43 protein-coding genes and 1 tRNA gene are annotated in these 48,226 nt (G+C 46.0%); 34 read left to right on the forward strand and 10 right to left on the reverse strand.

The genetic code is table 11. The features are described 5' to 3' along the window. Positions 1-243 precede the first annotated feature (243 nt). On the forward strand, positions 244-831 hold the full coding sequence (locus PHP87_RS02360) for a Uma2 family endonuclease (protein WP_299917994.1): 588 nt from the start codon (positions 244-246) through the stop codon (positions 829-831). A gap of 264 nt (positions 832-1,095) precedes the next feature. Here the strand turns inward: PHP87_RS02360 and PHP87_RS02365 are convergent, their stop codons facing one another. The 3 genes from PHP87_RS02365 to PHP87_RS02375 all read right to left on the reverse strand — a co-directional run bounded on the left by PHP87_RS02365 (position 1,096) and on the right by PHP87_RS02375 (position 4,422). Next, positions 1,096-1,629 carry a methylated-DNA--[protein]-cysteine S-methyltransferase gene (locus tag PHP87_RS02365; RefSeq protein ID WP_299917996.1) on the reverse strand — a complete coding sequence of 178 codons (534 nt, stop codon included), beginning with the start codon at positions 1,627-1,629 and terminating at the stop codon, positions 1,096-1,098. Positions 1,630-1,765: 136 nt separating this feature from the next. Continuing rightward, positions 1,766-4,243, reverse strand: coding sequence for a leucine--tRNA ligase (gene leuS / locus PHP87_RS02370; RefSeq protein WP_299917999.1), 2,478 nt, complete (start codon positions 4,241-4,243; stop codon positions 1,766-1,768). Between the two features lie 103 nt (positions 4,244-4,346). Next, positions 4,347-4,422, reverse strand: a tRNA-Ala gene (locus PHP87_RS02375). Positions 4,423-4,777: 355 nt separating this feature from the next. On the opposite strand from PHP87_RS02375, the gene PHP87_RS02380 reads away from it, so the two are divergent. After that, positions 4,778-4,936: a DUF1540 domain-containing protein gene (locus PHP87_RS02380; RefSeq protein ID WP_299918000.1), complete on the forward strand. Its 159-nt coding sequence runs from the start codon at positions 4,778-4,780 to the stop codon at positions 4,934-4,936. Positions 4,937-4,994: 58 nt separating this feature from the next. Here PHP87_RS02380 and PHP87_RS02385 read toward each other — a convergent pair whose 3' ends face one another. Then, positions 4,995-6,215 carry a DUF2225 domain-containing protein gene (locus PHP87_RS02385; RefSeq protein WP_299918002.1) on the reverse strand — a complete coding sequence of 407 codons (1,221 nt, stop codon included), beginning with the start codon at positions 6,213-6,215 and terminating at the stop codon, positions 4,995-4,997. Positions 6,216-6,550: 335 nt separating this feature from the next. On the opposite strand from PHP87_RS02385, the gene PHP87_RS02390 reads away from it, so the two are divergent. Both PHP87_RS02390 and PHP87_RS02395 read left to right on the forward strand, forming a co-directional pair. Then, positions 6,551-7,174 (forward strand): helix-hairpin-helix domain-containing protein, encoded by a 624-nt coding sequence (locus PHP87_RS02390; protein WP_299918005.1) that lies wholly within the window; start codon positions 6,551-6,553, stop codon positions 7,172-7,174. A 328-nt stretch (positions 7,175-7,502) separates the two neighbouring features. Beyond that, positions 7,503-9,803 carry a DNA internalization-related competence protein ComEC/Rec2 gene (locus PHP87_RS02395; RefSeq protein ID WP_299918007.1) on the forward strand — a complete coding sequence of 767 codons (2,301 nt, stop codon included), beginning with the start codon at positions 7,503-7,505 and terminating at the stop codon, positions 9,801-9,803. A gap of 4 nt (positions 9,804-9,807) precedes the next feature. On the opposite strand, the gene PHP87_RS02400 is transcribed toward PHP87_RS02395, so the two are convergent. Both PHP87_RS02400 and PHP87_RS02405 read right to left on the reverse strand, forming a co-directional pair. Continuing rightward, positions 9,808-11,136, reverse strand: a complete 1,329-nt coding sequence (locus tag PHP87_RS02400) for a 5'-deoxyadenosine deaminase (RefSeq protein WP_299918008.1) — start codon at positions 11,134-11,136, stop codon at positions 9,808-9,810. Further along, a complete protein-coding gene (locus PHP87_RS02405; protein ID WP_299918010.1) occupies positions 11,124-12,596 on the reverse strand; it encodes a potassium/proton antiporter in 1,473 nt (490 codons plus the stop codon). The genes PHP87_RS02400 and PHP87_RS02405 overlap by 13 nt, the downstream gene beginning before the upstream one ends. 418 nt (positions 12,597-13,014) lie before the next feature. Between PHP87_RS02405 and PHP87_RS02410 the strand changes: the two genes are divergently transcribed. Further along, a complete protein-coding gene (locus PHP87_RS02410; protein ID WP_299918013.1) occupies positions 13,015-13,440 on the forward strand; it encodes a hotdog fold thioesterase in 426 nt (141 codons plus the stop codon). A 24-nt stretch (positions 13,441-13,464) separates the two neighbouring features. Next, on the forward strand, positions 13,465-14,457 hold the full coding sequence (gene holA / locus PHP87_RS02415; RefSeq protein WP_299918015.1) for a DNA polymerase III subunit delta: 993 nt from the start codon (positions 13,465-13,467) through the stop codon (positions 14,455-14,457). 33 nt (positions 14,458-14,490) lie between these two features. On the opposite strand, the gene rpsT is transcribed toward holA, so the two are convergent. Next, positions 14,491-14,757: a 30S ribosomal protein S20 gene (gene rpsT / locus PHP87_RS02420; RefSeq protein ID WP_299918018.1), complete on the reverse strand. Its 267-nt coding sequence runs from the start codon at positions 14,755-14,757 to the stop codon at positions 14,491-14,493. A gap of 414 nt (positions 14,758-15,171) precedes the next feature. Here rpsT and PHP87_RS02425 point away from each other — a divergent pair, with 414 nt between their 5' ends. The 13 genes from PHP87_RS02425 to mtaB all read left to right on the forward strand — a co-directional run bounded on the left by PHP87_RS02425 (position 15,172) and on the right by mtaB (position 31,269). Beyond that, positions 15,172-16,161 (forward strand): stage II sporulation protein P, encoded by a 990-nt coding sequence (locus tag PHP87_RS02425; protein WP_299918020.1) that lies wholly within the window; start codon positions 15,172-15,174, stop codon positions 16,159-16,161. 3 nt (positions 16,162-16,164) lie between these two features. Beyond that, positions 16,165-16,464 carry a hypothetical protein gene (locus PHP87_RS02430; protein ID WP_299918022.1) on the forward strand — a complete coding sequence of 100 codons (300 nt, stop codon included), beginning with the start codon at positions 16,165-16,167 and terminating at the stop codon, positions 16,462-16,464. A gap of 324 nt (positions 16,465-16,788) precedes the next feature. Beyond that, the gene (gene murJ / locus PHP87_RS02435; protein WP_299918025.1) at positions 16,789-18,354 is read left to right on the forward strand and encodes a murein biosynthesis integral membrane protein MurJ; all 1,566 of its coding nucleotides are present in this window, start codon (positions 16,789-16,791) and stop codon (positions 18,352-18,354) included. Between the two features lie 158 nt (positions 18,355-18,512). Then, a complete protein-coding gene (lepA, locus tag PHP87_RS02440) occupies positions 18,513-20,312 on the forward strand; it encodes a translation elongation factor 4 (protein WP_299918026.1) in 1,800 nt (599 codons plus the stop codon). Between the two features lie 17 nt (positions 20,313-20,329). After that, positions 20,330-21,496, forward strand: coding sequence for a radical SAM family heme chaperone HemW (gene hemW / locus PHP87_RS02445; RefSeq protein ID WP_299918029.1), 1,167 nt, complete (start codon positions 20,330-20,332; stop codon positions 21,494-21,496). A 95-nt stretch (positions 21,497-21,591) separates the two neighbouring features. Further along, on the forward strand, positions 21,592-22,617 hold the full coding sequence (gene hrcA, locus PHP87_RS02450) for a heat-inducible transcriptional repressor HrcA (RefSeq protein ID WP_299918031.1): 1,026 nt from the start codon (positions 21,592-21,594) through the stop codon (positions 22,615-22,617). A gap of 160 nt (positions 22,618-22,777) precedes the next feature. Beyond that, on the forward strand, positions 22,778-24,343 hold the full coding sequence (locus tag PHP87_RS02455) for a TCP-1/cpn60 chaperonin family protein (RefSeq protein WP_299918033.1): 1,566 nt from the start codon (positions 22,778-22,780) through the stop codon (positions 24,341-24,343). Positions 24,344-24,355: 12 nt separating this feature from the next. Continuing rightward, positions 24,356-24,916, forward strand: coding sequence for a nucleotide exchange factor GrpE (gene grpE / locus PHP87_RS02460; protein ID WP_299918034.1), 561 nt, complete (start codon positions 24,356-24,358; stop codon positions 24,914-24,916). A gap of 121 nt (positions 24,917-25,037) precedes the next feature. Next, positions 25,038-26,864 carry a molecular chaperone DnaK gene (dnaK, locus tag PHP87_RS02465; protein ID WP_299918036.1) on the forward strand — a complete coding sequence of 609 codons (1,827 nt, stop codon included), beginning with the start codon at positions 25,038-25,040 and terminating at the stop codon, positions 26,862-26,864. 151 nt (positions 26,865-27,015) lie between these two features. Then, positions 27,016-28,152: a molecular chaperone DnaJ gene (dnaJ, locus tag PHP87_RS02470; protein WP_299918039.1), complete on the forward strand. Its 1,137-nt coding sequence runs from the start codon at positions 27,016-27,018 to the stop codon at positions 28,150-28,152. 13 nt (positions 28,153-28,165) lie between these two features. Then, positions 28,166-29,089, forward strand: coding sequence for a 50S ribosomal protein L11 methyltransferase (prmA, locus tag PHP87_RS02475; RefSeq protein ID WP_299918042.1), 924 nt, complete (start codon positions 28,166-28,168; stop codon positions 29,087-29,089). A 22-nt stretch (positions 29,090-29,111) separates the two neighbouring features. After that, the gene (locus tag PHP87_RS02480; protein WP_299918045.1) at positions 29,112-29,858 is read left to right on the forward strand and encodes a 16S rRNA (uracil(1498)-N(3))-methyltransferase; all 747 of its coding nucleotides are present in this window, start codon (positions 29,112-29,114) and stop codon (positions 29,856-29,858) included. A gap of 40 nt (positions 29,859-29,898) precedes the next feature. Beyond that, positions 29,899-31,269 (forward strand): tRNA (N(6)-L-threonylcarbamoyladenosine(37)-C(2))-methylthiotransferase MtaB, encoded by a 1,371-nt coding sequence (mtaB, locus tag PHP87_RS02485; RefSeq protein WP_299918048.1) that lies wholly within the window; start codon positions 29,899-29,901, stop codon positions 31,267-31,269. Between the two features lie 305 nt (positions 31,270-31,574). Here the strand turns inward: mtaB and rpsU are convergent, their stop codons facing one another. Together rpsU and PHP87_RS02495 are read right to left on the reverse strand one after the other, a co-directional pair. Beyond that, positions 31,575-31,751, reverse strand: coding sequence for a 30S ribosomal protein S21 (gene rpsU, locus PHP87_RS02490; RefSeq protein WP_011640975.1), 177 nt, complete (start codon positions 31,749-31,751; stop codon positions 31,575-31,577). 77 nt (positions 31,752-31,828) lie between these two features. Next, complete coding sequence (locus tag PHP87_RS02495) at positions 31,829-32,179, reverse strand: histidine triad nucleotide-binding protein (RefSeq protein WP_299918056.1); 351 nt, start codon at positions 32,177-32,179, stop codon at positions 31,829-31,831. A gap of 451 nt (positions 32,180-32,630) precedes the next feature. On the opposite strand from PHP87_RS02495, the gene PHP87_RS02500 reads away from it, so the two are divergent. From PHP87_RS02500 to recO, 12 genes are all read left to right on the forward strand, one after another. Further along, entirely contained in the window at positions 32,631-34,007 is a 1,377-nt protein-coding gene (locus PHP87_RS02500) for a DUF1963 domain-containing protein (RefSeq protein ID WP_299918059.1), read from the forward strand. A 429-nt stretch (positions 34,008-34,436) separates the two neighbouring features. Next, entirely contained in the window at positions 34,437-34,715 is a 279-nt protein-coding gene (yqfC, locus tag PHP87_RS02505) for a sporulation protein YqfC (protein ID WP_299918061.1), read from the forward strand. A 16-nt stretch (positions 34,716-34,731) separates the two neighbouring features. Then, positions 34,732-35,955: a sporulation protein YqfD gene (gene yqfD, locus PHP87_RS02510; RefSeq protein ID WP_299918063.1), complete on the forward strand. Its 1,224-nt coding sequence runs from the start codon at positions 34,732-34,734 to the stop codon at positions 35,953-35,955. A gap of 124 nt (positions 35,956-36,079) precedes the next feature. Continuing rightward, on the forward strand, positions 36,080-37,048 hold the full coding sequence (locus PHP87_RS02515) for a PhoH family protein (RefSeq protein ID WP_299918064.1): 969 nt from the start codon (positions 36,080-36,082) through the stop codon (positions 37,046-37,048). 85 nt (positions 37,049-37,133) lie between these two features. Next, the gene (locus PHP87_RS02520; RefSeq protein WP_299918065.1) at positions 37,134-39,326 is read left to right on the forward strand and encodes an HDIG domain-containing metalloprotein; all 2,193 of its coding nucleotides are present in this window, start codon (positions 37,134-37,136) and stop codon (positions 39,324-39,326) included. Further along, positions 39,289-39,759 carry an rRNA maturation RNase YbeY gene (ybeY, locus tag PHP87_RS02525; RefSeq protein ID WP_299918068.1) on the forward strand — a complete coding sequence of 157 codons (471 nt, stop codon included), beginning with the start codon at positions 39,289-39,291 and terminating at the stop codon, positions 39,757-39,759. The genes PHP87_RS02520 and ybeY overlap by 38 nt, the downstream gene beginning before the upstream one ends. A gap of 9 nt (positions 39,760-39,768) precedes the next feature. Next, the gene (locus tag PHP87_RS02530) at positions 39,769-40,140 is read left to right on the forward strand and encodes a diacylglycerol kinase family protein (RefSeq protein WP_299918071.1); all 372 of its coding nucleotides are present in this window, start codon (positions 39,769-39,771) and stop codon (positions 40,138-40,140) included. A 2-nt stretch (positions 40,141-40,142) separates the two neighbouring features. Then, positions 40,143-40,538 (forward strand): cytidine deaminase, encoded by a 396-nt coding sequence (cdd, locus tag PHP87_RS02535; RefSeq protein WP_299918073.1) that lies wholly within the window; start codon positions 40,143-40,145, stop codon positions 40,536-40,538. A 5-nt stretch (positions 40,539-40,543) separates the two neighbouring features. Continuing rightward, the gene (gene era, locus PHP87_RS02540) at positions 40,544-41,425 is read left to right on the forward strand and encodes a GTPase Era (RefSeq protein WP_299918075.1); all 882 of its coding nucleotides are present in this window, start codon (positions 40,544-40,546) and stop codon (positions 41,423-41,425) included. A 19-nt stretch (positions 41,426-41,444) separates the two neighbouring features. Further along, entirely contained in the window at positions 41,445-42,113 is a 669-nt protein-coding gene (gene deoC / locus PHP87_RS02545; protein ID WP_299918078.1) for a deoxyribose-phosphate aldolase, read from the forward strand. Between the two features lie 15 nt (positions 42,114-42,128). Next, a complete protein-coding gene (locus PHP87_RS02550; RefSeq protein WP_299918080.1) occupies positions 42,129-43,022 on the forward strand; it encodes a hypothetical protein in 894 nt (297 codons plus the stop codon). 40 nt (positions 43,023-43,062) lie between these two features. Then, positions 43,063-43,827 carry a DNA repair protein RecO gene (recO, locus tag PHP87_RS02555; protein ID WP_299918083.1) on the forward strand — a complete coding sequence of 255 codons (765 nt, stop codon included), beginning with the start codon at positions 43,063-43,065 and terminating at the stop codon, positions 43,825-43,827. A gap of 84 nt (positions 43,828-43,911) precedes the next feature. Here recO and PHP87_RS02560 read toward each other — a convergent pair whose 3' ends face one another. After that, positions 43,912-44,862: a helix-turn-helix transcriptional regulator gene (locus tag PHP87_RS02560; RefSeq protein ID WP_299918084.1), complete on the reverse strand. Its 951-nt coding sequence runs from the start codon at positions 44,860-44,862 to the stop codon at positions 43,912-43,914. 311 nt (positions 44,863-45,173) lie between these two features. On the opposite strand from PHP87_RS02560, the gene modA reads away from it, so the two are divergent. Genes modA through PHP87_RS02575 form a run of 3 tightly spaced genes read left to right on the forward strand, consistent with a single transcriptional unit; the run spans position 45,174 to position 48,075 of the window. After that, positions 45,174-46,262 carry a molybdate ABC transporter substrate-binding protein gene (gene modA / locus PHP87_RS02565; RefSeq protein ID WP_299918086.1) on the forward strand — a complete coding sequence of 363 codons (1,089 nt, stop codon included), beginning with the start codon at positions 45,174-45,176 and terminating at the stop codon, positions 46,260-46,262. Positions 46,263-46,295: 33 nt separating this feature from the next. Beyond that, positions 46,296-47,021: a molybdate ABC transporter permease subunit gene (modB, locus tag PHP87_RS02570; RefSeq protein WP_299918088.1), complete on the forward strand. Its 726-nt coding sequence runs from the start codon at positions 46,296-46,298 to the stop codon at positions 47,019-47,021. After that, a complete protein-coding gene (locus PHP87_RS02575; protein ID WP_299918091.1) occupies positions 47,002-48,075 on the forward strand; it encodes an ATP-binding cassette domain-containing protein in 1,074 nt (357 codons plus the stop codon). The genes modB and PHP87_RS02575 overlap by 20 nt, the downstream gene beginning before the upstream one ends. Positions 48,076-48,226: the final 151 nt, after the last annotated feature.

Below are 48,226 nucleotides of genomic sequence, written 5' to 3' on the forward strand. Positions count from 1 at the left end.
CGATGTAAACGAAAGTTATGCCTAAATGCTTGTACGCGGAAAAATTTAAGGGGACAGTACTTTGGAGGAAGCCTCTAGAGCCTTCCAAAATACTGTCCCCTTTAGTTTGCGGCCATGGGGGGTTAGTATCATATCGTGTCACCGTCCCCGATTTGCCCCTGTTCAACTGAATCATGTATAATAATAATTACAAAGATTGGAATGGACTCGGTCCTTGCCCGGAAGGAGGAATCATTCGTGTCCATGTCCGCTTCAAAACCGGACCGAAAATATACTTACGGCGACTACTTGCAATGGCCAGATGAGGAAAGGTGGGAAATTATTGGCGGCGTACCCTATGATATGAGCCCAGCGCCTTCCAGGAAACACCAGGAAATCTCCGGCGAGTTGTTCTTTCAACTTCGCTCATTTTTCCAGGATAGAAGCTGCCGGGTCTTTGCTGCTCCCTTTGATGTGCGCCTGCCGCAAGGGGATGAGAAGGACGAAGATATAACAAATGTCGTACAACCTGACCTCAGCATAATCTGCGACCTGGATAAATTAGATGAAAGGGGCTGCAAAGGTACCCCCACCGTGGTTATCGAGATCATTTCGCCTTCCACCGCCAAGAAGGAACTTAACGAGAAATTCAATCTTTATGAAAGGAGTGCTATTCCCGAATATTGGGTGGTTTTTCCCGGTCTAAATGTAATAGTGGTTTATAGCCTGGATGATGAGGGCAAATATCAAAAAACCGGCGAGTATGCTGCCAACCAGGTTCTAACCAGCCCCCTCTTCCCCGGCCTGGAAGTCAAACTGGAGGAGGTTTTTCAAATAAAATCAGGCTCATAAAGCAGTTAAGGCGCGAACCCTTATTTAGAAACTATTCAAAAGAAGTGCTACCCCGCACTCCTCACTTTTCTATTAACCCCCCATACCCGGAGGACACAACCACCGATGAAAATATGCTGGTCTTACATAGGGGACCGTTCTTGACGCAGATCAACGCAGATTTAATATAATTTTTCTTTTGTTATTTTTATCTGCGTGAATCATAATAATCAGCGTCCTTCAGCGTCTAAGATGCATTTTTCTCATTAATCCTTATGATACCGATCAGGAGAACCGTCCCCATGATATAAAAACTTCATTTTCCAGAGCCAGGAGGGCCTTTTTGGTTTCCACCCCACCTGGAGCCGTAAATCCTCCCAGGCCGCCGTTTTGGGCTAGCACCCGGTGGCAGGGTATAAGCAGCGGGAGGGGATTCAGGCTCAAGGCCCGGCCTACTGCCCGGGCCGCGCGGGGATTACTTATTGCTCGCGCTACTTCCCCGTAGGTTTTGGTCACTCCGTAGGGGATATTTGATACATGCTTAAGAACCTGTTGGGTAAAGGCGGGCAAGGAGTCGATGTCCCATTTCGCTTCCCAGTTCTCTACCAAATGCCCTTGAAAATAGCGGCGGAAATTATTAATGAGCGGCAGGGTAACATCGTTTTCTCCTATCAGGCGGCTTTCCATTCCGCTGCTTTCCAAACTGGATCTGAATTCGTTTAAACCAACATCAGACGGCAGTATAGCCTGTTTTATCAGCTTGTTGTCGCTCAAAACAGCAGCCCATCCCCAGGAGGTATCAAAAACCAGCCATTTCATTATACCCACCCCATTTCTTGCCTTATGCCTGCTATTGCTGTCACTGAAAAAACCCCTAATGTTGCATAAGGGTTGCATAAAATATAACAAGCGCTCGTTGGCGAAGTATGGATGTAACACCCGGTTTATTTTGGTTTTATTTTGCCACAACATTGACCAGCTTTCCGGGAACCACGATAATCTTTACTATTTCTTTGTCCTTGGTTAATTCTTTAATCTTGGGATTATCCCGGGCAATTTGCTCCAATTCCTCCCGGCCGGCATCAACCGGCACCATTATCCGATCCCGGACTTTGCCGCTGATCTGCAGGACGATTTCAATTTCTTCTTGAAGCAGGGCTTCAGGATCATATTTCGGCCATTTCTGCAGGTAAATACTCTCTTTATGACCGGTAAGCTGCCACAATTCTTCGCAGATATGGGGGGAAAAGGGGCTTAAAAGAATCAGGAGATTATCCACCGCTTCTTTTACAACCGGCCAGTCAGGGTTCTCGACCCCCTTGTAAGCTCCCAGGGTATTGCACAATTCCATTATAGCACTGATAGCGGTATTAAAGTTAAAGCGTTCTCCGATATCGTCAGTAACTTTCTTTATGGTAGCATGTGTTTTGAAACGCAGGTTTTTGGCATCATTGTCCAGTACAGCAAATTGCTCTGGTAGCAGCAAATCCTTTATTTGCTCGGATACTTCCAGCCCCAGACGCCAGACCCGGTTTAAAAAGCGAAAAGCTCCTTCTACACCCTGCTCGCTCCATTCCAGGTCTCTTTCCGGGGGAGAGGCGAAAAGTATGAAGAGCCGTGCAGTATCGGCTCCATAGCTGTCGATTATCTCTTCTGGACTAACCACATTTCCTTTGGACTTGGACATCTTGGCACTATCCTTCAAAACCATGCCCTGGGTGAGAAGGCGGGTAAAGGGTTCCTGGCAGGATAGAACATTGATATCATAAAGAAATTTAGTGAAAAAGCGTGCATACATGAGATGTAAAATGGCATGTTCCACACCGCCTATATACTGGTCAACCGGCATCCAGTAGTCCACTGCTTCCCGGCTGAAAGGCTGATTGCTTTCATGGGGACTGCAGAAACGCTCAAAGTACCAGGAGGAACAGACAAAGGTATCCATGGTATCGGTTTCCCGCCGGGCTTCTTTTCCGCAAGAGGGGCAAGTACTCTTATAAAAACTCTCCACAAAGTTTAATGGTGATTCCCCGTAGGGTTTGAATTCTATATCCACGGGCAGGTATACGGGCAGATCTTTTTCGGGGACTGCAACCGGTCCGCATTCATTACAATAGACTATAGGAATGGGAGCTCCCCAATAGCGTTGCCGTGAAATCAGCCAGTCGCGCAAGCGGTAATTTACTGTTCCCTGGCCGATTCCCTTCTCTTCCATGAAATTGATTACTGCTTTTATGCCAGCCTCCACAGTCAAACCATCAAATTCTCCTGAGTTCACCATATGACCATTGCCAGGGTAGGATTCCTGCAGGAGATTTCCATCCAGGGGAGTGTCCTCGCCTTTTATTACCACTTTAACCGGAATGTCATATTTGCGGGCAAACTCAAAGTCTCTCTGGTCATGAGCGGGAACGGCCATGATAGCTCCGGTACCATATTCCATTAAAACATAGTTGGCTATCCAGATGGGGATTCGTGTCCCATCCATCGGATTAATAGCATAGGCTCCGGTGAAAACACCTTCCTTTTCTGCCTCATTGGAGGTGCGGGCCATTTCGTTGAGGTATTTCATCTTATCAACAAATGCTTTAACTTCTGCTTTCTGAGCTGGAGCAGAGATTTTTTCCACCAGGGGATGTTCTGGGGCCAGAACCATGTAGGTGACACCAAAAACCGTATCCGGGCGTGTGGTGAAAACGGTGAGAACTTCATCATTGCCTGCAATATGCAGGGAAAACTCACAGCCTTCACTGCGGCCGATCCAGTTCTTTTGCATGGTCTTGACTTTTTCCGGCCAGCCTGGCAGCATGGCCAAATCATCTAAAAGCCTTTGGGCATAGTCAGTTATTTTGAAAAACCATTGTTCCAGTTGCTTTTTTTCTATAACAGCTTCACAGCGTTCGCAAGCCCCATCTACCACCTGTTCATTGGCCAGAACCGTTTGGCAGGAAGGGCACCAGTTTACGGCAGATTTCTTTTTATAGGCCAGCTGGTTTTCGTAGAGCTTTAAAAACATCCACTGGGTAAATTTGTAATAATTAGGCTTGCAGGTAGCCAACTCTCGATCCCAATCATAGCTGATCCCCATGGTCTTGAGTTGTATTTTCATGTTTTCTATATTGGATTCGGTCCAGGTGGCAGGGTGAATAGCATTTTTAATGGCCGCATTTTCAGCGGGAAGGCCAAAAGCATCCCAGCCCATGGGATGAAGGACATTAAAGCCGTTCATGGTCTTGAAACGCGCCACCACATCGCCGATAGCATAATTACGCACATGGCCCATGTGCAGGTGTCCGGAAGGGTAGGGAAACATCTCCAGATTATAATACTTTGGTTTCTGGAGGTCTTCTTTCACTTTAAAGGCCTGGTTTTTCTCCCAGCAAGCTTGCCATTTGGTTTCAATGGATTTAAAATCGTACTTTCTATTTAGCATAACAGCCTCCTAAAATTTTATCAGAAAAAGCAAAAGCCCTCATCCGTTCAGGGACGAGAGCGATATTGTTACCCGCGGTACCACCCTTATTGACAGATAATAATGGTGGAGCTAGTGGGATTCGAACCCACGACCTCTTGAATGCCATTCAAGCGCGCTCCCAGCTGCGCCATAGCCCCACATGACTGTCCACTTGATAATCGTAACGGGATCTCCGTTGCAGGCTATTATCACCTGTAAAGCTCCCCGGCGAGTTCAACCAGCTTTGTCGCTTCGCAGCTTCCCGCGACTCTCTGCCTGATGCCAGTCTACTACTCCGGTTCCTTGCTTTTGAATATGAAATTGACATTAGCAATTATATGATAATCCTTAAACAAAGTCAACTGATAGAATAATAATCTTCTCCCCGAAGCAAATTAATAACGCGGCTCTGTATAACTATAACAGGATTATTTAAAATTAGAATCCCGGTAATTTTAGTTCTACAGGGTTTAGGCTTTTTTACTTATTTAACTTGGCTAAGGAGGGATGAAATTGCGAGGACGGCAGACCATAATGTGTGATGTAAGTAGCTGCCGATTTTATGAAAACAATATGTGCAGCTTGGACGCTATTCAGGTAGCCCCCTGTAGTGAGATAAGCAGCGGCTCCCCGGAAGATGAAACCTTATGCGCCAGCTATGAACAGTGCTAAATTAATTAGTCTAAAGCGAAAGCTGAGATGGTGGACTTCAAGGCCACCACCTCAGCGATTATTCTGTATCCTCTGCCTTCTTTTCTTGTACTAATATTTTGTCCTTCAAATCACTGATTCGATCCTCGGCCTGCCGGTTGATAGTATTATTGCCGCCTTTGCGTGCAATGGCTCCCCGGAAGAACTTCAACGCTTCTGAATTATCACCAATCCGCATGCTGAGTTCGCCCAACAGCAAAGAGAGGCGCTGATCCTGTTCCACCGAAGTATCCCGGCGGGTATTATAGTAGGTGTCTTTAAACATATCCAGCGCTTGTCGGGAGGCATATAAAAACATCTCCTCATCTCCGGCGTCACTGTACAACCAGGAAAGGCGCAGCCAAACCTTGGCTGCTTCGGTAGGATTTGGTTTGCCCGATGCCTGCAGGGATTGCAGCATGAGGTAGTAGGTCACAAAAACCTCATCCAGTTTGCGGGGATCACTAAACTGCAAGCGTACGCTAGCTTTTAATTGCTTGCCTTGCTCCAGCAGCTTCTTCTTGAAGGCTTCAGGCACCTGTTTGAACTCGAAGTTGAAGTTGGAATAGTAGCAGTTGGGACAGGTCCAGACCAGGTACCATAGCGGCTCAAAGTCCACGAAGCGCTGACGCAGATCATAATCCACCTTATCCAGCCGGAGCTTGGAAGAACGGACATTTTTGGTCTTGAATTTTTCCTCACAGACGGGGCAAAGAACCTCCCGATCGAAAAGCAGGTTATTGTCATTAGGGGGAGCGTCCAGAGGGTAAGGCTTATGCCCGGGAGGGAAAAGGGAGTTATCTAAAACCTGCGTTGCTGGTGTTCTTACGGTAGGGGGAGCAGTCAACTTATGTGCTTTTCTTTCCTCGGCTTTTCCTCGCTTCAACTGGCCCAGATCTTCGTTAAGCTGGCGTACCCGGCTGCTCATACCTTTCATTATTCGGTAAGCCAGGCTGGGCTGTTGGGCAATTACCTGTTCAAAGTTGTTTTCATTAATAACCAGTACAATAGTATCTTCTATAGCCCCGATAGTAGCACTACGGGGTTGGCCTTCCAACAGGGACATTTCACCAAAAAAGTCTCCAGAGGCCAGTTCCGTTACCATGATAGGAAAACCGTCAATGGAGGTTATATAAACCCCTACGCGACCTTTGAGGATAATATACATTTCGTGGCCGGGATCTCCGGCATTAAAAAAAATCTCGTCAGCGTTATATTTTTTAACTCCTCCGAGTTTAGCCAATGCGGCTATATCCAGCATTAAATACCCTCCCTTGAAAACTACATCTTGAGTTAAACTCACCTTTCATCGTTGGTTGTGGCCCCCGGCCATGGGGAGTTATTACGAAAATAGAATTCCTCCTATTTTCTTTGGTGGTTAGGCCCCTAGATATGGGTGGTTAACTAAAATATTCTGTTTATCATTCCATAGAAGCTAATTTATTTCATTAATTCGCTAGCAGTGCAAATAATCCTCCTGTTAAACCCACTTTGCGAATAAGGTCGCAAATTAGGAGCAAAAATTAATGTTAATAATATCACAAAATGGAGGGCTCTAACATTTCTTGGCGAATTAAAGTAGGGAGGTGAGGATATATGGATAATATAGACAAGCGCTACCTGATTGCCGGTTCCTTTATTTTACTGGTACTGGTATTTCTGGCCGGGTTCAAATATGCCGAATATAGAAATCCCGATTCTTCCGAACAGCTTGAACTTATTGAGGTTAATCCGGCGGAAAAACCGGAGCGTTTGGAAGATAGCTTGATTCAGGTATATATCTGTGGAGAGGTTAAAAAACCCGGAGTATACCAGTTAAAAGAGAATGACCGCGTATACCAGGCGGTGGAAATGGCTGGGCCTGAAGATAAGGCTGATTTACGGCTTATAGATATGGCCCGTCCTCTAGTGGACGGAGAAACCATTGTGATTCCAGGGGAAGGGGAACCAGCAGTGGAAGTGGCCGGAATACAAGGAGCTTCGCAGTTGCCGGTCTCTTCTCCAGCTTCTCCGGCCAGTTCCGCCAAAGTTAATATTAATAAGGCCACGGCCATCGAACTGGCCGATAAGTTAAACGGAATAGGACCCGCCCTCTCCCAGCGGATTGTTGACTACCGGGAGGCCAACGGAGCCTTTCAAAAAATTGAAGATATTAAAAACGTTAGCGGCATAGGAGAGAAGAAGTTTGAAGCCATAAAGGATCATATAACAGTAAGGTAATCCTTTACAAGAAACAGAAAGCATGATGCTGCTATAAAACTCCTTTTGTTGTATAAGGTTTGATGTCACTGCAAAAAGTTATAAATATGCATTAGCATGCATAAATATACCGCTCAGCTACATTAAAAGCGACCGAAGGGTGTGTAGGGAACGACCCCCGTGTCGTTCCGAATCAGGCTTCGCCAGCGCTTTGTATATTTATGCAACCCTTATGCAACAAGAGGGGTTTTTGCAGTAGAGTCAAGGTTTGTATAAATATGCAAGCAAAACAATTATGGGGCAGTGACATCAGAGCATAATTAATATGCGGGCAGGTGGTTAATTAATAATGCCCTTGTCGTGGTTTGAGATTTTCATAGTTCTGGCGGCTTCCGCCTGTTTCAGTTATTATGCCTGCTGGCCTCTATTTATCTTAGTCTTTTTATTTCTCCTGGCAGGAGGAATTTGGGGCAGGAAGTACTCTCTGAGGTCTTATAGCGCTCTAGCCCTCTTGTTACTGGCCTTGCTGTTTTTTAACTGGATGCAGACACCGGTACCGCTTGATTTAAAAGCACAAGAGGGAGTGGTTTTAACTGGCCGGGTGGAGACAATTCCTGAATTTGATGGTAAAAGAAGCAGTTTTGTTCTTAAGACTAAAGAGACTGGAAGGGCAGTGGAGAAAATTCAAGTATTCTGCAACTTCGCGGCTTCGGTACGGAAGGGTGAAGAAATATCATTGCGGGGAGATTTAAGGCTTCCCCGACCTCCTGGAAACCCCGGGGAATTTGATTATCCGCGCTATTTATCCTATAGCGGGATTTATTATTTAATGTCGGTTAAAGAAGAAAATGCTATTACAATAATTTCCACGCCAGGACAGGCGGAAAGCTTTTTCGCCGCAATTCGAAACTCGGGAGAAAAAATTATTAGGGATCGCCTTCCACCACAGGAAGCGGCCATCCTTCTGGGAATGCTGCTGGGCAAAACCGATGCCATGGACCCCGAACAATACCAGGACTTTCAGAAAAGCGGGATAGTACATATTTTTTCGGTATCCGGGCTTCATGTGGGCTTTCTTCTTTTGCTGATAACCTGGCTTACTTCCCTCTGCCGTATGTCACGGATGATGAAACTGGTGGTTACCAGTTTTTTTCTGCTGCTTTACGCTTCGGTGGTAGGTTGGCCGGTATCGGTTATTCGGGCAGTAATAATGGCTATTCTGGGATTAATAGCCTATTATTCGGGTAGAGAAAATGCTCTCTTGAACAGTCTTGGCCTGGCCGGAGCCATAATAATCTTGAGTGACCCTTATGCCCTATTCAAAATTTCCTTTCAGCTATCTTTTATGGCCACCTGGGGCCTGCTTTACCTTTTCCCCCTCTTGAAAAAAAGGCTTCACTATACGAATCGCCTCTGGGATTTGCTCCTGATTCCTTTTTCGGCGCAGCTGGCCGTACTCCCTCTTACAGCCTATCACTTTAACCTCTTTAGCCCGGTATCTTTATTGAGCAATGTACTTACCTCTTATCTATCCGGAGCCTGCGTAATCCTGGGATTGCTGGCTTTAATGCTGGCCACTGTCTGGCCTTTGCTGGCCGGCATATTCCTCTACCCGGCCGGGTTTTTTATTGAATTGATTATGGGCTTGAATAGCGCCGTCTTGAAGCTGCCTCTGGCTTTCTGCTGGGTTGCAACCCCGCACTTTATCCTGATAATCGTCTATTATCTTGGCCTGCTCCTTCTAGCTCTATCCTGGAGTAAAGACTATAGAAAAAACGAATTAAAGTATCTTGGGCTTTCCCTGATACTGCTCTTTATTCTGCTAATATCATTACCCGCCAGCCTATACCAGCGCGGGGTAATGGAGCTTGTGTTAATCGATGTGGGGCAGGGGGATAGTATTCTTTTAAAGAGTCCCGGAGGTAAATTTGTCCTGGTAGACGGTGGGGGCAGTCATTATTCTGACCCGGGCAGCAAGAAATTGCTTCCATACCTGCATCATCGTGGTATAAGGAAAATTGATGTGGTTATCAATACTCACCCGGATATAGACCATCTACAGGGATTGGAAAAAGCCAGTAAAGAGCTAAGCGTAGCTCATATTGCCTTACCCTATTGTTTTAAGGAGGCCAAAGAATATGAGGAACTCAAAGGGGTTGCGGCCAGGAAAAATATTCCTCTAATCTTCCTGAAAAGCGGCCAGCGGCTCAACCTGGAAAAAGGATGTGAACTGACCGTTCTTTATCCAGAAGGGGAGCTTTATTATGGAAACCAATATAATAATAAATCGCTGGTCTTGAACTGCCAGTACGGAGCTTTCTCCTTTTTATTGACTGGCGATGTGGAGAAAGAAGGAATGCAGGAATTGCTGCAGCAGGGAAAATTGGGGACAAGTACTGTGCTAAAGGTGCCACACCATGGTAGCAAGGGCTCTCTGTTGCCGGAATTTTACCGAGAACTTAACCCCCGCTGGGCCATTATTTCCGCTGGAGCCAACAACAGCTTTGGCCACCCGCATGCCAGCGTGTTAAAAGAACTTCAAGAACAAGGGATAGAGGTTTTGCGTACGGATGAGGACGGAGCCATAGTTTTCCAGAGCAATGGCCGCTGGGTTAAAATAAAAATCGGGGCGAAAGGGCAATCGATTTAAATAGCTATTTCAACCCGGTCCTTTGCAGTATCCGATCCAGGGCTTTTTCGCTATTTATTTTTACTGCTTCAGCATCAATAGTAAGCAGGGCAGTATTCAGCATCAAGAATCTGCCATCAACCATAGTAGCCCAGACATCACTGGCCAGAGCCTGATAAACCAGTTGGCTGTAGACAGTGCTATGGGCTGTCGGCTGGCTATGCCAGTGCTCAAGATTGACAATAGCCAAATCAGCCTTTTTCCCAGGCTCCAGACTGCCTATCTCTTTTTCCTGTCCCATGGCCCGTGCACCACCCAGGGTCGCCATTTCGAATACTTTTTCTGCCGGCATGCTGGTCGGGCCGTAGGAGGGCTTGTGGATTAAAGCTGCCAGGCGCATTTCCATAAATTGACTGAGGTTATTATTACAAGGAGCGCCATCAGCACCCAGGGAGACCCGGGCTCCCTTATCCAGCAAGGCTGGAACCGGAGCCAGCCCGGAGGCCAGTTTAAGGTTGGAGGCCGGGCAGTGAACGACATTTACCTGCTTTTCGGCCAGGATTTTCATTTCTTCTTCGTTTATGTGAATGCAATGAGCCAGTATTACTTTATCATGGCACAAGCCCAGTTGATCAAAGTAGATAATATTTCTTAAACCTCTCTCTTTTTCCACTATTCTGATTTCATCCCGGTTCTCCGAAGCATGGCTGTGTACGGGTATATTGAATTTTTCTGAGAGCTGGCTGATTTCCCGGAGTAATCTCTCGCTGCAAGATATCGCAAAACGAGGGCAAAAGGCATAATTTATGCGGCCCTGTTCTTGGTCGTTCCAGCGCTCAAAAAGATCCATGCTTTCCTGTAGGGATTTCTCCCGTGAGTCTATCAACTTTTCCGGTACCTCATCCCCGCAATCCATCATGCATTTGCCTCCCAGGTAGCGTAAACCGGATTGTTTTACCGCTTCAAACAATGAATTGCTATGCCTAACCGTACCCATATCTATAATGGAAGTGGTAGCTCCGGAAATGAGTTCGGCTGATGCCAGGAGGGCAGAGTAATAAAGGGATTCTTCATCATGAGCCGCTTCCAGGGGCCAGATGCGTTGCTTCAGCCAGTCCATCAGTTCCAAATCATCCGCAAATCCCCGAAAAAGGGTCTGGCAGAGGTGAATATGGGATTGTATGAGACCGGGAATTACCAGCATGCCGGCAGCGTCTATTTCCTGCCGGATCTCACATCCCTTCAGGGCTCCTATCTCCTTTATCCGGTCACCTTCTATCAAAATGTCCGCTCGCAGGATATCCCGCCTGGAGTTCATGGTAACCAGGGTTCCATTGCGGATTAATATTGACACGAATATCCCTCCCTTTCATTTTGACCATTACTTCCATCCAACAAGTCCAGCAATTCCTCTCGATAGTTGCTTTTAAGCAGAATAAACAGCAAATCTTTGGGTTTTACAACTGTATCTCCCCGGGGGGTTATTATTTCATCCTGCCGCACAATGGCAGTTACCAGGCTGTCCTGGGGCCAGGGTATATCCTGCAGGCTATGGTTAACCAGCCAGGAACCTTTATCCACGCTATACTCCAACAGTTCGCTCTGCGTCTCCTGCAAGGCAATCAGCTCAAAAGAAAAAGGGTGGCGTACTTTACTTCCTGCCAGCAAACCCAGCTTTTTAGCTACCAGGTCAATGCTGGAGCCTTGAATCAAGGCTGACATTAATACTACGAAAAAAACCACATTAAAATAGTAACTGCCTCCCTCTAATCCTGCAACATAAGGATATGTTGCCAGTACAATCGGGACTGCGCCCTTGATTCCTCCCCAGCAAATAAAGAGTTTTTCTTTTAAGCTGTATTCCCAAAAAATTGTGCAAAGGAAAACCGCTACCGGCCGTGCTATAAAAGTTAAGATTACAGCAATAATGATACCATGCTGCCAGTTTTGTAGCAGATTTGATGGAAATACCAGCAGCCCCAGCATCAAGAACAAAACCACCTGACTAAAGGTAGACAAGCCCCCAATAAACCTGGTGATGCCTTGTTTATAAACGAATTCTGCATTGCCTATGTAGCAACCAGCGATAAACACGGCTAAAAAGCCATTGGTATTTAATTCATCAGCCAGACCATAGCTTAAGAAGCAGAGACTTAAAATAAGAACATAATAAAAACCGCCTGAATCAAGTTTAATCCGGTTAATCAAGTGTGGCGCGGTTTTTCCCAGCAAATAACCAATGCTTAAACCGGTCAGTATCTGCCAGAGCAGTTTGCCTAAAAAGAGCTGCCAACTGGTGATTTCTCCCTGCATAAAACTGATAATAGTAATTGTTAGTATAATAGCCATGGGATCGTTGGAAGCCGATTCTACTTCGATTGTAGCAGCAGTTTTGGGTTCTATGCGTTTATTGCGGAATATAGCAAATACTGCGGCAGCGTCTGTTGATGATACAATTGCCCCGATTAAGATAGCTGATTCCAGGGGCAAGCCAATCAGCAGGTGGGACAACAGACCCAGGGTAACAGCCGTGACAATTATCCCCAGAGTGGCCAGAGAAAATGCGGGCTGGAAAGCCAGGCGCAATAAGTCCTTTTTTGTGCTGAACCCACCTTCAAATAGAATAATAATCATGCAGGCAATGGCAATTTGCTGTGCCAATACAGGATCATCAAATTGTATAAGGTTAAAACCATCGCTTCCAAAAATCATGCCCAGAGCAATAAAGATTACCAGGCCGGGAACTCCGAAGCGAGCAGACATTTTGCTGGAAAAGGTAGCAATAAGAAGCAAAACCGCAAGAAAGAATAACATGGTTACCCCCGTGATATGACAATTGTTCTTTAACTATAGTATTAAGATTATCATAGTTTCCCAGCAGTTCGCAAATTCTTGGCTGAAAAGGAAACAGATAAGGTTCAAAAATACTACATTAAACTCCGGGGAGGTAGTATTCCGCCGATTGCTATCCGGTCTAGAATTGCCCTGCTTGAGCCTCTGGGGTATAATCGTGTCAAAAGATAGCAAAAAGTTATTAGTATTAGCAGTAAATAATTTTCGAATTATTTTAAGTGACTCTGCTGCAGAAAACCCTTTTTATGCAAGCTAATGCATATTTATAACTTTTTGCAGTGGAACCCTCCATGCCTGCAAGGCACAACCAAGAATGAAAATATTTCTTTAAGTAAATTTCCTTACTAGACTACTAAGGGGAAAGGAGATAAGAAAGATTATGTCAGAAGAATCAATAATATTTGATAATGAGTTTTTTAAGAATACGGTTATGGAGGTTCTGGGGATTGAAATAACCGAGTTTTCCCAGGAGCGGGTAGTGGCTACTATGCCCGTAACCCCCAGAACCCATCAACCCTTTGGTTTTCTGCATGGCGGAGTATCGGTGGTAGTGGCTGAGACGGTAGCCTCAGCCGGTAGTTATCTTTTTATTGATGTGGAAAAACAACGGGCTGTGGGTCTGGAAATAAATGCTAATCATATTCGCAGCAAGCGCGATGGAATGATAAAAGCTGTAGGGACTCCGATTCATGTAGGGCGCAGCACTATTGTTTGGGATGTCCGGATCTATGATGAGGCCGGGGATATGCTATGTATTTCCCGCTGTACCGTAGCGATAATCGAATTGCGGGACGAAAAGCAATAGTACAGCGAAAGGAACGAGTATCTTATGAGCAAGAATCGGATTTATTTCCTTTGGGGTGAAGAAAGCTATTTAATTGACCGGGAACTGGAAAGAATTGCAGCGCTTATGGGCCAGGAAAGTGGCGAAGAAGTGGAAACTACTTATCTGAACGCAGATGAGCTGAATGCCTATGAATTGCTGGAAGCCCTGCAATTCAGTCCTTTATTTTCCTTGCAGAGGCTGGTGGTAATAAAGAGGCCCTGGTGGTTAGGAAAAGCCAAACGACGGGGGGGTAAAACTGCCGAGATAGAGAAAGTATTCTTGGATTACCTGCAGCAGGACATGGAAGGGCAGGTACTGGTACTAACCGCCAGTGAACATAGTACTACAAATCCCCTGGTAAAGATGCTGGATCGTGAGGCCACTGTAATTGCTTGCAAATCCCTCGGCAGCCAGCAACTGTCGGAATGGATAAATAAGGAGTTTGCTTCCCGTGGTTTGAAGGTAGAAAAGTCCGCCGCCAACCTGATGGCGAAAAGTGGACAGGATATGTATTACCTGCAAAATCTCATTGATAAAACCGCCTTGCTGGTGAAGGGGCGGCCAGTTAAAATTGCCGATATTGAAGGGGAACTGGAGACTAAAGCTGAAATCAAGGTCTTCAAGTTAAGCGATGCGTTATTGAAGCGCAACCTGAAGGCCTCTTTCCAGGCCTATAATCAACTGTTGGTTCAGGGAGAACACCCGATTTTATTTCTTTATATTATTGTGCGCCAGTTCATGGCCCTGGCCAGGGTTAAATACTATAGTGAAAAATCTTATAGCAGCAGGGAGATAGCGGGTCAAACAGGCTTACACGAATTCATGGTAAAGAAGATGCTGGATAATGCCCGGAATTTTGGTTGGGAAGAATTGAGGCAGCTATTTCAAATATTTCTGCAAACCGATATTAAGTTCAAGAGCAGCAGTATGGATAACAAAATGCTCATGGAGGCCCTGATAGTGGAAATCTGTAGTGGCAGGCAAAAAGGCAGATAAAAAATAAGAACCTGTCCGTAGACAGGTTCCTGCTTATTGGCTAATACTATTCAGCTTTTTACTTAAAGCTGATTTTTTTCTGGCCACATTATTCTTATGAAGGATTCCTTTGCTGATGCTCTTATCTAAAAGGGAGGTTACCTGCAACAGATTGCTGCCGGCTGTATCCAAATCCTCCGCAGTTATTGCATTATCATATTGCTTTATTGCTCTTTTCAGCTTACTTTTATAAGCTTTATTTCTGAGCCGGTTGGCTTCTGCCCTATGAGCTCTTTTAGCGGGGGTTTTACTTTTGGCCACACTTTCACCTCCTTGTAAGTTGAAGACTAACAGGAATACTATAGCACTCCCCCAATTAAATTGCAAGAAAAAACGTATTTAATTCTATGGTGCCAGGCACTTAAGTTGTTAAGTTATATTTTACCTCGATTAAGCATCGGAAGAAACTGCGTAGTAGTTTCAACACAGCGCCGCAACGAGGCGGGGAATTAGAAAACTGCCGCCCGTTTCATAAATATGTAGCAGCCGCTTAATAAAGCAGAGGATATATTTTGCCTCGTTATATTATGAGCCCTTAATAAAGGAAAGACTATACTAAAAAGAACCGGGTTCTAATTATCTCTTGTCCACCATAAATTTAATAAGATATTTGATGGTGGGGTGGACAGGGTGCACAAGCACTACTTTGGGACTTTTATAAAAAGCATCTTCCTTATGCAATTATTTTTATTGGTTTTGATAACCGGGGTTAGTGCTGAGATTAGCAGCCCCTATCTGGGGAAGATGCCGACTTTCAATATGCAGAATATCTTGCTGCCTTTTAAAAAAATTGAGCTGGATAAAAAGCAGGCAGCCAGTCTCTTCCGGGAAGTAAATGTGGTTTTTGCCGGGGAAAAGACTTCTTTTCCTATGACAAGGCATTATTTTAAGGAGAAGATGCCGGAAGACTTGATGATATCCAGTATCCAGGCCCTGGCCTATGGTCGCAACGAAGAAGATCTCCGGGAGAATGAGGGGGAAAACGAGGTTCAATTGCCCGAAGTTGAGCCGGAGCCGCTGGAGGAGAGCCGGGATATTGATTATAGCCGCTTTTTTAAAGACTGCAAGGTAGTATTTTACTGTACCCATAGTGCCGAATCCTACATTCCTGATAGTGGGAAGGCCCGTTGCGACGGGCAAAGGGGGTTGGTCAATGAGGTGGCCAGGAGTATTAGTGAATCATTAAGCAAACGGGGACTGCCGGCTGAATTCGAAGACAGGATTCATGATTTTCCTGATTATAACAAGAGTTATACCAACTCCCGGGAAACGGTACAAAAAATACTCCAGTCCAATAATAAATTGCTGGCCTTGTTTGATATTCATCGCGACAGTATACCCGGTCTGGAAAAAGCCGAGACCGTAGAAATAGATGGAAAGAAAAGCGCCCGTATTCTGATAATTGTCGGAACCGATGAGCGCAAAAGCCATCCGGAATGGCGGAAGAACCTGGAATTTGCCCAGGAAATCTATCATCAGGGGGAAAAGAAATATCCTGGTCTGATAAAAGGAATCAGAACCAAGGCCGGGACTTATAACCAGGAGTTTTTCCCCCGGGCCTTGTTGCTGGAGTTCGGCGGTGATTTGAACTCTTTGGCGGAGGCCCGCTATGCAGGAATGCTTTTTTCTGATATCTTAATCGAAGTGCTAAAGGAGGACTTATAACAGGTGTCGAAGTTAAAGCAGTTCTTTTTGCTCTTTATTTTGCTAGTACTATTTATTGGTGGGCTTAATATTAGCAATCAGGGAATAAACCATCTTACTCTGGACAATCGCGGCCCCGTATTTGCCTGTAATTACGAGCAGGGTAGCTGGAATCTGCAGTTATTATCCCAGGATTATAAAGTATCCCCGGAGTTGCTGAATTACGAGTGGCAGCTTTTACGGCAAAGTGCAAAAAACCAGGGTCAGCAGGCAGTACAATATTTGAATAAATCATGGCTTATTTTTAAGGCAATATTTCTCTAAATCGCTCCTGCTTGGTTAGCAAGAAAATTTGGGTTTAGACGCAGAAGTACGCTGACCCTTCGGGCGCAGCAACCTTAATAGCAACCGCAGGGAGCATCAGTGGTACCCGCAGGGTGATTTACGCTGATACTATCTTATAAAATCTTAATAAATCAGCGTTGATCAGCGTCAAAAAAATTCGCACTTGTTGCTTCCCCTATTTTCATAGTGGTTGTGGCCCCTGACCATGGGTGGTTAGCAAGTTGAGGGGTGAGGAAAACAGGGGGACAAGACAGACAACACAAAAGAACTGTCCCCTTGTGTTATTATTGGAGTTGATAGTATTTGAGCGAAAGGGGAAGAAATGTAGCCCGGGCCGCGGTTTTGCTCATGATCACGGTAATACTGTCGAGGATCTTGGGTTATGGTCGGGAAGTAGCCCTTTATACTCTCTTTGGACAGGATTATATTACTGATGCCTACCGGGCTGCTTTTTCTATTCCGGATTTCATTTACATGTTACTGGTGGGCGGAGCTTTGAGCTCGGCTTTTATCCCTGTTATCTCTACTTTTGTGGCTCGCGATCAGGAAGAGGATGCCTGGCGCTCCGCCAGCATTGTATTAAACTATGTGCTTTTGCTGATGCTCTTTATTATGGCCCTGGCCTATCTGTATACCCCACTGTTAATGAAGATACTGGTTCCCGGCTTACCCGCCCAGTACAGCGACCTGGCGATATATCTTACCCGCATCATGTTCATCCAAACCTTCTTCATGGCTCTCAACGGGATGGCCATGGGCATATTGAACTCATTTCATCATTTCTGGGCTCCAGCCTGGGGAAGTCTGCTCTACAATCTAGTGATTATAGTGGTGGGTGTTGGCCTGGTGGAGCAATTAGGCGTTGCCGCTTTTTCGCTGGGAGTGGTTCTGGGCGCTGTTGCCAATTTTGTGGTGCAGATTCCTGCACTGCGGCGTCTGGGAATGAAATATTATTTCTCGTTTGACTATAAGAACCAGGGCTTTCAGGAAATAATCCAGCTTATGGTACCGGTTTTAGCCGGATTAGGAGCGGTACAAGTGAGTCTTTTCGTGACTCAGAACCTGGCATCGAGCCTGGCGGCGGGAACGGTAAGCGCTCTTAGCCTGGCCCAGCGAATAGTAAATCTTCCCCTGGGAATATTTGCGGTATCTTTGGGAGTAGCGATTTTCCCCACCTTGACCCATCTGGCAGCCCGGGGAGAAATAGCCCAGTTTAAACGCAGCAGTTCCCTGGCCATAAGGGCCGTATTTTTACTCACCATCCCGGCTTCTCTTGGCTTGATGGCCCTGGGCGAGCCGATAATTAGACTGCTTTTTGAGCAGGGGCGATTTTCTGCCACTGCGGTAGCCATAACCAATGAGGCTCTTTTCTTTTATTGTTTTGGCCTTTTTGCCTATTCTTCCTTGCAGGTTCTAAACCGCAGTTTTTATGCTTTGCATGATTCTTTTACTCCGGTTGCAGCTGCTTTTATCACTATAGTTGCTAATATCCTGCTTTCTTTAAACCTGGTGGCTACTATGGGGCATAAAGGTCTGGCCCTGGCTTATTCGCTATCGGGATTGGCTGGGTTCATCTTTTTGATGCTGGCTTTGCGGAAAAAACTGGGCCAACTGGGTGGAGGCAGGATTGCCGGCAGTTTTCTCATTTCTCTGGGCGCCTCTTTGCTGATGTGGGCCCTGCTGCGTTTCTTTACGGGAAGAATGCTTGAAATTTGGCCTTTGGCAAGCAAGCTTCAGCTTATGATCCTGGTAACCGGGGGAGTTTTATCCGGTGCTATTGTCTACGGCCTTATTATTTATTTCTTTAAACTGGAAGAGTCCCAATTGCTGCTTAATATGCTTCGGCAGCGCCTGTCGAGAAGCTCATAAAACTCCCATCAATTGAACCGCGGTGCTTAATCAGTTATAATTTTAGAAGCTCTAAAGACGGAAGACAGAAGGCGGGGAACAGAAGGGGACAAGACATGGAGACAACACAAAAGAACTGTCCCCTTGTGTTCTCTTGTGTTCTACCTGGAGGTTAAAATTTGCAGAAGAATATTAGGAACTTCAGTATTATAGCTCATATAGATCACGGTAAATCAACCCTGGCGGACCGTTTGCTTCATTTGACCGGGGCGCTCAGTGATAGGGAAATGAAAGAACAGTTTTTAGACAAGATGGAGCTGGAAAGGGAAAAGGGCATTACCATTAAGCTTAAGCCAGTAAGACTCAATTACCGGGCCCGGGATGGGCAGGAATACATTCTGAACCTGATTGATACCCCGGGTCATGTCGATTTTTCTTACGAGGTTTCGCGCAGCTTGGCTGCCTGTGAAGGAGCCTTGCTGGTGGTTGATGCTTCCCAGGGGATAGAAGCCCAGACCCTGGCCAATGTTTATATGGCCATGGATCTGGATCTGGAAATAATCGGAGTGATCAATAAAATCGACCTGCCTGGAGCGGAACCGGAAGTAGTCAAGCAGGAGATGGAAAATGTATTGGGACTGGATCAGAATGAGGTTTTACCTATTTCGGCCAAATTGGGTACAGGGGTGGAGGATGTCCTGGAGGCGATAGTCCAGAGGATCCCCCCTCCTTCCGGTATAAAGGACGCAGCGTTACAAGCCCTGATTTTTGATTCTTATTTTGACCCCTATAAGGGAGCCATATCCTATATCCGGGTGGTAGCGGGAAAATTGCGCAAAGGTGACATGATCCGTATGATGTCCAGCGGCAAGGAATATGAGGTAGATGAAATAGGAGTCTTGTCTCCATACATGAACGAGGTTGAAGTACTCTGCTCAGGTGAAGTGGGTTATGTGGCGGCAGGAATGAAAAATGTCAATGATACCCGGGTGGGTGATACTATCACGGGAGCCCGGCTGGCAGCACCGGAAGCATTGCCGGGATACCAGGAGGTAAAGCCCATGGTTTATTGCGGGCTTTATCCCCTTGAAAACAGTGACTTCGAGCGCCTGCGCGATGCGCTGGACCGCTTAAAACTAAATGATGCTTCCCTTTTTTATGAGCCGGATAACTCTGATGCCCTGGGTTTTGGTTTCCGCTGCGGCTTTTTGGGTCTCTTGCATCTGGAGATCGTTAAGGAGAGGCTGGAAAGAGAGTATGACCTGAGCCTGCTGGCTACGGCCCCAAGCGTTATATACCGGGTGTTGCTGACCGATGGTAGTGAAGTTCTGGTGCAAAATCCTACCCACTGGCCTCCCCCGCAGAGAATCGACCGGGTGATGGAGCCCTTTGTCAAAGCCGCCATAATGGTTCCTAATGAATTCGTAGGGACGATAATGGAGCTTTGTCAGGAAAAGAGAGGCAGTTTTGTTACCATGGAATATTTGACCACCCACCGGGTAGTTATTAATTATAGACTGCCCTTGGCCGAGATTCTCTATGATTTTTTTGATGCTTTGAAATCGCGAACCCGCGGTTATGCTTCGCTGGACTACGAACTTCATGATTTTGAGGCTTCTGATTTAATCAAGCTGGATATTATGCTTAATGGAGAGGCAGTTGACGCCTTAAGTTTTATTATTCACCAGGACAAGGCCTATTACCGGGCTCGTGCTATTGTAAACAAATTAAGAAAGATAATTCCCCGCCAGATGTATGAAGTAGCCATTCAGGCGGCTATCGGCAACCGTATTATTGCTCGGGAGAGCGTCAAGGCCATGCGTAAGGATGTTTTGGCCAAATGTTATGGCGGGGATATAACCCGTAAAAAGAAGCTTCTGGAAAAACAAAAAGAAGGAAAAAAGCGGATGAAACAGATTGGCCGGGTAGAAGTGCCTAAAGACGCCTTTATGACCGTACTGGACATTGAAAATGACTAAAGGAAATAAAGATAAGCGTGGATATTGAGCCAAATATTAATAAGAAGCATGCCGGGATATACATTCATATACCATTTTGCCTCAAGAAGTGCGGCTATTGTGATTTTTATTCCCAGCCCCTTCAATCCTTGACCCAGCTTGAGCGCTATGCCACAGCTGTACGGCTGGAAATAGAAAAGCGCGCGGTTTTGTTTCCGGATACCATCATCTCCAGCATTTACCTGGGAGGAGGTACCCCCAGTTTGCTTGCTCCACAGCAACTGCAAAGCATATTGGGGGCCGTATCTCATTACTTTAAACTTGGTAGTAATGCCGAAATAAGCCTGGAAATGAATCCGGCTACAGTTAGAGAAGCCCATATAAGAGGAGTTTTAGCAGCCGGAGTAAACCGTATTTCTTTGGGGATACAGAGTTTTTCTGAGGATGAGTTGAAGATACTGGGGCGTGTTCATGGCTTATACGATATAATGCATAACATTGATGCCTTGCATAAAGAAGGATGCAAAAATTTCAACCTGGACTTGATCTATGGTATTCCTGGACAAAGCCTGGATACCTGGCAAAGGAGCCTGGAACTGGCAGTTTCCTGCAGGCCGCAACACATTTCCACCTATCTATTGCAGCTGGACGAGAGCACGCCGATGGCCCGGGCCATAAAAAGCGGTCAGATAAAGCTACTGGATGAAGAAAGCGAATATTCAATGTACCATCTGGCTTTGGATTACCTGCCCGAAAAGGGATTTTCCCATTACGAGTTGTCCAACTTCTGCCAGGTTGGTTTTGAGTGCCGCCATAATCTGAACTATTGGGGTGGTGGCGATTATATAGGAATAGGAGCGGGAGCGGTATCCTGCATCAAGCGGAAAAGATACCGGAACCGGCCGATTCTGGAGGACTATCTGATGGCGTTGGAGGCAGGAGATGAGGCTCCCATGGAAATACTGGAACAAATGAGTGTTGAGGAAAAAATGCGCGAAGAAATAATACTGGCTTTAAGGCTCTGCGATGGAATAGATTTAATGCAATTTGCCGATAGATATCACATAGATTTTAGAGGACGATTTGCGCTGGAAATTGAGGACGCGGAACAAAAAGGCCTGTTAAAAATGGAAAAGAATCGGCTTAGTTTAACCAGGAGGGGGTATTTTCTCTCCAATCAGGTTTTTTGCCGTTTTATGTCCTGATCCCCAGGCTTGACAAAGGTTTTTACAGGTGATATTTTCATAATAATAGCGATTAGCACTCAATAAGATAGAGTGCTAACAGGTGGGTGGTATTTATGACCCTGGATGAAAGAAAAAAGAAAATTCTTGAATCGATTATCCGCGACTATGTGGAAACGGCAGAACCGGTAGGTTCCCGGGCAATGGTAAAAAAACATGATTTAAGGATAAGCGCAGCAACGGTGAGAAATGAAATGGCAGACCTTGAGGATATGGGTTACCTGGAGCAGCCCCATACCTCCGCGGGTCGAATCCCGTCAGAAAGGGGATTCCGCTATTATGTTGACTGCATGATGGAGAAAGAGCCTCCCGGAGAGAGGGAATATGCTTTATTGCAGCAATTATTTGAGCATAATGTCGAGGATTGGGAACAGGTAATTCTGGGGATTGCTCATTTTCTATCCCAGATGACCCGCTATGCGTCTTTTGTTATTGTCCCGGCAGCCAAGTTCAGTGAATTTCGCAACCTGCAGCTGCTTCCCCTGGACCAGGGTAAAGCCCTGCTCTTATTGCTAAGCGATATGGGAGTGATAATGCATCGCATTATTAGTATTCCTGAGTTGGTGTCATCCCAGGATCTGCAGGCTATTGCCGAACTGTTCAACCAGGCCTTTAGAGGAAAGAGGCTGGAAGAAGTAAAGAGAAGCGATCTGCAACTCATAAGGGAGAGCCTCAGCCAGCGGCGCAGAATAATTGATAATGCTCTGGAAGCTATAGACAACCTGTTGCAAAATTCCCGGGATGAAAAGGTGTGGGTCAGCGGAGCCCTGAATATTCTTAATGAACCTGAGTTTAAGGACATGGAAAAGCTGAAACGAATACTGAATGTTTTAGAGGAAGATGATTCGCTGCGGCAGATTATTCCGGGAGAACTGGGGGAAGCCGTAGACATCAAGATTGGCCGGGAGAACTCGGTGGAAGAGATCCAGGAAATGAGTCTGGTCGTGGCGGGGTATAAGTCTTTTGGTGAGCTGGGTAAGATAGGAGTGATAGGCCCGGTGCGCATGGAATATTGGAAAGCGGTAGGTACGGTGGAAATCGTGCGGGATATTATTGAGGACTATCTAAAGGGGTTAGGATGATAAGGGTACTTTTATGGGTATATGCGAAAAACCACTTGGCCGAATGCATAGACATAATGTAGTAGAAAAGAAGTAAAACCTGAGGAAGAAAAATGTGTCAGAGGTCCACTTGACACAACAGAACCGTCCCCTTGATCCACTTGGTCCAGAGGAGGTAAATATGTCTGAAAAAAAGCTGGGCAGACCAGAGAAATCGGATGACAGATTCCAGGCTCTTTTAAGCAATGCCAGTGCTTCCCGGGCCATATCGCAAGCGGTGGAAGGCACCATTGGTCCCAAGGGCCTGGATATTATGATGGTGGATAGATTTGGCGATGTAGTTATCAGCAATGATGGGGTAACCATACTCAAGCTGATGGAAGTGAATCACCCTGCGGCCCGCATGATAATTAACACTGCCCGGGCCCAGCAATCAGAGGTGGGAGATGGTACTACAACAGCGACCATTATTGCTGGTGCGCTGGTAGCTGAAGGGGTGGAGCAGGTACTAAAAGGAGTACCGGTTACCCGGGTGATAGAAGGTATTGAGCGGGGCATAGTTGCGGCATTGAACCTAGTTAAAAAACAAAGCCGGGCGCTTGAATCCCTGGAGGATAAGGTGCTTTTTAACATTGCTGTGGTGGCCGGAAGGGGCAATCGCGATTTGGCCCGCCTGGTTATTAAGGGAGCACAACTGGTGGGACGAAAGAAGCTTTTGGATCGGGACTACAAATTTGCTGATGCGGTGCTAGCCCGGGAGCTGGCCCCCAGTCAGGTCTTCCGTGGGGTCTTGCTTAACCGGGAAGCCGTTAACAAGGATATGCCGGCAGTTTTGGAAAACCCTCTGGTACTGGTTATAGATGATGCCCTGGGGCCCGAAGAAATCGAACGGGAAGCCATGAAGAGCGAGAGCGGTTTCCAGTATTATCTGCAGGCCCGGGCCAAATACGAGGAAAACCTGCGTAAAATTCCCGAACTGGGAATAAAGCTGGTAGTGATTGACCGTGGTATTGATGATATGGCAGAAGAGCTCTTTACCGAAGCTGGAATAATGGCGGTTCAGCGGGTATCTTCCCGGGAAATCGAAAAACTTTGCCAACATACTGGTGCCAGGAAAATAAAACGAAATAGTCTTAACCGGGATCCGGATACCCTTAAGGGATATTTGGGTAAAGCCCGGATGGTTAAAACAGATGAAAAGCTGCAGCATATCTATGTATATGACGGTGGGGGAGAGAACTGGACCACCGTTCTCATAGGTGCCTCCACTGAAGAAGTAGTTGATGAGCGCGAACGCATGGCCAAAGATGCAGCTTCCGCCGTTCAGGCTGCAGTGCAGGGAGGGGTGGTTCCGGGCGGAGGGGCTATGGAGGTATGGCTGGCAGCTCATATGGAAGAAGTGGCCAGAGAGCTTGAAGGTATGGCCTCATTTGGTGTGAACTGTGTTAAGGAAGCCTTGATAAAGCCTTTTTCCTGTTTAGTAAGCAATGCTGGTTTCAACCCGCTGGAAAAATTGGGTGATGTGGTAGTGGCCCAGAGAAAGAACGGGAGTGATTCTATCGGGATTGACTGTGAAAAAGGAAAATTGATGGATATGATGCGACAGGGTATAGTTGATCCCGCCCTGGTAAAAATTCATGCTATTAAAGCAGCAGGTGAGGTGGCAGTGGCTATTTTAAGGATAAACACCATTATCAAAATGAAAAATGATCCGGGCGAGCTGGAAAACACTGAGAACTGGGATTAGAGGTGATTAATTATGAGTAAAGAAGAGCTTGAAATGGAAAGAATGCAAGAGCAAGAGAGAGTTGAACCCCTTGACTCCCTGGCAGGCATGGAAGTGGAAAGTGGAGAAATCCAGGCACTGCAGGAAGAATTGGCCAGGATACAGGAAGAAAAAAAGGAGAACTATGAGCTGTATTTACGGGCCCTGGCTGAACAGGAGAACATCAAAAAGCGGGCTGGCCGGGAACGAGAGGAATATGTAAAATATTCCACGCTGCCCCTTATCAATAAACTGCTGCTGGTTATTGATGACCTGGATCGGGCTCTGGATGTTTCCCATGCCAACCAGGACTTCGAAGCCTTGAACAAGGGCGTAGAGATGATAGCCCGGAAGTTACATGATTTAATCAAGAACGAAGGCGTTGAGGCGATTGAAGCGGTGGGTAAACCCTTTGATCCCATGTACCATCAACCGCTGATGGTTGAAGGCAGCAGTGAAGAACAGGAGAACATGGTGCTGGAGGAGTTTCAGAAGGGCTACATAATGCATGGCCGGGTAATTCGTCCCAGTCTGGTTAAAGTCAGCAACAGCTAGTTCCCCCTGAAGAAGCCGGGAGAAAGGGGGAATGATGGCATAAATATGCAAAGCAAGCTTTGATATCAAAGATCTCCTTTATGGGAGTGACTAGCTTAGATTATTATTGGAGGTGTGGCAAATGGGCAAGGTTGTGGGAATAGACCTTGGTACAACTAACTCAGTAATAGCCGTAATGGAAGGAAATGAAGCCCAAGTAATAAGCAATGCCGAAGGGGAAAGACTTACCCCCTCGGTGGTGGGATTTTCCAAAAGCAATGAAAGACTGGTGGGGAGGATTGCTAAACGCCAGGCCATAACCAATCCGGATCGAACGGTTTTATCTATTAAAAGAAGAATGGGTACTGATTATAAAGTAGAGATAGATAATAAGAAATATAGTCCCCAGGAAATATCGGCTATGGTTTTGCAGAAGATGAAAGCCGATGCGGAAGCTTATCTGGGTGAAAAAATTAACCAGGCGGTAATCACTGTCCCCGCCTATTTTACTGATGCTCAGCGGCAGGCAACCAAAGACGCGGGAAAAATAGCCGGGCTGGAAGTTTTGAGGATTATCAATGAACCTACCGCAGCAGCCCTGGCTTACGGGCTGGATAAGGACGAGAATCAGACCATCCTGGTATTTGACCTGGGCGGAGGTACTTTTGATGTATCCATACTGGAAATCGGCGATGGGGTTTTTGAGGTCAAGGCCACCAGTGGTAATAATCGCCTGGGGGGCGATGATTTTGACGAGAGGATTATGAACTGGTTGGTGGAGGAATTCAAAAAAGAACAGGGTGTAGACCTGAAAAATGACAAGATGGCTATGCATCGCCTCAAGGAAGCGGCGGAAAAGGCCAAACACGAGCTTTCCGGAGTGATGAGCACCGACATCAACATCCCTTATATCACGGCTACCCAGGCAGGGCCGCTGCATCTGGAAAAATCCTTGACCCGGGCCCGGTTTGAAGAAATGACCGCCGATTTGGTGGAAAAGACCATGGGGCCTGCGCGCCAGGCGATGAAAGATGCCGGCCTGAAGACCAACGAGTTGGATAAAGTGATACTGGTAGGTGGCTCCACCAGAATGCCGGCGGTACAGGAGGCCATAAAGAACATTACCGGCCGGGAACCCTTTAAAGGAATAAACCCGGATGAAGTTGTGTCGGTTGGGGCTGCCATTCAGGCTGGGGTTTTAACCGGCGAAGTCACCGATGTGGTATTGCTTGATGTCACCCCTCTCTCGCTGGGAATCGAGACTTTGGGGGGAGTATTTACCCGAATAATTGACCGCAATACCACTATTCCAACGGCCAAGAGCCAGGTATTTACTACCGCGGCGGATAATCAGACTTCGGTAGATATTCATGTGCTGCAGGGGGAAAGAAAGATGGCTACCAGCAATGTTACCCTGGGGCGCTTCCAGTTAAGCGGGATACCTTCAGCTCCTCGCGGGGTACCGCAGATTGAAGTAAAATTTGACATAGATGTCAATGGCATAGTAAATGTGACCGCTAAAGATACAGCTTCAGGGAAAGAACAGAGAATTACCATAACTTCTTCCAGCGGCTTGAGTGATGAGGAAATTGATCGCATGGTAAAAGATGCTGAAAAGTTTGCTGAGGAAGATGAGAAGCGCCTGGAGGAAATCGAAGCCCGGAATGCGGCGGATACTATGATATACCAGACGGAAAAGACCATAAAGGAATATAGCGAAAAAATGGATGAGGAATCCCAGAAACAGATTGAAGAGGCCCGGGATGAGCTGAAAACGGTTCTGGAGGGTAGCGATATCGAGGATATAAAGAAGAAAACCGAGGCCTTGACCGAGGTAATTTTCAAATTTACCACCAGGATGTATGAAGAAGCCAACAAGAATGCGGAAGCTGGTCAAGCTGATGCAGACGATGGTGAAGTTTTTGATGCTGATTACAATGTCGAAGATGACGATAAAAAGGATAGTTAGTTTTATGGTGGCAGGAACTTGAGTTTTGCTTAGCAAATAATCGGAGATCCCATGCAAGTATTTTCATGGGTGTAAAGTTACTCAGGGAGAGGGTGATACCCGGCGATTCCAGTCGTCCGGGTAGGCCTGTTTTTCAGGAAGGTGGGAAAGGATGTCCGCAAAGCGTGATTACTATGAAGTTTTAGGCATTTCCCCAAATGCCAGTGCCGAAGAAATTAAGAAAGCCTACCGGCTGAAAGCCAGAAAGCTGCATCCCGATGTTAACCGGGACGATCCCCAGGCAGACGAGAAATTCAAAGAGATCTCCGATGCTTATGAAATTTTAAGTGATCCCCAAAAAAAAGAATTGTATGATCGCTTCGGGCATGACGCTTTCGATCCTTCACGCAACGGAGCCGGAGGCTTTGGAGGGTTTGGTGGATTTGATGATCTGGGTGGTGGCGGCTTTGGGGATATATTTGATATATTTTTCGGTGGTGCCGGAACCCGCAGGAGAACCGGGCCTCAGCGGGGAGCCGACCGCGAGGTACGCCTGGAAATAAACTTTGAGGATGCCGTTTTTGGTATAGAAAAGGAGATCGAAATATCCCGGATGGAACGCTGTGAAAAGTGCAAAGGCAGTGGAGCAGAACCAGGCTCAGAGGTCAAGACCTGTCCTAGTTGCCGGGGAACAGGGCAGCAGCGGACGGTGCAGAACACTCCTTTTGGCCGTTTTGAAACTTCCCGGCCATGCAGCCAGTGCCGGGGCGAAGGCAAGATTATTGAAAAGGCCTGTTCAGTCTGCAAAGGTAATGGGGAACAAAGGAAAACCAGAAGAATCGATATTAGAATTCCGGCTGGTATTGACAGCGGTTCGCGTCTCCGCGTTCAGGGCGAAGGCGAGCAAGGTATAAGAGGCGGACCCTCAGGAGATCTTTATATTACTATACTGGTTCGGCCTCATGCTTCTTTTAAAAGAGAGGGTTATAACCTCATATGCAAGCTGCAGATCGATTTTGTCCAGGCGGCCCTGGGAACTGAAATTGAAGTTCCTCTGCTGGGGGGCGCGGTTCATTTGCTGAATATTCCCGAAGGAACCCAACCGGGGGATATTATAACGATAAAAGGAAAAGGCATTCCTCACCTGCACAGTCACCGTAGCGGGGATCTCAAGGTTCAGGTCGAGGTTAAGATTCCGCGCAAGCTGAGTCGCCGGCAAAGGGAAATTCTCCTCCAGTTTGCGGAAGAAGGCGAAGAAAAAGGAGGAAAAAAAGGCCTGTTCGAAAAATTCAAAGATGCTATGGGATAGAGGGTGTAGTGGAATGAAATGGAAAGAGATCAGCGTCTTGACCGAAGGGATTTGTATAGAAGCAATAGCCGGAATCTTCCATCGGCTTGGTTCTGGCGGAGTAGTTATTGAAGACCCGCAGGCGGCCAGGAAATATGAAAACCAGGAGGAATGGAACCCTAAATTGGTTTCGCCGGACTTTCTCGCGCACGAGTTTGTGCTTATTAAAGCCTATTTTATGGAAGAACGAGAAGTAGTGGAGGAGTTACAAAGCTGCCTGGAGGCGGTCAAAGAGAACTTCAATGTTGAGTGCCAAGTTTTTATTGATGAGGTTAGAGATGAAGATTGGGAGAGCTCCTGGAAAAAGTATTATCACCGCTTTAAAATAGGCGAGCGCCTGGTAATCAAGCCCTCCTGGGAGGATTACCAGCCCCAAAGTGGAGAAGTAGTGATAAATATTGATCCGGGCATGGCTTTTGGCACCGGTATCCATGCGTCCACCCGTTTTTGCATGAAGTTTATTGACCAATATGTAAAAGGGGGAGAAAAGATTATTGATGCCGGTTGTGGTTCCGGTATCCTGTCCATCGCCGCGGCCCAACTGGGAGCAGTTCAGGTGTTGGCTATGGATGTTGAGGAATTGTCGGTAAAAATTGCCCGGGAAAATGTGGAGTTGAATGGACTGAGCGACATTATTACGGTCAAGCTTGGGGATATCGTGGAGGAAATCCAAGCATTCGAGACTGATATGGTTGTGGCCAATATTACGGCCGAGGTGGTAAGCTGTTTAATCCCGGAAGCTGCCAAAGCTTTAGCCTCAGGGGGATATTTATTTGGTTCCGGAATTGTCGACAGCCGCTGGCCGGGAGTGGAGAAGCAATTGAAAGCCCATGGCTTTGTTATTGAGCAGGTTCTCCAGGATGTTGATTGGATAGGAGTAGCGGCGCGAAAAGAATAAACCGGGAATGGGGTGCTAGAGTTTGCCTCGTTTTTTTGTTTCTGCCGATAATATCAAGGGAAATACAGTTCTGATTGATGAGGAGCAGACCCGGCATATAGAAAAGGTTTTGCGCCTCAAGAGTGGTGATATAGTTAAGGTTTTTGATGGAAATGGGAATGAATACCAGCTGCGCTTGCAGGAAAAAAGGCAGAAGAAATTGCAGGCCGAGATACTTTCCCGGGAGACTATGTTGGAGGACCTGGCCATTAATCTCACTCTGGTTCAAGGGATAGCCCGGAGTGAGAAGATGGATTTTATTATTCAGAAGGCGGTAGAGCTGGGGGCAAGAAGCATTATTCCCTTGCAAAGTGAGTACAGTGTGGCCCGCTTTAATGAAGAAAAAGAGGGAAAGAAGATAAAACGCTGGCAGAAGATTGCGCAGGAAGCCTGCAAGCAGTGTGGCCGCAACCATATTCCGGAAGTTGAACCCGTCTTAGATTTTTCCGCTCTTATGGCCCATATCGGGGATAAACCGGCCTTGCTCTGCTATGAACAGGAGAAGGAAGTCCATTTCCGTACGCTATTAAGGGAACAGCGGGAAAATTTTTGCACCCGGGGTCTTTTTCTCATAATAGGGCCGGAAGGGGGCTTTTCCCCGGCAGAAGTCGAAATAGCCAGAAGACAGGGCCTCTTCATAGCGGGCCTGGGCCCCAGAATCTTGCGAACGGAAACCGCCAGCCTGCTGGCTTGCGGCATTATCATGTACGAATATGGTGAACTAGGCTGAAGCAAGGGGTCGTGCTGAGTGCATGAGATGGGAGTCAATTATGAAAAAAGTGGCTTTTCACACTCTGGGATGCAAAGTAAACCAGGTGGAAACGGAACAGTTAAAGGAAAAGTTCATACAAAAAGGCTATCAACTGGTAGACTTCAATGAAAGCGCGGATCTGTACATTGTCAACACCTGTACCGTGACTCACAGCAGTGACCGCAAATCCAGGGCCATGCTGCGCCGCGCCGCCAGAAGGAATCCGGAAGCACTGGTTATTGCTACCGGTTGCCTGGCTCAAGTAGATGCCGCGCAATTGGCGGCCATACCCGGACTGGATCTAATAGCAGGCAGTCAGCAAAAAGAAGACATTCTCGACCTGATTGAAGGACAGGTCGTCAGCAGGAGCGAGTCGGAGCCTCTTGTTGTTTGCCCGCCACAGGTGGCGGGCAAACAACTTCCGCCGATTATCTATTCCAAGCGGCATGAAAGATCCCGGGCTTTTGTAAAAATTCAGGATGGATGCCAGAGTTTTTGTTCTTACTGCATCGTTCCTTTCGCTCGCGGTCCTTCCCGGAGCAAGCTGCCGGAGGATGTGGTGGCCGAGTTGCGGCAACTGGTGGACCTGGGTTATCACGAAATCGTATTGACCGGTATTCATACCGGGCTTTATGGAAATGACCTGGTAGATTGGAATCTTAGCAGTTTGCTGCGATTGCTATTCGCCCGGGTGGAGGGTGATTACCGCATTAGGCTGAGTTCCCTGGAGCCTCTGGAGATAGACGAGGATTTGCTGGAGATGGCAGCCGGCGGGGAAAGGCTCTGCCGTCACTTTCATATTCCTTTGCAGAGTGGAAGCAACCGTATATTGCACGCCATGAACCGCCGTTATGATCGGGACTTCTATTATAAACTGGTACAGGAAATAGTGCAGAGGGTGAAGGGAGTGGCCGTAACCGCGGATGTAATGGTGGGCTTTCCCGGCGAAGAAAAGAAGGATTATCAGGATACCCTGGCTTTGTTACAGGATTTACCCCTTTTGGACTTGCATGTCTTTAAATTCTCAAAACGACCAGGAACGGCCGCCGCAAAAATGGAGCCTCAGGTCAGTGACAGCGAAAAAGAAATGAGAAGTGCCGAACTAATACAACTGGCTGAAGCAAAAAAGCGGAGTTTTATACACCGGCAACTGGGACAGGAACTGGAGGTGCTGGTAGAGCAGAGGGCAGGAGAAGACTCTTGTCGGGGTCTTAGCGACAATTATTTTGAGCTGGAGTTTTCTTCCCCCCGGGAACTGATCGGTGAACTGACCGGTGAACTGACCATGGTCAAGCTGGAGGCTATGGAAAACAGCATCGCCAGGGGGAGACTATTGTATGGCTCTTTTCTAATAGAACCCCACTGCCACGATACTAACCAGGAAGGATAGGATTACCAGTCCAACCAGGATATAAACCAGCTTTTTTTGCCGAGGATTGCGCATACCTTTGTTCATAAAACCCATCTTTAAATCATCCCTCATTTTAAATTTATTTTATCTATTGCCAAAATCATAAAACAATCTGTGTTTACGCGTCAAATTAATCAGCGCCAAATACCATTTAACAGCTCAATCAGCCAAAATATTTAAGAGTCTGGTAAAGCTTTACTTACCAGACTCTTAAAACACTTTATTCTATTATCGTTCTGGCACTGGAAGCACCGTAGTTGCTAGATTCCACTGTTTAAGCGGTATTAGAATCTTTTCTTTTTGCGGGCCGCTTCTGATTTTTTCTTTTTCTTAATACTCGGTTTTTCATAGTGTTCGTGTTTCCTAATATCTTGTAAAACTCCTGCCTTCTGACAGGAACGTTTAAACCTCTTTAAGGCACTGTCAAGGGATTCGTTTTTCCCGACTTTTACTTCGCTCATTATTTCCCTCCCCTCAACCGACCAGCTTTAAGTAAATACCAATCTATTTTACTATTTAATATGCTTGATAGTCAAGATTAGCCTGGCGGCCAGGCCAGTTGCCTACCTCCCAGCAAATGATAGTGCAGGTGTAAAACCGACTGACCTCCCCATTCTCCGCAATTGTTTACCAGGCGATAACCCTTGTCAGCTATGCCCAGCTCCCGGGCAAGTTTAGCCGCAGTTGTCTGCATGCAACCCAACAACTCTACATTTTCATTGGAAGCCTGATCCAGAGAAACGATGTGCTCACGGGGGATTAGCAAAATATGTACCGGAGCAGCCGGATTTATATCCTTAATCGCCACTATCCTCTCGTCTTCATAAACAAGCTCAGCGGGAATCTCACGGTTTACAATTTTGCAAAATAAGCAATCGCTTTTATTCAAGTACTCACCTCCATGAATCATAGTCTCTTCATGAGCTATGGTTTTGGAATCTGTTGCGGGTTAAGTTAAATCAGATCTTGCCTTAATTCTATCAGAAAATGCGTTTAAGTCAAAAGTTGTTTAGCGATAAAGATGGTGGCTTCCCTTTGCTAAAAAATACAATTCCTGGCCAGGCTATCTATTTCAACGACATGGTGGAGCAACTCTTGATGAGTTTCCGGTTTAAAAAAAATCTATCTTCCTCAAATTCTACAATAAAACGGTGTTCCTCACCCACCTGCTTCATATATTTCTTTGATAGTGTTAATGGCATGAAACAAGTGAGCCGGGAGAAGATTTCCTGGCCTTATAGCTGTAAATATCAATGTAAGAATACGGAAACCTTGTCGTATTAATCTTAAGGAGAATTTTCCCATAATGTCTTTATTATTGGAAGGGGTGTTATTCTATAATGACAGCATTAAATGATACTTTTGAGATTATTGTTAATGGACAGGTAATATCTTTCCCTATCGATAAACCGTTAATTGCGAATAAAATTGGGGATGAGGTTTATATCTATGTTCCCCTGGACTTCTGCAGTGAGACTCTGGGAGCCAGGGTGGAATGGGAAGAGACTGGCAAAACGCTAGCTATTCACCGTAACGGCCAGAGCGTAAAGATACGTTTTGGGGACAATTTGGCTGAAATAAATGACGAAAAAATATGGATTGGGGACAATCTGGCCGAGATTGAAGCAGGGGTTATGTTTCTTAACTGTCCACTTCCCTGGCTGCGTATCGAAGAGGGAAATATCTATGTCTTGCTGCAAATGCTCAGCCAGTTCCAGGGAATGGCCATCAAATGGGAGCTGGGAAAGCTATTGATTAGTGATGCGACTGTACTGGCCCTGGAAAGCAGACCGGCCTCAATAATTAACGGTTCTATTAAGGAAAGAGCCGGACAGGAAAAAGATATCTTGTACGAAGAGGTATCCCGGCTAATAGATAATAGCGGCCTGGATCGGGTAAGAGAAGATATAAAAGGCTATCTGCTGGAATCCGTTCGCATAAGGCCAAAAAGAAGTGAAGAAAACAGTATAAGAATAGGAGAGTCTAAAATTGCCGGCATACCGGATCTGCCGTTGACTATGGAATGGCCGTCAGTAAAGGGCAGGCCGCTTTCTTTTATAGCCCAGTTAAATATGGAGGAGCTGGCTGTTATTTTGCCGCAAAATGAACTCTTACCGGTAAAAGGCTGGCTTTATTTCTTCTATGATAATGAGGAACAGCCCTGGGGTTTCCAGCCGGAGCATCGGGAACAATGGGAAGTACTGTTTTTCGATGGTGACCCCGCTCTGCTGGAGAGACGAGCCTTTCCGGCTATGCTGCCTGATTATTGCCGTTTTATGCCCTACCGGTTGCAATTGGCCAGAGAGATATGTATTCCATCTGTATGGTCTTTATACTATCACACCCTTAAATTGGGTTGGCAGGAACAAGAATTGTACCGCCAGCTCGAACAGGAAATTGCCCGGCTTTACGGGGATCGGGATGAGTATGCCCCGGTTTATCGTGTTCTGGGACATCCAGGTATTATTCAGAATGATATGCAGCTGGAATGCCAGCAGGTTTGCAGTGGCTTTGAACCTTATAACTTTAAGGATCCCAAAGTGGCAAAAGAGTATGGAAAAGCATGGGATTGGATATTGCTAATGCAGGTGGATTCCGATGAGAGCAACAACGGCATGATGTGGGGAGATTGCGGCAGGCTCTACTTCTGGATACCCCGGCAGGCTCTACGGGAAAAGGATTTCCAGCAGGTATGGACCATTCTCCAGTGTTACTAGTAAGGAAAGTGAGGAGTGAGGGGTAAGGGGTGAGGGGTTTAATTTTTTTCTACTACATCTTACTATTCTAGCCCCTACTAGCTGACTTTTCATCGGTGGTTGTAGCCCCTGGACCATGGGGGTTTAGTAAGAAAACAAACTTTTTTTGATGCTTAAGGATGAAGTTGTCATTATAATTATGCAAATTACTTAAAATCAATCATAAAATACTTCATTTATGCTTCTTGTCGGATATCGTAGCCTTCAAAATAGGCAATTCCTGCTATGAAATCAAAAGTCTTTAAAGCATGTAGTCAGGGCAGGAAGCATATAATTTTATGAAGCTAAAGCCCCATATAGGGACAGAAGCGGGAATAAAACTGGGAGCAAAAAGAATGTCCTCTTGCTTCGAAAGACCTTTTGTACCTTAAGAAAGGAATGGTTATAAAAATGGAGCGGCGCCGAGAATTGTTAAACAAAGCCATGGCGGAGTTTCTGGAACTGCCCGGGGATCTGGTGCTGGATCTGCCCAAAATAACTGTGGTGGGAAGAAATGAATTATACCTGGAAAACCACCGGGGCATTATTGAGTACGCTTTAAATCGCCTGCGCATTAATCTTAGCCGGGGATTTCTGGAAATAGAAGGGGAAGAACTGCAGATAAAGACACTCATGCCGGAAGAAATGGGAATCAGCGGGGAAATTCATTCCATCAGGTTTGTGGATTAGGTAGGAGGAGAAAGGCATGTCCAATCGCTTTCTGAACCAGCTAGCTGGCATCATTAAGGTGAATTTACGGGGAGAGAGGCCGGAAAAGATTATTAACCTGGCTCTCAGCCGGGGAATACATATTTGGGATATAAAGAAAACTATTGACGGAATGGATATGAAGGTGAAAAGCAGTGGTTTTGAGGCGCTAGAAAATATCTGTGAGGAAAATAACTATTCATTGGAAGTAGTCAAGCAGGAAGGAGTTCCTTTTTTAAAGGCCCTTTTTGTTAGGCGCCTGGGATTCTGGGTCGGGGCGGTGATTTTTATTGCCGCCCTCTACTTTATGGCTTCATTTATCTGGTTTATTGATGTAAGCGGCAATCAAAAAGTAGACAAGAGCCGAATAATTATGATGGCAGCCAAATATGGGGTATACCCGGGTGCTCCGCGATGGACCTTTAGCCGTAGTGAGGTTGAAGGAGCCATGCTGCGGGACTTGAGTGAATTAGCTTATGTAAAAATTGATATTAAGGGGGTAAAGGCTAATATAGAGGTGGTAGAGAAAATATTCCCCCGTGAAGAGATTAGCGGACCTTGCCATATAGTAGCAGCCAAAGAAGCCGTGGTGGAAGAAGTGCTGGTTCTGGCCGGTGAGGCCCAGGTTGAGGCGGGTAAAGCAGTGTCCAAGGGAGAGATATTGATTTCAGGAGTGGTTTATCCCCAGAAAAACCCCTTTATGGAGGAAGTGGAAGAGGTAGCGGAAGAAAAGCCTTCTCTGGTCAGGGCCCGGGGTCGGGTAAAAGCCCGGGTGTGGTATCAAGGATATGGAGAGTGCCGTCTGCGTACGGAAAAAATGCTTTTGAGCGGAAAGGAAAGTAGTGAGATAAAACTGGAGATAGGGGGAAAAACCATCTCCATTAAGAAAGCAAAAATAAAAGATTATGATTTCTCTATTTGTGAGATGAAAGAAAAGAAAATAAAAACTCCACTGGGTTCAGTTCGAGTGTATAAAACCCGCTGGCAGGAACAGCGTAAAAAAGTCACGCTGTATAGTGAAGAAGAAGCACTATCTAAAGCTCAGGAAAAAGCTAAGAAAAACCTTCTGGAGAAAATGGGGAAAGATAAGAATATTATAGACCAGCGAAAGAGGCTTTTGTCATCACCCAGTGATTTGATTATTAGAGTTCAACTATCGGTTGAAACCATCGAAGATATAGCGCGGGCTGAACCTATAAATATTGGTCCCAATGGCAATTGAATGTACCATATGATATAATAACATCGACATTTATACTTAGATCAATAGTCGGCTAAAAGGTAGTTCTTATTGCTTCGAGTGTAGAGATTATAGGATGTGATATTTCGATAGGGGGACTGAATGTTTGGCAGAAAAGGAAAGCAGAATTACCTTATCGGACAACCAGCAAGCAGCGATATTTTTTGGTCCCGGTGACGAAAATTTTCGCCATTTGCGGAGTATTTCCCCGGCAGAAATATGTGCCCGGGGAGCAGAGCTCTTTATTAAAGGCCAGGAGAATGATGTTAAGCAAAGCTTTGACTTGATTCAGAATCTGCTGGAGGTAGTGGACCGAGAACAGCAATTGAATATTAATGACATTGATTACCGCTACATGCTAATCAAAAAAGGAGAGAAGTCCAGGCATCAAGATATTGTATCCTCCCCGATTTTGAATACCGCCCGGGGCAAAGCTATCAAAGCTAAAACCCTGGGACAAAAGAAATACATCAAGTCAATACTCAAGGATGATGTGGTTTTTGCCATCGGACCAGCTGGAACGGGCAAAACATATCTGGCGGTGGTAATGGCGGTGCGAGCCCTCAAACATAAAGAAGTGGAACGAATAATTCTGGTGCGACCGGCGGTGGAGGCCGGTGAAAAACTGGGATTTTTACCGGGAGATTTTATTGAAAAGGTTAATCCCTATCTGCGGCCTTTGTATGATGGGCTTTTTGATATCTTGGGGGTGGAAATAACCCAGCGCTATCTAGAGAAGAATATCATTGAAGTAGCCCCCCTGGCCTATATGCGGGGACGAACACTGAATGATGCTTTTATTATTCTGGATGAAGCCCAGAATACTACCCCGCAGCAGATGAAGATGTTTTTGACTCGTCTTGGTTTTGGCTCCAAAGCAGTCATAACCGGCGATATAACTCAAGTGGATTTACCGAAAGAAGAGTATTCGGGTTTAATAGAAATTCAGAAGATTTTAGGACAAGTTTCCGGGGTATCTTTTGAATACTTGAGCAAAGAAGATGTTATAAGGCACCCGCTGGTACAAAAGATTATCAATGCCTACGAAACTTACGAAGCCCTGGAAGGTCAGTAAAAGAACCTTAGGGAAAGGGTGCACATAATGCGGGATAATAAGGTGAAAGAACTTCAAGCTATTGTTCTGCTTGAGGAGCAAATAAATGAAGCTTAATAGTATCCTCAACTTTTTGTGGAAGAGAATATATGGTTTTCTTAGCCAGTCTACCACCAGAAAGGTTTTGGGGGTATTGTTGTTCTTTTCTGTAACCATTTTTATTATTTTTTCCAAATTTACCCCCACCCAGGTTCGATTAAAACCGGATGAAGTAGCCCAGCGTAATATTCAATCCAGTATTAATGCAGTAGTGATTGATGAAAAGCAAAGTAATGAACTGAAAAAACAGGCTGCCAGCAAGGTGCAAAAGGTTTATCAAGGTGATCAATACGCCCTCTCTAATACCGAAACGGAGATAAACAATTTTTATTCCACTTTGAGGGAAATAGTAAGTTCTGATGAAAACCAGGATAAGCTGGAGGACTTGCTGGATAGCAGCAGTAAGCGGAAGGAATATCTAAATCTAAAATATAACCGGCAGCAACTGGGTTCTTACCTCCTAGATACTCCAATACCAGATGTGGAGACTATGAGGCAGACTTCCATAATGGTGGTTCGGGGAATAATGAGCAAACCCCTTACGGATGAGGCCATAAAGGGGGCCAGCGAGCAGGTTGATAAGCAGGTTGATGCGCTGGCATTTGCGCCTCAGGCCCAGGAGATTATGAAGCTGGTTATTAGCAATTCCCTTCGTCCCAACTTGATTTTTAACCAGGAAGCGACCAACAAGGCCATAGAAGAAGCTATGGCATCGGTGCAACCGGTACAGAAAAACATTAAGGCGGGGGAAATAATTGTTCGGGAAGGTGACCGGGTTACTGAAGAACAGATTTCCACCCTGGAACAACTGGGTATTCAGAGGAGCAAAAGTTATCCTTTAACCATTTTCGGTGCAGGACTTTTCGTATTTTTAAGTTTTTGGCTAATTATTGAATTCTTGCGCCGTTATTATCAGGATATCTTTGAAAATGACCGCCTTATGCTATTAATAGGGCTGGTATTTATAATAATATTGTTAATAACTCGTTTTCTTACTATAATCAAAATTAGCAACCAGCCGGACATCAACAATCTGATGGCTTATTTGGCTCCTGTAGCTGCCGGCTCCATGTTGATTGCTATTTTGCTGGACAACCGCCTGGCCTATTTTCTTACTATGATAATGGCTTTATATGTAGGATTGCTGGCTGAAGGCAACCAACTCTTTTATGCGATAACGGCTTTTGTAGGCGGATCTGTGGGAGTATTTCAGGTCTACAAGCTTAACCAAACCTCGGATCTGGCTCGCTCCGGCCTCTATATAGCTTTGGCCAACATGGTTTCCATAATTACCCTATTCCTGATCGGGGGCAATTGGAGTTTGAACCTGGCAATAACCGGCGTGCTCATCGGGGCTATAAACGGAATATTTTCAGCCGTTCTGATGATTGGGGCTTTGCCCTATTTGGAAAGTGCCTTTTCCATTACCAGCATGAACAAGCTTCTGGAATTCTCCAACCCGAATCATTTCCTTTTAAGACGGCTTTTGCTGGAAGCACCCGGGACTTACCATCACAGCTTGATGGTAGGCAACCTGGCCGAAGCATCCGCTGAGTCTATCGGGGCAAACCCCTTAATGGTCAGGGTCGGAGCCTATTATCACGATATTGGTAAAATTAAGCGCCCCAATTATTTTGTGGAAAACCAGCAAGGTTTCGATAATCCCCATGAGAAAATTGCTCCGGCCTTAAGTGCTCTCATTATCACCTCTCATGTTAAAGATGGAGTAGAAATGGCCCGGGAGGCCCGGCTTCCACAGACTATAATTGATTTTATCGAACAGCATCATGGTACCAGCCTGACCAAATACTTCTATAACCGGGCTATGGAAGAAGACCGGGATGGAAAACTGGGCGAAGAAAGTTTCCGCTATGAAGGTCCCAAGCCCAAACGCAAGGAAGTAGCTCTGGTGATGCTGGCAGATTCGGTGGAAGCAGCGGTACGTTCCTTGAGCGATCCTCGTCCGGAGAAAATCAGGAACATGGTGCGTTTGTTGATTAAGGATAAACTAAACGATCGACAATTAGAGCTATGTGACCTCACTTTTAAAGATTTAGATACAATTGGTAACTCATTTTGCCAGGTCCTGGAGGGAATGTACCATAAAAGAATAGAATATCCGGAAACCATAGTAAGAGAGTTTGAAAAGAGGAGAGAAAGCCATGGAAACCATGATAATAAACCAGCAGAACAAGATTAATTATACCAAGGAAATGCAGCAGGTTATTCTCAATGTGGCCAACGCCGTGGCAAAAATGGTGAAATTGTCCCCGAATACGGAGTTAAGTGTTATGATTGTGGACAATAATTATATTAAAGAATTGAACTTGATCTATCGTGGCGAAAATATTCCTACTGATGTTCTTTCCTTTGCTATGAACGAACTCAGTGAAGAGGAAATGGAGCTCGACCTGCCGGGAGAAGTAAATGTCCTGGGGGATATTGTGGTTTCACTGGAAAAGGCGGCCAGTCAGAGTGAAGACTATGGGCATAGTGTTGAGAGGGAACTGGGTTATTTGATTGCCCATGGTATGCTTCACCTCCTGGGTTATGATCATGAAAATGAGGAAGAACGCAATTTAATGCGTAACCTGGAAGAAAAGATCATGCATAAAGTTAAATTGGAAAGGTAGAATCCCAGTATGAAAGGGACTGGATTAAAGAGGAGTTTTGCTTGTGCCCTGGCGGGAATAGCCTATGCCTTCCAGCAGGAAAGGAATATGAAGATCCACGGGGCAGCAGCTGTTATGGCTATGGGACTGGGTTTATTTTGGCGATTAAGCCGCTGGGAATGGGGGCTATTGTTAATTACTATTTTTGTCGTCCTGGCGGCGGAAACCATAAACACCGCCATTGAAAAGGTAGTGGATTTACAGACAGAAAGCTATCACCCGCTGGCTGAGGCGGCCAAGGATCTGGCTGCCGGAGCCGTCTTATTAACCGCTATCATGGCCGTTATCATGGCCATTCTTATTTTTGGACCTTATTTACTTGCTTTAGCAGGAGGAGGCTGAATATGAGCAGGGAAGAACTGCTTAAACGGGCTCGTGAAGCTCAAAAAAATGCCTATGCTCCTTATTCCAACTTCCAGGTAGGGGCTGCTCTCTTGTCGGTGGGGGGCAAGGTTTATACGGGGAGTAATGTGGAAAACTCCTCCTATGGTTTAAGCATATGTGCTGAACGAGCCGCCGTATTTAAAGCAGTTAATGCCGGGGAAAGAGATTTTACACTGATAGCTGTAGTATCCAGCGGCCAGGGTTATGTTTTTCCCTGTGGAGCCTGTTTACAGGTTTTAGCTGAGTTTTCCCCGCAAATGAAGCTAATAATTACTGATGAAAATGACCACTATAAGGAATATGCTTTGCAGGAGATGCTGCCACAAATCTTTTCACTGGGAAAACAGGAGGAGTAAAATAGATGAAATCTGGATTTGTAAGTATTGTGGGCCGCCCCAATGTGGGAAAATCTACTCTGCTCAATTCAATTATCGGAGAAAAAATCGCTATAGTATCGGAGAAGCCCCAGACAACCAGAACCAGAATTCAGGGCATATATACCTGTGAGAGGGGACAGGTAATCTATGTTGACACCCCCGGTATTCATAAACCCAAGCACCTCTTGGGTGAATACATGGTAAAGGTATCTACGCGCAGTCTGGAAGAGGTAGATATAATATACTATATGACTGATGTAACCCGCCCTTTTGGCGGCGGAGAGAGCTTTATACTGGATCAATTAAAAGACGCCAGTGTACCGGTATTTTTACTGGTTAATAAAATTGACCTGGTTAGCGAGCAAGAGGTTAAGGATTATATTCAAACCTTTAACCAGCAGAGGAGTTTTTCTGAGGTAGTTTCTATATCGGCTGCTTGTGGTACTAATCTGCAGCTTTTGTTAGACAAGACACTGGATGCTTTACCAGAAGGTCCCCTCTACTATCCTGAGGATGACCTTACTGACCAACCCATCTATTTGCTTATTGCTGAATTAATAAGGGAGAAGGCCTTAATACTTACCCGTGATGAGGTTCCGCATTCACTGGCGGTGGAAGTAGAAGAATTTAAAAAGCAAACCAATGGGAAGGTCTATGTCAGAGCTGCCATATATATGGAAAGGGATTCCCAAAAGGGGATAGTAATCGGTAAAAAGGGCCAAATGCTAAAGACTATCGGGGAGCAGGCCCGCCAGGACATTGAAAGCTTGTTGGATGCTGCTGTTTATCTCGATTTATGGGTTAAGGTTAAAAAGAACTGGCGTGATAATGAGAGCACCCTGAATCAGCTCGGCTACCGGATGTAGAAAGAAGAGGATGGCTATTATGCTGGCTAAATATCTTGATTCCACTAATTTGCAAGCTGAAGCCCGGGCCAGCGATATCGAATTGTTATGTCAACAAGCCCGGCATTACCAGATGGCAGCTGTTTGTGTTAATCCCTTCCGCCTGGAACAAGCCTGTCGCCTCCTGGCCGGAACTCCGGTCAAGGCCTGTACGGTAATTGCTTTTCCCCTGGGAGCCGATCATTGGAAGAACAAAGTGGATTCAGCGCGGCGGGCCCTGCAAATGGGGGCGGCTGAACTCGATATGGTAATGAACATCGGTGCTTTCAAGGATAAGGATTTTCGCCTGGTGGAAAAAGAGATCAAGGAACTGCTTCGTCTTAGGGAAGAATCTGCTTTTCTACTCAAAGTTATCGTGGAAACAGCCTTGCTTAGCAAGGAGGAACTGCAGGATATAAGTGTTTTGCTGAGTAATAGCGAAGCAGATTTTATTAAGACTTCTACTGGTTTTTCCAGCCGGGGTGTTACCCTGGAGGATATTGAGATTATTCGAGAATCCCGCCAGAGAAAGGATTTAAAGATTAAAGCCAGCGGGGGTATAAAGAGCCTGGATTTTGCTCTGCAATTACTGAAAGCGGGGGTTGACCGAATAGGGAGCAGCAGTGCTGTGGCGTTGCTGGAGGAGTACCAGCAAAGGGGAGGGCAGTAAGGAGACTGCTCTTTAATGTGGATAAAGCGGATAAGCCTTTTTATTATTCTGCTGGCTTTTTATATTGCCATAATGATCAATAATCCCAGCGAATGCTTGAAAAACCTGGGTTACAACCGGGTATTGGATTTCTATGGTAGGTGGGTTAGCTCCTCATGCAATCTTGACTTTCTGTATAATCCGGGGTTAAGACAGACTGCTATTCCTCTCCAGACCAGTAGAGTGGCGGCGGTAATTCCCGGCCCCAGTCAAGGGTTTAAAAATGAAATAGAAAAAATTCTGGCCGAGAACTACCAGGTCATTATCGAGTGTTCCGCAATGGACACCTGGCATAGCAGTAAAGATGGACAGGAATATTTACCCCGCATAGCTGCTCAGGCCTACCGGGTAGTAGTATTTGATGGAGGACACCATCTCCCCACTCTGGGGATGGTTCCGGATATTATACTAGTCCCTGAACTGGCAGGGTTTGCAGTTCATACTTATATGCTGGATGGAATGAGAGTGGAAACTATACGGGATTTAGCCCAGGAAGTTGGCTGTCCCGCAGTGATTGTTGGAATCCCTCGACTGGCCCTGGTTAAGAACCAGTACTCTCTCTCCATTATTACTCGTCGAATAATGGCTGTATCACATTATAGTGATTGTAAAAGCGGTACCGGAGAAGTTACGCTACAGAGCCGGATGAGCAAGTTCAACGGGGTAATCTTTGCCTATGTGAACTATGAGTATGCCCAAAACCCCGAATTATTTTGTCAGCGCTTGAGTGTTTTGGGAGTACGGGACGCCCGTAAGCTTTATCTGGCCTTTGATTATGGCTGTGTAAGCCCGGAAGAGGCAGGAGAATTTATGAGAATTTATGAAGGAAGTAAGCCAGAGCAGCGGTTTGCCGGCTCAAATAGTCAATGAACCGGTAAAAGTAAGCAGTGTAGTCTGGGGTGGGAAGTAAATGTATCTTCGTAGTCGGGCCATAGTAATAAAGAATATGGATTACCGGGAAAGCGACAAACTGGTTACTATATTTAGCGAACATGAGGGGAAAATGAAAGCAGTGGCCCGGGGAATCAAAAAGCCCCGCAGCAGTTTACGGGCTTGTGTTCAGCCATTTTGTCATTCATCGCTTTTTTTTAGCCGGGGTAAAGGGATGAGTTTGATTACCCAGGGCAAATTGCTAGAATTTTATGGCAATACCCGGGAGGATTTTGACCGCTCCCTCTATGCCCTGTATCTAATGGAATTGTTGGATAAGAGTTTGATGGATGGCATAGCCATTCCCCGCCTCTATACCACAACCCTGGAGGTTCTCTCTTTTCTCAACCAGAGCGGCTACAATCCCTTACTTATCAGGTATTTTGAGATGAGTTTGCTGGTAAATTTGGGTTACAGTCCGGTACTGGATCATTGTGTGCTTTGTGGGAATAAGGATGACTTAAAGCTTTTTAGCCTTCCTGATGGAGGAATGTTGTGCCGGGATTGCAGCTATCAGTCTTCTGGAGCAGTTAGCCTGTCCAAAGAGACCCTGGCTTTGATCGGATTTCTGGGAAGATCACGGCTGGCTACTGTGGAAAGGGTAAGGGTCTCAAATAAGGCACTGAAAGAATTGGAGTATTTTTTAGAGAAATACCTGGAATATTACCTGGAAAGAAAATTTAATCTGAAGAAGGCCATGTCTATTTTAAAAAGGGGTATGCCCAAGGATACCAAACTTATATGAACATGGTTTAGTAAATGATTGAACCATGTTCAACCTATTTCTACAATGAACAGGAAAATACCATAGGAAGAACTAATATAAAAGCTATATCTCTGCCACTATCCTTCCGGTTTCCTCCATACAATAATCCCCCAGACCCTCTAATTCAGACTTAAAGGCTGTGGATGAAAGTATGTCCAGAACCGCCTTTATCTCTGCCTTGTCGAGGTCCTCTTTTCTAATTACCAGCTCGTAGCGCTCTTTTTGCAGAGGAATAAATTCAATGTCCCGTACCTGCATGGCAGCCTTCTCGTTGCCCAGAGCCAGGTCTGCTGTTCCCCGGGCTACCGCACTGGCTACTGCCAGGTGTGAATTTTCTTCCCTTTCGTAGCCAATAATCTTGCGCCGGTCTAGTTTCATTTGATACAAATGCTCGTCTAAAAGCACCCGCGTACCGCAACCGGGTTCCCGGTTGACAAAACGAAGATCAGGAAGGCTCAAATCCTCCCATCCTTTAATTCCCAGGGGGTTGCCGCGGGCTACATAAAAGCCTTGCAGGCGCATGGCCAGGTGTATTATCAAAGTAGGTATACCAGGAACCATGCGGCGGACATAAGGTATGTTATAGCTTTCACTGTCACTATCCCAGAGATGAATACCAGCCATATCCGATTTCCCCTGATAAAGCTGAAGAACTCCGGCAAAACTGCCAGTATTATGGCGAAATGCCCGGCAACCCTGGCTATGGTTTTCCAGGTAACGGCCCAGGATGTCTAAAAGCAAATCTTGACCACAAATCACCAGGCCTGGAGAGTTTGAAAAGTAATCCTGGCGGACAGGTTGAGGTTTAGATCCTATAAGTATATCTGCTTCCGTAGATTTTAATTTCTTCCCTTGCTTTATATAGGCCTCAACATCATGCTGCTGAATCCGGATTTTCCGACCTATTCGATAGGCTGGAAGTTCTCCGCGCTTTACCATTTCATATACTGTATATTTGGTTATTTTTAACATCCTGGCTACTTCTTGAGGAGTTAATGAATTGTCTTCTTTCATAATTGTTAAAACCTCCAAACCTGATGATATTCTAGCATAATACAAGCCTGATGCAAAGTTGTGTTATCTTTAGTTAAAGTATGTTATATTATTAATCATAACCATACATAAATGGGGTAAAGCCATAATAAATGGCATTGGGATTTAAGGGGAGCTTAAACACATGGTCAAAGGATGGGAGGAGATAAGCATGCCCTTCCTGTGAACACAGGATTTGCAGCAATTGTAGTATGATGAAAACTGTTTTAGTACTTGAACTGTGTTTAAACCTTTCCTGAAAATAGTCAATGACTTAAAAGGAGGAAAAACCAATGTTATATAACAAAAAGGCAAAAGCCCGGATTAGCATTTTAGTGGCGTTGATTTTTGTGCTTTGTATGGCAGGAACAGCTTTCGCGGCCAACCCATCATCTGCTGGTAATCTGCAGTGGAAAGCCGGGGCTCAGTGCTCGGTCAATGCCAATGCTTTAAACTTCAGAACCGGTCCGGGAATGAATTATAAGGTTATAAAATCCTATACTCGGGGGAGCCTGATGACCATTGCTGAGAAATCAGGTGATTGGTATAAAGTAACCGCAGCGGATGGAAAAGTGGGTTATGTATTTGGTCGTTACCTGCTTGCTGCCACTCAAGCTGCTGCTCCGGCCAAGGCGGCGCCCAGTGTTACTACGCCCAAAGCAGAAGTTACAGCAGAGCCTCAGGCTAAAGCGGTAAGCGGTGAACTCATTATCTCCGCTGCTGCCAGCCTGACTGATACCATGAATGAGATGAAAGGTCTCTATGAGAAGCAAAATAAAAATGTAAAACTCACTTTTAACTTCGGTTCATCGGGTGCCCTGCAACAACAGATTGAACAGGGTGCTCCCGCTGATGTGTTTATTTCTGCTGCCACCAAGCAAATGAAGGCCCTGCAGGACAAGAAGCTCATTGTAGATGAGAGCTGCAAAGATCTCTTGAAGAACCGCTTGGTATTAGTTGGTCCCAAAGATTCAGCCAAGGTCAAAGGCTTCAGCACGCTGAAGGAAGCTTCGCTTATCGCTCTGGGCGAACCTGATTCGGTTCCGGCTGGGAAATATGCCAAGGAAACCCTTACTAAAATGGGTTTGTGGGATGCGGTAAAGGACAAAGTGGTTTATGCCAAAGATGTAAGACAGGTTTTGGCTTACGTTGAAAGCGGTAATGTTGAAGCCGGGATGGTTTATCTGACTGATGCCAAGATATCAGACAAGGTGCAGATACTCAGCATAGCAGAAGAAAATACTCATACCCCCATCGTATACCCGGCAGCAGTAGTTAAAGCCAGCAAGAACCCGGAAGCGGCTCAGAGTTTCGTGGATTTCCTCAGCAGCGCCGCCGCTCAAGATGTATTTGCCAAATACGGTTTCGCGCTGGTCAAGTAGTGCTTAAGGATAGCCGGTAAGGGCGGTGTAATCATGACCGAAGCCGAATTAATTCCGATATGGATTTCACTTAAAACAGCGGGCACCGCAACCCTAATTACCTTTATCCTAGGCATTGTTGCCGCTCGTTGGATGGCCTATGGAGATTTTAAGGGCAAGAACCTGCTGGACGGCTTATTTATTCTTCCCCTGGTCTTGCCCCCCACTGTTGTAGGATTTGGACTCTTACTTATCTTTGGGAAAAACGGCCCCCTGGGGCAACTATTGCTGTATTTTGATAAAACGGTGATATTTTCCTGGTCGGCAACGGTGATTGCTTCCACTGTGGTAGCTTTTCCTCTGATGTACCAGGCCACCCGGGCTGCCTTCGAACAAATACAGCCCAACCTCGAAGATGCCGCCCGTACTCTGGGGGCTACGGAATGGGCCGTCTTTTGGAAGGTTAGTATGCCGTTGGCCTGGCCGGGTATAGCCGCTGGCACTATTCTGGCCTTTGCCCGTTCCCTGGGTGAATTCGGGGCCACTTTGATGCTGGCGGGGAATATCCCAGGAAGAACCCAGACCGCGCCTCTGGCGATATATTTTGCGGTGGAAGCCGGGCGTTCAGATCAGGCTCTGAAATGGGTACTGGCCATTCTGGTAATCTCCTTTGCCAGTATCATTGCCTTGAATTACTGGAAGAGCCGCCAGTATTCTTCCTGGAGGAGCGGCCAGCCCATGGTAAAGGAGGTAGTGATGGATGCTGGATATAGAGATTAAGAAATCACTGCCTGGCTTTAAACTGGAGGTATCTTTTGCCGTGGAGCGAGAGATACTGGCTATTTTAGGACCCTCCGGCTGCGGCAAGACCATGACCTTGAAGTGTATTGCCGGTCTGATACAGGCCGATGAAGGGCGGATAGCCCTGGATGATAGACTGTTGTTTGATTCCAGCAGCGGGGTTAATATTAAGTCCCGGGAAAGAAATATGGGTTTTGTTTTTCAGAATTATGCCCTTTTCCCCCATATGGATGTTTTTAACAATATCGCCTTTGGCATACGGCAATTGCCGGTAGAGGATATTAAAGAAAAAGTTAGGCTATGGCTGCAGAAAATGCGTCTATCCGGTTTGGAAAAACGTTTTCCCGGGCAGTTGTCGGCTGGGCAGCAGCAGCGGGTGGCCCTGGCCCGGGCTCTGGTTTCCGAACCGGAGGTGCTCTTGCTCGATGAACCCTTTTCCGCATTGGACAGTATTGTTAAAGAGCGGCTGGAGGAAGAACTCCTGGAAATTCATGAATTTTTCCCCGGCCATATTCTTTTTGTAACTCATAATTTGGCCGAGGCTTATAAGCTGAGCTCCAAGATAGCGGTTTATGAAGCCGGGCGTTTGCTGCAATTCGGAGAAAAAGGAAAGGTGGTCAATCGACCCTCCAACCGGACCGCAGCCCGTTTGACCGGGGTCAAGAACTTTCTCCCGGCGGTTGTTCGTGAAGTGGAGAATAGTAGCCTGAATCTGGAATTAAGTGGCACGGGAACCAGGCTTAAAGCGGGAAAAGCTCCGGGAGAAGGGTGGAAACCGGGGCAACTGGTGACCCTGGGCATACGCCCAGAGTATATTCAGATTAATAACCAGGAGGAAAACCTCGTTGCAGTTCTGGTTGAAGAGGTTATAGAAGAGATATCCAGCTATATAATCCGCTGCTCCCTTGCAGGAAGCGGGGGCGAAAAGATTTTAGAAGCACGGATACCTCGAACAGATGTTATTAACCTTAGCCGAGGCGATAGCTGCCAGTTCTGTTTACCGGCGGACAAGATCTTTATTATGCTTGAATAAAACTGGATTATTAATTAAGCAGTGTAATAATACAACTCTCCTTATTAAGCCCCTTTCAGGGGCTTTCTTTTTGGTGCGGGAAAAGTAAAAAAGCCTATTCTACAGTTTCTACCAGGCTCATAAAAGCAGAGTGGAGATTTTCCTGGTTTAG

Source organism: Syntrophomonas sp. (genome assembly GCF_028707975.1).
Taxonomy (GTDB): domain Bacteria; phylum Bacillota; class Syntrophomonadia; order Syntrophomonadales; family Syntrophomonadaceae; genus Syntrophomonas.

What these genes read in the sequence shown, in the direction of transcription:
- PHP87_RS02360 (WP_299917994.1), top strand. Translation starts at nt 244, where the DNA reads ATGTCCGCTTCAAAACCGGACCGAAAATATACTTACGGCGACTACTTG.
- PHP87_RS02365 (WP_299917996.1), bottom strand. Translation starts at nt 1,629, where the DNA reads ATGAAATGGCTGGTTTTTGATACCTCCTGGGGATGGGCTGCTGTTTTG.
- leuS (WP_299917999.1), bottom strand. Translation starts at nt 4,243, where the DNA reads ATGCTAAATAGAAAGTACGATTTTAAATCCATTGAAACCAAATGGCAA.
- PHP87_RS02385 (WP_299918002.1), bottom strand. Translation starts at nt 6,215, where the DNA reads ATGCTGGATATAGCCGCATTGGCTAAACTCGGAGGAGTTAAAAAATAT.
- PHP87_RS02390 (WP_299918005.1), top strand. Translation starts at nt 6,551, where the DNA reads ATGGATAATATAGACAAGCGCTACCTGATTGCCGGTTCCTTTATTTTA.
- PHP87_RS02395 (WP_299918007.1), top strand. Translation starts at nt 7,503, where the DNA reads ATGCCCTTGTCGTGGTTTGAGATTTTCATAGTTCTGGCGGCTTCCGCC.
- PHP87_RS02405 (WP_299918010.1), bottom strand. Translation starts at nt 12,596, where the DNA reads ATGTTATTCTTTCTTGCGGTTTTGCTTCTTATTGCTACCTTTTCCAGC.
- PHP87_RS02410 (WP_299918013.1), top strand. Translation starts at nt 13,015, where the DNA reads ATGTCAGAAGAATCAATAATATTTGATAATGAGTTTTTTAAGAATACG.
- holA (WP_299918015.1), top strand. Translation starts at nt 13,465, where the DNA reads ATGAGCAAGAATCGGATTTATTTCCTTTGGGGTGAAGAAAGCTATTTA.
- PHP87_RS02425 (WP_299918020.1), top strand. Translation starts at nt 15,172, where the DNA reads ATGCAATTATTTTTATTGGTTTTGATAACCGGGGTTAGTGCTGAGATT.
- hrcA (WP_299918031.1), top strand. Translation starts at nt 21,592, where the DNA reads ATGACCCTGGATGAAAGAAAAAAGAAAATTCTTGAATCGATTATCCGC.
- PHP87_RS02455 (WP_299918033.1), top strand. Translation starts at nt 22,778, where the DNA reads ATGTCTGAAAAAAAGCTGGGCAGACCAGAGAAATCGGATGACAGATTC.
- grpE (WP_299918034.1), top strand. Translation starts at nt 24,356, where the DNA reads ATGAGTAAAGAAGAGCTTGAAATGGAAAGAATGCAAGAGCAAGAGAGA.
- dnaK (WP_299918036.1), top strand. Translation starts at nt 25,038, where the DNA reads ATGGGCAAGGTTGTGGGAATAGACCTTGGTACAACTAACTCAGTAATA.
- dnaJ (WP_299918039.1), top strand. Translation starts at nt 27,016, where the DNA reads ATGTCCGCAAAGCGTGATTACTATGAAGTTTTAGGCATTTCCCCAAAT.
- prmA (WP_299918042.1), top strand. Translation starts at nt 28,166, where the DNA reads ATGAAATGGAAAGAGATCAGCGTCTTGACCGAAGGGATTTGTATAGAA.
- mtaB (WP_299918048.1), top strand. Translation starts at nt 29,899, where the DNA reads ATGAAAAAAGTGGCTTTTCACACTCTGGGATGCAAAGTAAACCAGGTG.
- rpsU (WP_011640975.1), bottom strand. Translation starts at nt 31,751, where the DNA reads ATGAGCGAAGTAAAAGTCGGGAAAAACGAATCCCTTGACAGTGCCTTA.
- PHP87_RS02500 (WP_299918059.1), top strand. Translation starts at nt 32,631, where the DNA reads ATGACAGCATTAAATGATACTTTTGAGATTATTGTTAATGGACAGGTA.
- yqfC (WP_299918061.1), top strand. Translation starts at nt 34,437, where the DNA reads ATGGAGCGGCGCCGAGAATTGTTAAACAAAGCCATGGCGGAGTTTCTG.
- yqfD (WP_299918063.1), top strand. Translation starts at nt 34,732, where the DNA reads ATGTCCAATCGCTTTCTGAACCAGCTAGCTGGCATCATTAAGGTGAAT.
- PHP87_RS02520 (WP_299918065.1), top strand. Translation starts at nt 37,134, where the DNA reads ATGAAGCTTAATAGTATCCTCAACTTTTTGTGGAAGAGAATATATGGT.
- ybeY (WP_299918068.1), top strand. Translation starts at nt 39,289, where the DNA reads ATGGAAACCATGATAATAAACCAGCAGAACAAGATTAATTATACCAAG.
- PHP87_RS02530 (WP_299918071.1), top strand. Translation starts at nt 39,769, where the DNA reads ATGAAAGGGACTGGATTAAAGAGGAGTTTTGCTTGTGCCCTGGCGGGA.
- cdd (WP_299918073.1), top strand. Translation starts at nt 40,143, where the DNA reads ATGAGCAGGGAAGAACTGCTTAAACGGGCTCGTGAAGCTCAAAAAAAT.
- era (WP_299918075.1), top strand. Translation starts at nt 40,544, where the DNA reads ATGAAATCTGGATTTGTAAGTATTGTGGGCCGCCCCAATGTGGGAAAA.
- deoC (WP_299918078.1), top strand. Translation starts at nt 41,445, where the DNA reads ATGCTGGCTAAATATCTTGATTCCACTAATTTGCAAGCTGAAGCCCGG.
- PHP87_RS02550 (WP_299918080.1), top strand. Translation starts at nt 42,129, where the DNA reads ATGTGGATAAAGCGGATAAGCCTTTTTATTATTCTGCTGGCTTTTTAT.
- recO (WP_299918083.1), top strand. Translation starts at nt 43,063, where the DNA reads ATGTATCTTCGTAGTCGGGCCATAGTAATAAAGAATATGGATTACCGG.
- PHP87_RS02560 (WP_299918084.1), bottom strand. Translation starts at nt 44,862, where the DNA reads ATGAAAGAAGACAATTCATTAACTCCTCAAGAAGTAGCCAGGATGTTA.
- modA (WP_299918086.1), top strand. Translation starts at nt 45,174, where the DNA reads ATGTTATATAACAAAAAGGCAAAAGCCCGGATTAGCATTTTAGTGGCG.
- modB (WP_299918088.1), top strand. Translation starts at nt 46,296, where the DNA reads ATGACCGAAGCCGAATTAATTCCGATATGGATTTCACTTAAAACAGCG.
- PHP87_RS02575 (WP_299918091.1), top strand. Translation starts at nt 47,002, where the DNA reads ATGCTGGATATAGAGATTAAGAAATCACTGCCTGGCTTTAAACTGGAG.